This is a genomic window from Luteibacter sp. ME-Dv--P-043b (genome assembly GCF_030209605.1).
Classification (GTDB): domain Bacteria; phylum Pseudomonadota; class Gammaproteobacteria; order Xanthomonadales; family Rhodanobacteraceae; genus Luteibacter.
In genome coordinates this window covers 55703-113373 of the sequence record NZ_JARVRT010000021.1, presented here as the reverse complement: position 1 = coordinate 113373, position 57671 = coordinate 55703, and the positions used below count along the sequence as shown (strand labels likewise).

Annotated in this window: 49 protein-coding genes and 1 tRNA gene (2 of these 50 running past the window's edge); 19 read left to right on the top strand and 31 right to left on the bottom strand. The window is 67.1% G+C overall.

The window, feature by feature from the left end; translation table 11 throughout:
• A protein-coding gene (locus QRN34_RS13765; RefSeq protein WP_285405219.1) for a MobA/MobL family protein crosses the window boundary here: on the bottom strand, positions 1-628 show its 5' portion. The gene continues 137 nt to the left of window position 1, outside the view; only the first 628 of its 765 coding nucleotides appear in the window; its start codon is at positions 626-628; its stop codon lies off the left edge, out of view.
• A gap of 478 nt (positions 629-1106) precedes the next feature.
• Between QRN34_RS13765 and QRN34_RS13760 the strand changes: the two genes are divergently transcribed.
• Positions 1107-1841: a hypothetical protein gene (locus QRN34_RS13760; RefSeq protein WP_285405218.1), complete on the top strand. Its 735-nt coding sequence runs from the start codon at positions 1107-1109 to the stop codon at positions 1839-1841.
• A 158-nt stretch (positions 1842-1999) separates the two neighbouring features.
• Here the strand turns inward: QRN34_RS13760 and QRN34_RS13755 are convergent, their stop codons facing one another.
• Both QRN34_RS13755 and QRN34_RS13750 read right to left on the bottom strand, forming a co-directional pair.
• A complete protein-coding gene (locus QRN34_RS13755) occupies positions 2000-2512 on the bottom strand; it encodes an arsenate reductase ArsC (RefSeq protein ID WP_285405217.1) in 513 nt (170 codons plus the stop codon).
• A 19-nt stretch (positions 2513-2531) separates the two neighbouring features.
• Positions 2532-2858 (bottom strand): metalloregulator ArsR/SmtB family transcription factor, encoded by a 327-nt coding sequence (locus tag QRN34_RS13750; protein WP_285405216.1) that lies wholly within the window; start codon positions 2856-2858, stop codon positions 2532-2534.
• A gap of 39 nt (positions 2859-2897) precedes the next feature.
• Between QRN34_RS13750 and arsH the strand changes: the two genes are divergently transcribed.
• On the top strand, positions 2898-3620 hold the full coding sequence (gene arsH / locus QRN34_RS13745) for an arsenical resistance protein ArsH (protein WP_285405215.1): 723 nt from the start codon (positions 2898-2900) through the stop codon (positions 3618-3620).
• A 252-nt stretch (positions 3621-3872) separates the two neighbouring features.
• Here arsH and QRN34_RS13740 read toward each other — a convergent pair whose 3' ends face one another.
• The 3 genes from QRN34_RS13740 to QRN34_RS13730 all read right to left on the bottom strand — a co-directional run bounded on the left by QRN34_RS13740 (position 3873) and on the right by QRN34_RS13730 (position 6010).
• Entirely contained in the window at positions 3873-4340 is a 468-nt protein-coding gene (locus QRN34_RS13740) for a hypothetical protein (protein WP_285405214.1), read from the bottom strand.
• Between the two features lie 30 nt (positions 4341-4370).
• The gene (locus tag QRN34_RS13735; protein ID WP_285405213.1) at positions 4371-5834 is read right to left on the bottom strand and encodes a site-specific integrase; all 1464 of its coding nucleotides are present in this window, start codon (positions 5832-5834) and stop codon (positions 4371-4373) included.
• 102 nt (positions 5835-5936) lie between these two features.
• Positions 5937-6010 (bottom strand) — tRNA-Gly (locus tag QRN34_RS13730).
• Between the two features lie 134 nt (positions 6011-6144).
• On the opposite strand from QRN34_RS13730, the gene QRN34_RS13725 reads away from it, so the two are divergent.
• The 4 genes from QRN34_RS13725 to QRN34_RS13710 all read left to right on the top strand — a co-directional run bounded on the left by QRN34_RS13725 (position 6145) and on the right by QRN34_RS13710 (position 11412).
• Complete coding sequence (locus QRN34_RS13725; protein WP_285405212.1) at positions 6145-6837, top strand: hypothetical protein; 693 nt, start codon at positions 6145-6147, stop codon at positions 6835-6837.
• 15 nt (positions 6838-6852) lie between these two features.
• Positions 6853-7581 (top strand): tRNA (guanosine(46)-N7)-methyltransferase TrmB, encoded by a 729-nt coding sequence (gene trmB, locus QRN34_RS13720; RefSeq protein WP_285405211.1) that lies wholly within the window; start codon positions 6853-6855, stop codon positions 7579-7581.
• A 95-nt stretch (positions 7582-7676) separates the two neighbouring features.
• A complete protein-coding gene (gene poxB, locus QRN34_RS13715; protein ID WP_285405210.1) occupies positions 7677-9410 on the top strand; it encodes a ubiquinone-dependent pyruvate dehydrogenase in 1734 nt (577 codons plus the stop codon).
• Between the two features lie 184 nt (positions 9411-9594).
• Positions 9595-11412, top strand: coding sequence for an SLC13 family permease (locus QRN34_RS13710; protein ID WP_285405299.1), 1818 nt, complete (start codon positions 9595-9597; stop codon positions 11410-11412).
• On the opposite strand, the gene QRN34_RS13705 is transcribed toward QRN34_RS13710, so the two are convergent.
• Positions 11399-11764 carry a Rieske (2Fe-2S) protein gene (locus QRN34_RS13705; protein WP_285405209.1) on the bottom strand — a complete coding sequence of 122 codons (366 nt, stop codon included), beginning with the start codon at positions 11762-11764 and terminating at the stop codon, positions 11399-11401. The two genes, QRN34_RS13710 and QRN34_RS13705, sit on opposite strands and share 14 nt — an antisense overlap.
• Before the next feature lie 80 nt (positions 11765-11844).
• On the opposite strand from QRN34_RS13705, the gene QRN34_RS13700 reads away from it, so the two are divergent.
• The 4 genes from QRN34_RS13700 (at position 11845) to QRN34_RS13685 (ending at position 14467) form a co-directional block, all read left to right on the top strand.
• Positions 11845-12132 carry a hypothetical protein gene (locus tag QRN34_RS13700; RefSeq protein ID WP_285405208.1) on the top strand — a complete coding sequence of 96 codons (288 nt, stop codon included), beginning with the start codon at positions 11845-11847 and terminating at the stop codon, positions 12130-12132.
• A gap of 76 nt (positions 12133-12208) precedes the next feature.
• Positions 12209-13087: a methylated-DNA--[protein]-cysteine S-methyltransferase gene (locus tag QRN34_RS13695; RefSeq protein WP_285405207.1), complete on the top strand. Its 879-nt coding sequence runs from the start codon at positions 12209-12211 to the stop codon at positions 13085-13087.
• Positions 13088-13179: 92 nt separating this feature from the next.
• Positions 13180-14091 carry a drug/metabolite exporter YedA gene (gene yedA / locus QRN34_RS13690; RefSeq protein ID WP_285405206.1) on the top strand — a complete coding sequence of 304 codons (912 nt, stop codon included), beginning with the start codon at positions 13180-13182 and terminating at the stop codon, positions 14089-14091.
• A 124-nt stretch (positions 14092-14215) separates the two neighbouring features.
• Positions 14216-14467 (top strand): hypothetical protein, encoded by a 252-nt coding sequence (locus QRN34_RS13685; protein ID WP_285405205.1) that lies wholly within the window; start codon positions 14216-14218, stop codon positions 14465-14467.
• Between the two features lie 2 nt (positions 14468-14469).
• On the opposite strand, the gene QRN34_RS13680 is transcribed toward QRN34_RS13685, so the two are convergent.
• The 4 genes from QRN34_RS13680 to QRN34_RS13665 are packed head-to-tail and all read right to left on the bottom strand — an operon-like array spanning position 14470 to position 18771.
• Positions 14470-15792, bottom strand: coding sequence for an ABC transporter permease (locus QRN34_RS13680; RefSeq protein WP_285405204.1), 1323 nt, complete (start codon positions 15790-15792; stop codon positions 14470-14472).
• A gap of 9 nt (positions 15793-15801) precedes the next feature.
• Positions 15802-16968 (bottom strand): FtsX-like permease family protein, encoded by a 1167-nt coding sequence (locus QRN34_RS13675; RefSeq protein WP_285405203.1) that lies wholly within the window; start codon positions 16966-16968, stop codon positions 15802-15804.
• Positions 16969-16982: 14 nt separating this feature from the next.
• A complete protein-coding gene (locus QRN34_RS13670; protein WP_285405202.1) occupies positions 16983-17669 on the bottom strand; it encodes an ABC transporter ATP-binding protein in 687 nt (228 codons plus the stop codon).
• A gap of 19 nt (positions 17670-17688) precedes the next feature.
• Entirely contained in the window at positions 17689-18771 is a 1083-nt protein-coding gene (locus QRN34_RS13665) for an efflux RND transporter periplasmic adaptor subunit (RefSeq protein WP_285405201.1), read from the bottom strand.
• A 118-nt stretch (positions 18772-18889) separates the two neighbouring features.
• Between QRN34_RS13665 and QRN34_RS13660 the strand changes: the two genes are divergently transcribed.
• The gene (locus QRN34_RS13660) at positions 18890-19576 is read left to right on the top strand and encodes a fumarylacetoacetate hydrolase family protein (RefSeq protein ID WP_285405200.1); all 687 of its coding nucleotides are present in this window, start codon (positions 18890-18892) and stop codon (positions 19574-19576) included.
• A 109-nt stretch (positions 19577-19685) separates the two neighbouring features.
• On the top strand, positions 19686-20096 hold the full coding sequence (mscL, locus tag QRN34_RS13655; RefSeq protein ID WP_036137856.1) for a large-conductance mechanosensitive channel protein MscL: 411 nt from the start codon (positions 19686-19688) through the stop codon (positions 20094-20096).
• Between the two features lie 191 nt (positions 20097-20287).
• On the opposite strand, the gene QRN34_RS13650 is transcribed toward mscL, so the two are convergent.
• Entirely contained in the window at positions 20288-23284 is a 2997-nt protein-coding gene (locus QRN34_RS13650) for a TonB-dependent receptor plug domain-containing protein (protein WP_345782903.1), read from the bottom strand.
• A 181-nt stretch (positions 23285-23465) separates the two neighbouring features.
• Positions 23466-24461: a helix-turn-helix domain-containing protein gene (locus QRN34_RS13645; protein ID WP_285405197.1), complete on the bottom strand. Its 996-nt coding sequence runs from the start codon at positions 24459-24461 to the stop codon at positions 23466-23468.
• Between the two features lie 197 nt (positions 24462-24658).
• On the opposite strand from QRN34_RS13645, the gene QRN34_RS13640 reads away from it, so the two are divergent.
• The 3 genes from QRN34_RS13640 (at position 24659) to QRN34_RS13630 (ending at position 28318) form a co-directional block, all read left to right on the top strand.
• On the top strand, positions 24659-25372 hold the full coding sequence (locus QRN34_RS13640) for a response regulator (protein WP_036143505.1): 714 nt from the start codon (positions 24659-24661) through the stop codon (positions 25370-25372).
• Entirely contained in the window at positions 25369-26778 is a 1410-nt protein-coding gene (locus QRN34_RS13635) for an ATP-binding protein (protein WP_285405195.1), read from the top strand. Before QRN34_RS13640 ends, QRN34_RS13635 begins: the two co-directional genes overlap by 4 nt.
• Before the next feature lie 97 nt (positions 26779-26875).
• Positions 26876-28318, top strand: coding sequence for a M20/M25/M40 family metallo-hydrolase (locus QRN34_RS13630; RefSeq protein WP_285405193.1), 1443 nt, complete (start codon positions 26876-26878; stop codon positions 28316-28318).
• 138 nt (positions 28319-28456) lie between these two features.
• On the opposite strand, the gene QRN34_RS13625 is transcribed toward QRN34_RS13630, so the two are convergent.
• From QRN34_RS13625 to QRN34_RS13615, 3 genes are all read right to left on the bottom strand, one after another.
• Positions 28457-31609, bottom strand: a complete 3153-nt coding sequence (locus QRN34_RS13625; protein ID WP_285405191.1) for an efflux RND transporter permease subunit — start codon at positions 31607-31609, stop codon at positions 28457-28459.
• 10 nt (positions 31610-31619) lie between these two features.
• Positions 31620-32759: an efflux RND transporter periplasmic adaptor subunit gene (locus QRN34_RS13620; RefSeq protein WP_285405189.1), complete on the bottom strand. Its 1140-nt coding sequence runs from the start codon at positions 32757-32759 to the stop codon at positions 31620-31622.
• A gap of 120 nt (positions 32760-32879) precedes the next feature.
• A complete protein-coding gene (locus QRN34_RS13615) occupies positions 32880-33341 on the bottom strand; it encodes a MarR family transcriptional regulator (RefSeq protein ID WP_285405187.1) in 462 nt (153 codons plus the stop codon).
• 77 nt (positions 33342-33418) lie between these two features.
• On the opposite strand from QRN34_RS13615, the gene QRN34_RS13610 reads away from it, so the two are divergent.
• Complete coding sequence (locus tag QRN34_RS13610; RefSeq protein WP_285405185.1) at positions 33419-33943, top strand: O-acetyl-ADP-ribose deacetylase; 525 nt, start codon at positions 33419-33421, stop codon at positions 33941-33943.
• On the opposite strand, the gene QRN34_RS13605 is transcribed toward QRN34_RS13610, so the two are convergent.
• The 11 genes from QRN34_RS13605 to QRN34_RS13555 all read right to left on the bottom strand — a co-directional run bounded on the left by QRN34_RS13605 (position 33940) and on the right by QRN34_RS13555 (position 46365).
• Entirely contained in the window at positions 33940-35625 is a 1686-nt protein-coding gene (locus QRN34_RS13605) for a BatD family protein (protein ID WP_285405183.1), read from the bottom strand. The two genes, QRN34_RS13610 and QRN34_RS13605, sit on opposite strands and share 4 nt — an antisense overlap.
• A 2-nt stretch (positions 35626-35627) precedes the next feature.
• Positions 35628-37601 (bottom strand): VWA domain-containing protein, encoded by a 1974-nt coding sequence (locus tag QRN34_RS13600; RefSeq protein ID WP_285405181.1) that lies wholly within the window; start codon positions 37599-37601, stop codon positions 35628-35630.
• Positions 37598-38578, bottom strand: coding sequence for a VWA domain-containing protein (locus QRN34_RS13595; RefSeq protein ID WP_036143508.1), 981 nt, complete (start codon positions 38576-38578; stop codon positions 37598-37600). Before QRN34_RS13595 ends, QRN34_RS13600 begins: the two co-directional genes overlap by 4 nt.
• Positions 38571-39077: a DUF4381 domain-containing protein gene (locus tag QRN34_RS13590; protein WP_285405179.1), complete on the bottom strand. Its 507-nt coding sequence runs from the start codon at positions 39075-39077 to the stop codon at positions 38571-38573. The genes QRN34_RS13595 and QRN34_RS13590 overlap by 8 nt, the downstream gene beginning before the upstream one ends.
• Complete coding sequence (locus QRN34_RS13585) at positions 39077-40000, bottom strand: DUF58 domain-containing protein (protein ID WP_285405177.1); 924 nt, start codon at positions 39998-40000, stop codon at positions 39077-39079. Before QRN34_RS13585 ends, QRN34_RS13590 begins: the two co-directional genes overlap by 1 nt.
• A complete protein-coding gene (locus QRN34_RS13580) occupies positions 39997-40989 on the bottom strand; it encodes a MoxR family ATPase (protein WP_036137882.1) in 993 nt (330 codons plus the stop codon). The genes QRN34_RS13585 and QRN34_RS13580 overlap by 4 nt, the downstream gene beginning before the upstream one ends.
• Positions 40990-41132: 143 nt before the next feature.
• Positions 41133-43373, bottom strand: coding sequence for a type IV pilus secretin PilQ (locus QRN34_RS13575; protein WP_285405174.1), 2241 nt, complete (start codon positions 43371-43373; stop codon positions 41133-41135).
• Between the two features lie 19 nt (positions 43374-43392).
• Positions 43393-43920: a pilus assembly protein PilP gene (locus tag QRN34_RS13570; protein ID WP_036137885.1), complete on the bottom strand. Its 528-nt coding sequence runs from the start codon at positions 43918-43920 to the stop codon at positions 43393-43395.
• Positions 43920-44570, bottom strand: a complete 651-nt coding sequence (gene pilO, locus QRN34_RS13565; RefSeq protein ID WP_036137887.1) for a type 4a pilus biogenesis protein PilO — start codon at positions 44568-44570, stop codon at positions 43920-43922. The genes QRN34_RS13570 and pilO overlap by 1 nt, the downstream gene beginning before the upstream one ends.
• The gene (locus QRN34_RS13560; protein WP_285405171.1) at positions 44567-45307 is read right to left on the bottom strand and encodes a PilN domain-containing protein; all 741 of its coding nucleotides are present in this window, start codon (positions 45305-45307) and stop codon (positions 44567-44569) included. The genes pilO and QRN34_RS13560 overlap by 4 nt, the downstream gene beginning before the upstream one ends.
• Positions 45307-46365, bottom strand: coding sequence for a pilus assembly protein PilM (locus QRN34_RS13555; protein WP_036137892.1), 1059 nt, complete (start codon positions 46363-46365; stop codon positions 45307-45309). The genes QRN34_RS13560 and QRN34_RS13555 overlap by 1 nt, the downstream gene beginning before the upstream one ends.
• 232 nt (positions 46366-46597) lie before the next feature.
• On the opposite strand from QRN34_RS13555, the gene QRN34_RS13550 reads away from it, so the two are divergent.
• Positions 46598-49174, top strand: a complete 2577-nt coding sequence (locus tag QRN34_RS13550) for a penicillin-binding protein 1A (RefSeq protein ID WP_036137894.1) — start codon at positions 46598-46600, stop codon at positions 49172-49174.
• 38 nt (positions 49175-49212) lie between these two features.
• Positions 49213-49839: a hypothetical protein gene (locus QRN34_RS13545; protein ID WP_285405167.1), complete on the top strand. Its 627-nt coding sequence runs from the start codon at positions 49213-49215 to the stop codon at positions 49837-49839.
• 277 nt (positions 49840-50116) lie between these two features.
• Here QRN34_RS13545 and QRN34_RS13540 read toward each other — a convergent pair whose 3' ends face one another.
• The 4 genes from QRN34_RS13540 to glnE all read right to left on the bottom strand — a co-directional run bounded on the left by QRN34_RS13540 (position 50117) and on the right by glnE (position 55899).
• The gene (locus tag QRN34_RS13540) at positions 50117-51412 is read right to left on the bottom strand and encodes a citrate synthase (protein WP_285405166.1); all 1296 of its coding nucleotides are present in this window, start codon (positions 51410-51412) and stop codon (positions 50117-50119) included.
• Positions 51413-51682: 270 nt separating this feature from the next.
• Positions 51683-51928, bottom strand: a complete 246-nt coding sequence (locus tag QRN34_RS13535) for a type B 50S ribosomal protein L31 (RefSeq protein ID WP_036137903.1) — start codon at positions 51926-51928, stop codon at positions 51683-51685.
• An 84-nt stretch (positions 51929-52012) separates the two neighbouring features.
• Entirely contained in the window at positions 52013-52960 is a 948-nt protein-coding gene (locus tag QRN34_RS13530; RefSeq protein WP_285405162.1) for a nucleoside hydrolase, read from the bottom strand.
• 50 nt (positions 52961-53010) lie between these two features.
• Positions 53011-55899, bottom strand: a complete 2889-nt coding sequence (gene glnE, locus QRN34_RS13525) for a bifunctional [glutamate--ammonia ligase]-adenylyl-L-tyrosine phosphorylase/[glutamate--ammonia-ligase] adenylyltransferase (RefSeq protein WP_285405160.1) — start codon at positions 55897-55899, stop codon at positions 53011-53013.
• Positions 55900-56076: 177 nt separating this feature from the next.
• Here glnE and QRN34_RS13520 point away from each other — a divergent pair, with 177 nt between their 5' ends.
• Positions 56077-57671: the 5' portion of an LTA synthase family protein gene (locus QRN34_RS13520; RefSeq protein ID WP_285405158.1), read on the top strand. 298 nt of this gene lie beyond the right edge of the window; 1595 of the gene's 1893 nt are visible here — the first part of the coding sequence; its start codon is at positions 56077-56079; its stop codon lies beyond the right edge, outside the window.

The following is a 57671-nucleotide window of genomic DNA, read 5'->3' as shown; positions in this document are numbered from 1 at the left end:
CCACCCTCACCGCCCGCCTCGCCCAGCCGTGGCCCGCCGAGCGTTGGCTGCACCGGCGGATGACCGCAGGAGTTGGGTTATCCGACCAAGGCCAGCCGTCCGACCCGCCCTGCCCGTCTTCGTCCGCGTCGCGCACGGCATCGGCGTCGAAAGCCAACGCGCGCGTGGGAAAATAGAGGTGTGCATGGAACCCTTGTTTTCCAAATGGCTTCGGCTGGCCCAGGACGTCGACGGGCGAGTCGCGATGCAGGCCGACCGACACGACCGTGGCCCAGGTTTCTACGATGTGTTGCGCCATGCTCCGCGCCATCGCTTCGGCTTCTGCACCCGATAAACCGAACGGCACAGGGATGCGGAAATCATGTGCCACCTGCGAGTCTTTCCGCAATTCGGCTGCTTCCACGGCTTCCCACACCGTCGCAGCATCGGTGGCCCACGATGGGGCTCCCGCGGGCGCGAGGGTGAAGGCCGCGATGATTTCCTCATTGAGCACCCGCCGGCGATAGTCGTGCCACTCCCCAGTGCGCTTGTCGTAGAGCTTGAGGCCGAGGCGATAAGCGACCCCGCCGATGGCGGAATGGCCTTTGGCGCGGCCGTGCGTAGTGAGATGAGGGCGGGCATGAGTCACAGACTTCTCCTTGTTCGTAAGCCGGGCCGACCTCGGACCGGATGGGCTTCATGCCCGGGACGTGCGATGCGGAGGGGGCACGGCGCCCGCCCTCTATAGCAGTGAAGCAGATTGCGCGAGCATGTCAAGGAAACTTGACATGCTCAGCGTCACACATTTGAAGAGTCTGTTGCGCCGACGCCTCAGCGTTGGCGGCTCTGGATGTTGATGTTGCCTGGCTTTGAGCGGCGAGTTGGAACAACTCTGAGACGCGCCGTTGCTTTGCGCGGTTGCAATTGTTTTACGCAGTTGCGGCGGTTCCGCCCGCCGCTGGATTCCCGACCTGCGTTTTGTTAGATTTCGGCCAGGCGTGGTCACCGCCTGCTGCTCACCTCGGCAAACCCTAACGGGACGACATCCATCCAACTTCGTCTGATTCCCCACCTGTGGCGGATCTGGGCAGTGAGCACCTGGCTTTCGCACACAGTCGGAGTCAGTCATGTCGCACATCCCCACCACGGCCGCTAAGGTCAAGATTCTTAAGAAGCAGGCCAAGAGGCTCGGCCTCACCGACAAGCGCAAGCATGTCGAATTACTCGATGTCGTCGCGCAAAGCGCCGGATACCACCATTGGCACCATGTCGTCGAGTGCGAGCAAGCCACCGCTGCGCGAGGCCGGGCCCGCGGCATCCTTGCGGAAATTGACGCCATCATTGCCGCCGAACTGGCGGGCGAAGTTCGAATCGTCGTTACTGGACCGGAAGCAACGACGGCCCAACCCTTTCTGCTGGTCGCCACAGGCATTGGCGATGCTTGGATGCTTGACCCGATAAAGAGTCAGGCGTTGTGCTTGGTTTGGCGGGGCGAACGCCAGCAGGTGACCGTGCGCGACTTGCCGACCCGCATAGAGTTGATGTGGGACGGTGTATTCGAATTGCGGGGCCCGTTCTTTTTCGTCGATACCCATCACGATGAGATTAAGACCCGCGCGGTGGCAGGCTATCCGACGGACCAGCTCCGTCAGTTTTTGGATGAACTGCAACCCGTGGAAGACAAGGTTGATGCCATCTTCAACCCGACGGAGTCGGTGCCACTGACGCCGGAGATTGTCCAACAGCTCCTGGCGTCCGGATGGTCCCAGGCGCAGCTCGAAGAAGCCGCCAAACAGGGCGCTCGATATTCCCCGTCAAGGAACAGCATTCTGTTCCCTCCAGTCTCCGAGAATCCTGACTGATGCGGGGGCCTGGCTCCACCAGCGTGAGTTAGGCAGGTAGCTCCTAGGTCCCGCAGTGACGGTGCAGAGCCCATTCGTCGACGACGGGCCTTCGTAGCGTCGTGGACCGCCTCAAAAGATCACCGGGGCGTGCTCGGCGCAGCCAGCACGCCCTAACCTCACGAACTCTGCGCGTCCTCGGACTGAAGGAAGCTGATGCGGTCGAGCGCGGCTTTGAGGGCGACACGGTCGGCCCACACCTCGGGCGAGAGCGTCAGAAAGGCCATGAGCCGCGCTCGGATGGTCGCGTGGGCGGCAACGAACGCCACCCGCTTCGCGTCATCCGTGCCTTCGACCGCCGCCGGGTCCGGCAGGCCCCAGTGGGTGCGCACAAAGTCTCCGAAGAAGACCGGGCACGGCTCGGCCGCCGCGCTGTCGCACACCGTGACCACCAGGTCGATGGGCGTGCCGCCATCGCTGGCGAACTCGTCCCACGATTTGCTGCGCAACCCCGCGGTGGAGATGCCAGCGGCAGCCAAGGTCTCCAGGGCGAAGGGGTTGATGCGCCCCGCCGGTTGGCTGCCGGCGCTGAAGGCTTCGAACCGACTGCCGGCCCACGCGCGCAAGGTCGCTTCAGCCAGAACACTACGGGCGCTATTGCCCGTGCACACAAACAGCACGCGTTGGGTCACGGGATAGTCCTTCGAGGGGTCAGCAGCAGCTGGACGCGGTTGGGCCGCAAACGGCCGCGGGGTCGTCGGCACAGCAGTTTTCGGTGAGGTAGCCAATCAGGCCGTTCATGGCGGCGAACGCGGCGCGGTAGCAAACGAACCGCCCTTGGGGTTCGGCCGTGACCAATCCCGCGTGCAGCAGCTCTTTGAGATGGAACGACAGCGTAGCCCCCGGCAGGTCCAAGGTCTGGCCGATGTCCCCGGCCATCCGGCCGGTCGGGCCCGCGACTACGAGCAGCCGGAAGATGGCCAGGCGCTTAGCGTGGCCAAGCGCGGTAAGGGCCGCGATTGCGTCGTTTGTTTCCATTAAACTAGAATAGTCGAATCAGTCTGAGCAGAGCAACCCATGTCCACCGACCTGCCTCACCTGCACCTCGACCACCTCCCTGCCCCCGATGCGCCCGCCCTCGGTGCGGCCACCGACGCCGGGCACCCGCCGCGCATCCTCATTCTGTATGGGTCGCTCCGAGAGGTGTCCTACTCCCGCCAGCTTGCGCTGGAAGCCGAGCGCATCTTGCAGCATCTCGGCGCCGAGACCCGGGTGTTCCACCCGCACAACCTGCCCATGCTCGACCGCGTGCCGGCGAGCCACCCGGAAGTGCAGCGGTTGCGCGAATGGTCCGTCTGGTCCGAAGGCCAGGTGTGGGTGAGCCCGGAGCGGCACGGCACCCTCACCGGGGTGTTCAAAAACCAGATTGACTGGCTGCCGTTGGAAGACGGGAGCGTTCGGCCCACCCAAGGCCGCACGCTCGCGGTCATGCAGGTCAGCGGTGGCTCTCAGTCGTTCAATGTGGTCAACGCATTGCGCGTGCTGGGCCGATGGATGCGCATGGTCACCATCCCCAACCAATCGTCGGTGGCGAAGGCCTGGCAGGAGTTCGATGAGGCTGGCCGCATGAAGCCGTCGCCCTACTACGACCGCGTCGTGGATGTCATGGAGGAGCTGGTGAAGTTCACCTACCTGGTGCGCGGGCGCAGCGATTACCTGGTCAACCGCTACAGCGAGCGCAAGGGCGATGCGTTGGCGAGGGCGCTGGCTGAGCAGGCGGGGGCGGTTGAGCCGCAGTAGTCAACCCCTGGAGAAGGCCAGTTCTTACATGTAATGGAGCCATTCAACAGCTGCCTTGCCAAGCGCTTCTCACGTGCTAAACGTGCAACCACGCAAATCGAACGCTATCAGCTCATGATCAACAACAGTTCATCTACTCAAGAACCCTTTGTTTCTCTTGATGCGCGAAGGCGAAAAATCCGGCTACTCGTGCTGAATTGGTCACTATCCGTGATCACAACTGTGGCCCTGGCTGAGATCCTAGCGATCTCACTATTTCACTCTACCCCATAGTGTGAGCGTAACCGTCAGAAACGCTATAAGAAGGATTGAACGATTGAGTAACCAAAGCGAAAAACGTGCCGTGCTCCGGCTTGCTGCAACGTCATCGACAGACACATAAAGGTCTACGGCAGTCCAGAGCGAAGCCAGGAGGCTTGCAATAAAATATAGAATATTCCCGAATCCCTTGAGATGCATATAAGCCATCAGCCCCAAGACGAGCACGAAACAAGACCATCCGAAATACAGTTCCGAATCATCCTTGAAATAAATGCCCCCGCCGGCGAGCGCGCCAGCAAGGATGGGAAGCATGTATGACCAAAAATCGAGGAGGGCGTTGTCTACATCTTTGCCACCTTTCTCGGCAATGAACAAAGTCGCAAGAAAGAGAAAACAGATTCCGAGCATAATAAGATACGTAAAAAAATCGGCGTCTTCCAAAAACTCCCTAATCTTCACCGTTATCTCCGTTGTTCTTTCTGATGCACTTCATAGACGCTCAAGCACGGTGACCCATGGAAGGTTAATACCTGGTTCAAATAGCGCGAGCGCATCAAGGCGCTCGTGCAACGTCGGCTCATCGATGTAAAACTTCCCCAGCGTTCCTTGCTCGCCCTTGTGTCCGGTGATTTTTCCGATGGTTTGTAGCGGCACTTTGGCGCGTGCCAACCTTGTCGCCAGCGTGTGCCGAAATGCGTGCATACCAAGACCCGACTCGGTCACGCCACGCTTTCTCAGATACGCCGAGAACTGCTTGCTCATCTGTTTGCCAAAGCCGCCACCATCGTTATTCGGAAGCTGCGGAAACAACCGCGCCTGACCAGCCGCCTTTGCCTCTTCGGCAAAGCGCAGGAAGCCGGCGTCCAGAACGGGCTGAGCGAGCGGCACAAAGCGCCGGGACGCCTTATTCTTGAGCTTCTGCCCTGGAAAGCGACGATTGATGTGATAGCCCGGAATGCCGTTGATGACTTCCACATCGGCAACGTAAAGCTGACTCAGCTCCGTCACGCGTGCACCCGAGTAGAGCGCCAAGATGGGGACCCAAAAGCGGTGCGGATACTTCGCGGCCCACGCCACGTAGGCCGTAGGCTCAAAGATGGCATCCAACTCCTCTTGGGTAAACGCGCGGCCCGTCTCTTCTTCAGCGTCATCCTTGTCCTGACGCACCAAGCCGTGCAACGGGTTTTCCGTCAGATGCTTGTTCTTCTTCAGCCAATTAAAGAAAGTCGATAGTCGCTGGTGATGCTTATTGAGCGTGGCCGCCGCCGGCGGCGGCTCGGCCATCGTCTTGGCTTTGGCAAGCACCTCGCGCACCGACAAGTTTGCAAACTCAGGCCGCTTGGTCGCGTGGCGCGGCCAGTAAGCCACGTCATCAAAGAACTGCCGGCAGTGGTCGCTCGTCAAGTCGGCAGCAGGAATGTCCCCCACAATGCCACGCAACAACATCAGGCTATGTCGGCTCTCCAACACGGTCTTCTTGTCGCGTCCGGCGCGCTCCAAATCGGCGAGATGCGTTGCCGACAGCGCACCGAGAAAGTTTTCCTTGCGCCGCTCGACCGCAACGGCCTTCTTGGCGCCTCGGCTCGTGCTGGTCGGAGTAGCGGCGGCCATCAGGTCACAAAATTGACGCTCATCCTCGGCCGTATTGATTAGGACATTCGTCAGCTCGACACCGTTGGGCAAGCGCACCCCGCCAATCGTCAGCTGGAATGCGTCTTCTGCGTCCTTAAGCAATTGCTTGATGTCGACCATGACACCCCCCGTCCGGATTTTTCTGAACGCGTTGGAGAGTGCCACATCGAGCACCGCAGCCGCGAGTCTGGCTGTTTCTCCCGGAGGGTGGCGCAGCGGACGCACAAGGAAGCGCGAGCCGACCGCGTCACGCAGGTCGGTCGGCACCCGAAAACGCACATACAAGCCGGAGCGTCGGTTGAGCAGGAGAGGCTTTGGCAAAACGATACCTCGGGCGATACCTCGGGGAGGTCGCTCGGGGTTCACCGACGAAGCCAAGAAAGACGTTGCAGAGAAGGCACTTAGCTTCGATAACACCGAAGCTGGAGCGGGTGAAGGGAATCGAACCCTCGTCAGTAGCTTGGGAAGCTACAGCTCTACCATTGAGCTACACCCGCATCGGCCACCGATGGTAATACGAGACCCCCCGCCCGCGAAAGGTGGCATCCGCCTGAACGCCCCACGGCACCCTCACCCGGCGCCCCAGGGTCCGGCGCATAATCGGGCCGGGGAATCTGACGAGGGTCGGCTCATGCATCGCGCACTATCGCTTTCCGCTTTCTCGGCGCTCGCGCTGTGTGCCGCTGGCGCCGCCTCCGCACAGTCGCGCACGGTGTCCACCGCCGACATGCCCAAGCCGGGGGTCAGCTACATCTCCGGCCCCGCCGTCCCGGTGCGGCGGGAAACCGTGAGCACCGGCTCCCTCCCTCAGCCCCCACACCTCTATGCCGGCGACCGGGCCACGGTGGTCGACGACGGCTACGACCGCGACCGTGACGCCCCGTACAACGACGGCTACGGTGGCTATTACAGCGGTAACTATGGCGGCGGCTACGGAAACGGCTACGACCACGACGACCGCTACGATCGCGATCGCGACCGGAACCACGGCCGGCCCGACCACGGCAACGGCGGCCACCCACCGACCACCTCCAACACCGTGATCCTCCCCGCGCGCGGCACCCGGTCGTCCACCACCGCGCCCGCGTTCACCACGGCCCCGGACCGTTCCCGCCAGGACGACCGGCGCGGCCGGGACGATCGCGGCAACGGCTGGAACAACGGCAATCCGGGCTGGAGCAGCGGCCACGATGACGTGCGCCCCGTGCAGCCGGGTACCGGCACGACCAACAGCCGGGCTCCACAACCCGGCACGGGCATGGGTAGCGGGAACCAGCCCGGGACGGGCATCCCCATGCGCGGTGGATGGAACAACGGGCGCTGACGTTACACTAGGCGCATGCAGACCACCCCCGACGACGACAGCCGCGACGACGACGCCGGCGACGCCCCCTTTTACCGCCGTATCCGCAGCTTCGTGCTGCGCGAAGGCCGGATGACGCCCGCGCAGCAGCGCGCCTTTGACGACCACTGGGCCCGCTTCGGCCTCGACTACCACGGCAGCGTGCGCGATCCCGGCGACGTCTTCGGGCGCGATGCACCGCGCGTGCTGGAAATCGGCTTCGGCAACGGCGAGGCGCTGGCCTGGGCCAGCGAGCACGACCCGGCGCGCGACTACATCGGCGTGGAAGTGCACGGGCCGGGTGTCGGCCGCCTGATGAACGTGCTGGCCGCGCGCGACGCAACCAACGTGCGCTTGTACAAGCACGACGCCGTCGAGGTGCTGGAGCACGAGATCCCGCCGGGCAGCCTGTCGGAAGTGCGGATCTGGTTCCCCGATCCCTGGCACAAGAAGCGCCACAACAAGCGTCGTCTGGTCCAGCCGGCGTTCGTGCAACTGCTGGCCTCGCGCATGGCGCCTGGCGGCCTGCTGCATCTGGCCACCGACTGGGAGGCCTACGCCGAGCACATGCGCGAGACGATGGAAGCCGCGGAAGGCTGGCGTAATCGTGTCGGTCCGGGCCAATCCGCCGAGCGGCCCGCCTGGCGTATCGAGACCCACTTCGAGCGCCGCGGCACGCGCCTGGGCCATGGCGTGTGGGATTACCTTTACGAGTGGCACGGCTGATCGCATGAAACCACGAGAAGCGGCGGTGCGCCCGACGACGGTGCGTTGACCGTCGAGGGCGCTTAATGCGGAGCTTCGCGTTCACGGAGTGCCCCATGTCCATCGCCAACCTTGCCGACCTCATCGCGGCCACCCTGGAAGAAGCCGGCGTACGCCGGATCTACGGCGTCGTAGGCGACAGCCTCAACGCGATCACCGATTCGCTGCGCGAGCGCCAGCGGATCGACTGGGTCCACGTCCGCAACGAAGAAGCCGGCGCGTTCGCCGCCGGCGGCGAAGCGCAACTCACCGGTCAGCTGGCCGTCTGTGCCGGCAGCTGCGGGCCGGGCAACCTTCACCTGATCAACGGGCTGTTCGACTGCCACCGCTCGCGTACGCCGGTGCTGGCCATCGCCGCGCACATTCCCAGCGCCGAGATCGGCAGCGGCTACTTCCAGGAGACCCACCCCACGGAGCTGTTCCGGGAGTGCAGCGTGTACTGCGAGATGGTCTCCGACGAATCGCAGATGCCACGCGTGCTGGAGTCCGCCATCCGTGCCGCCGTCGGCCAGCGTGGCGTGGCCGTGGTGGTGATCCCGGGCGACGTGGCCATGCGCAAGTCGCCGGTCAAGACCGTGACACCGGTGGCCGGCCTGCTGCCACCCGCACCGAAGGTCGTGCCGGCGGCACGCGAGCTGGATGCCCTGGCCGATCTGCTCAATGCGGGCAAGCGCATCACGCTGCTCTGCGGCCGCGGCACGGCCGGCGCGCACGACGACCTGATCGCCCTGGCCGATGCGCTGAAGTCGCCCATCGTGCACGCGTTGGGCGGCAAGGAGTTCGTGGAGTACGACAACCCCTTCGACGTGGGCATGACCGGCCTGATCGGCTTCAGCTCCGGTTTCCACGCGATGGAAGACTGCGACACCCTGCTGATGCTGGGCACGGATTTTCCGTACCGCCAGTTCTATCCGGAAGACGCGACGATCGCGCAGGTGGACATCCGCCCCGAGAACCTCGGACGACGCTGCCGCCTGGACCTGGGCGTGGTGGGCGACGTGGGTGAGACCATCCGCGCCCTGCTGCCACGGATCGAGCCCCGGCGCGTGCGCGGCCACCTCGACCGCTGCCTGGCGCACTACGCGCGGGCCCGCGAAGGCCTGGACGAACTGGCCCGGATCGAACCCGGCCACGACCTCATCCACCCGCAGCAGGTGACCCGCCTGGTCAGCGAGCTGGCCGAGGACGATGCCATCTTCACCTGCGACGTCGGCACGCCCACGGTGTGGGCCGCACGCTACCTGGCCATGAACGGCAAGCGCCGCCTGCTCGGCTCGTGGGTGCACGGGTCGATGGCCAACGCCATGCCGCAGGCGATCGGCGCCCAGGCCTCGCATCCCGAACGCCAGGTGATCTCGCTCTCCGGTGATGGCGGCTTCACCATGCTGATGGGCGACTTCATCACGCTGGCCCAGGAAGGCCTGCCGGTGAAGGTCATCGTGCTCAACAACGGCACGCTGGGCTTCGTCGAGATGGAGATGAAGGCTGCGGGCCTGCTGGAAACCGGCGTGGAGCTGAAAAACCCCGACTTCGCCGCCATGGCCAACGCCATGGGCATCCACGGTCGCCGCGTGGCCCGTGCCAGTGACCTGCCCTCGGCCATCGCCGAGGTGCTGTCGCACGACGGCCCGGCGCTGCTGGACGTGGTCAGCAATCGGCTGGAACTGTCGATGCCGCCGAAGATCACCGCCGAGCAGGCCAAGGGCTTCAGCCTGTACGCGCTGAAGGCGGTAATGAGCGGCCGCGGCGATTCCATCCTGGACCTGGCGGTGAGTAACCTCAGCCGCTGACGATGCACGATCACCCGCGGGCCGCCACGGCGGCTCGCGGGTGGTGGTTTTTCTTCAGCCGGGAGCCACCCCCGACGCGTATACTCCTGCGACATCGATAGCCGCCTGGCGAGACCATGCCGCCGCACGCCTCCAACGACCGGACCCGGGCCCCCGGCTCGTGGCACTGACCCTCACGCCTGAAATGATCCTCGTGCTGGGCCTGGTGGGCTTCACCATGCTCATGCTCGTTCTGGAGTGGATCCGGGCCGACCTCGTCGCCCTGCTGGTCGTCGTCACCATCGGCCTGACCGGCCTGATTCCCGGCGACCAGGTATTCAACGGCTTTGCCGGTAACGCGGTCATCGCCATCATCGCCATCATGATCATGGGCGCCGGCCTGGACCGCGCCGGGGTGCTCAACCTGACGGCCGCCTTCGTGATGCGCATGGCGCGCGGCGTGGAATCGCGCCTGGGCGTGGTGGTCAACTCGGTCACCAGCCTGTTCAGTGCGGTCATCCCCAGCCAGGCCCTGGCCGCGCTGATGATCCCCGTGACCAGCCGACTCTCCGCCCGCACCGGCGTGCCGATGTCGCGCCTGCTGCTGCCCATGGCCTTCTGCATCCTGACGGCCACCAACACCACGCTGATCGCCAACTCGCCGCTGATCGTGCTGAACGACCTTATCGCCAGCGCCAACAGCAACCTGCCGCCCGGGGCGCACACCATCCCCCGCTTCGGCCTGTTCAGTGTCAGCCCGGTAGGCCTCGTGCTGGCCGTGGTGGGTGTGCTGTTCTTCTACTTCTTCACCCGCAAGCTGCTGCCCGAGCGTGAGGACGAGCGCCTGAAGGTCACCCCCGGCCGCACGGAAAGCTACTTCGCCGACACCTACGGCATCGCGGGCGAAACGGCGGAGCTCACCGTCACGGCGGAAAGCCCGCTGGTGGGCATGAGCATCGGCGAGGTGGAACAACTGCACGGCGCGCCGCTGATCCTGGCCATCAAGAACGGCAACGAGAGCCGCGTGGCGCCGCCTTCCGACCAGATGATCTGGGTGGGCACGGTGCTGGGCGTGCTGGCGCCCAAGGATGCCATCCAGGCGTTCGCCAACAACCAGCTGTGTCGCGTGTCCATGCGCATGCGCCAGCTCGGCGAGCAGTTCAACACCACGCGTGCCGGTATTTCCGAGGCGGTGGTGCCGCCCAGTTCGCGCTTCATCAAGCAGACCGTGGGCGAACTGCGCCTGCGCAAGCGCTTCGGTATCTCCGTGCTGGCGGTCAATCGCGGCGACGAGGTGTTTCGCGAGGATGTACGCGCGGTCAGCCTGCGCGCCGGCGATACCCTGGTGCTGCACAGCAAGTGGCGCGACCTGCTGCTGGCCGAGGAAGACCGCGACTTCGTGGTGGTCACCGACATCCCCAAGGAAGAACAGCGCCCCGGCAAGATCTGGCAGGCCGTGGGCTTCTTCGTGCTGGCCAAGTGCCTGGCCCTGTTCACCCACCTCGACCTGTCGGTGGCCATGATGACCGGCGCCGTGGGCATGCTGCTCACCGGCGTGCTCAACATGGACGAGGCCTACAAAGCCATCAACTGGAAGACCATCTTCGTCACCGCCTGCCTGATCCCGCTGGGCTGGTCGATGGACTCCACGGGCACGGCGTCGTGGCTGGCGCAGGAAGTGCTGGCGATCCTCGGCGGCGCGCCGCAATGGACGCTGCAGCTGTGCATCGCCGTGCTCACCCTGATGTTCTCGCAGGTGATGTCCAACGTCGGCGCCACCGTGATGATGGTGCCGCTGGCGATCAGCGTGGCGGTCAGCACGGGCGGCAACCCGTCGGCCTATGCGCTGATCGTCGCGGTGTCGTCGTCCAATACCTTCCTGCTGCCTTCGGGCCACCCCGCCCTGATGATGATCGCGGGCCCCGGCGGCTATCGCGCGAAGGATTTCCTGCGCGTGGGGCTGCCGCTGACGGTACTGGTGCTGGTGATCACCCTGGTGGTGATCAACCTCATGTACCGCTGAGGGGTTTCTCAGCCGCGAGGCGCACCACACCCTCGACCACGGCGACGGGCACGGCACGCAGACGGTCGCCACGGCAGGGGCCCTGGGTGCAGTCGCCGCTGTCGGCCGCAAAGGTGGCGCCGTGCGCCGCGCAGATGATCGTGCCGTTGCGGACCAGGAACCGCCCGGGCGCGTAATCCAGCCGGCGGCCCGCATGGGGGCATACGTTGAGGTAGGCGCGGGCCTCGTCGCCGTGGCGGTAGACCAGCAACGACTCCACCTCGCCCTGCACGAGGGCTTCGGCTTCGACGGCGCCACCATCGGGGATGTCGGCCAGCAGGCAGAGGGGTACGGCGGAGAGGTCGGGAGTCATGGCACTTGTCTATGAGGGTGGGTTGCCCCAAGGTAAAGCGGCAACCACGCATGTCATTGTGCCATACGGATTTTTAACCAATGCGCTTCGTCTTCCCGCCCCTTCGTCGTTCCCGCAACCCACTGGCCCGTGCCCTGTCCGTCGTGGCCGGCCTGGCCGTGCTCGGGGTGCTGCTGGTGTTCGGCGTGGTCGTCATCGGCGTGATGCTTGCCGGTGGCCTGGTCTTCCTGGCCGTCCGCCAGTGGAAGCTGGCTCGTGGCGGCGGGCGCCCCGCGCCGCAACCCTCGGCCACGCGCGCACCGCACGAGCCGAAGGTGCTGGAAGGCGAATTCGTGGTCATCCGCGAGCGCCAGCCGGTTCATCATTAAGGCCGCCCACGCAAGAAGCGGATAGTGCCGGGCGCAGGCCCGCGTCTACGCTGGCCCCTCCTAGCCGGAGGCCACGATGAAAACCCAGGTTCCCGCCATGCGCCCTACCGCCGACGATGCCCTGGAGAGGGTCCGTGCCGCGCTCGATGACGGCGGCGGCGCCAGCGATCTCGCTACCCTGGCCACGCTCGCGGGCCTCAGCCCGACCCACTTGCAGCGCGCCTTCCGCCGCCGCTTCGGTGTCAGCCCCGCGGAATACGCCCGTGCGCGGCGCTTCGACCAACTGCGTGGCGCGCTCCGCGAGGGGGCCAGCGTCACCGATGCCGTCTACGAAGCCGGGTTCGGTTCCGGTAGCCGCGTGTACGAAGAGAGTGACCGACGCCTGGGCATGACTCCGGCCAGTTACCGCGCCGGGGGCGCCGGGGCGGCCATTCGCTACACCACCACGGATACGCCACTGGGACGCCTGCTGGTCGCCACCACGGCGCGCGGCATCTGCGCGGTGACGCTGGGTGCCGACGACGACGCACTGCACGCACGGCTGGTGGCGGAGTTCCCCCTGGCCGAGCACGAGCGCGTCGACGCCGGGCGCGACGACTGGCTCGATGCGGTCATCGCCCGGGTCAGCCGCGACCTGGGCTGGGACCATGGCGACACCCCGGCCATGCCGCCACTGGATGTCGCCGCCACGGCCTTCCAGTGGCGGGTGTGGGAGGCCCTGACGCGCATACCGCAGGGCGAGACGCTGAGCTATGGTGAGCTTGCCGCGCGGCTGGGCGTGCCCAAGGCGGCCCGCGCCATCGGGCGGGCCTGCGGCAGCAACAAGCTGGCGCTGCTGGTGCCCTGCCACCGGATCATCCGCGAAGACGGCAGCCTGGGCGGCTGGCGCTGGGGCCTGGAAATCAAGCGGCAGCTGCTGGCCATCGAACGCGCCGTGAGCACCGCTCAAGCCTGACCTGCAAACGTTTCGCTACCGCGCCGTGCGCCACGGCGATATCTTTCCCGCTCCGCGCCGCACGAGGCGGCGCGTGCCTGCCCGGGTTACCCATGTCCAACGCCGCGTGCCACGCCAACGCTCCCACCCTTCCCCTGGCCGGCCCGCGCTGGCTGGTGCCGCTGTCGTTGCTGTCGATGTACCTGATCTGGGGCTCGACCTACCTGGGCATCCGCTACGCGCTGGTCAGCTACCCGCCGTTCCTGCTGGCGTCGATCCGCTTCGCGGTCGCCGGCGTGCTGATGTTCGCGGTGCTGCGCCTCCGTGGGGTGGCGTTGCCCACCGCCCGCCAGTGGCGCAACGCCGCCATCGTGGGCACGCTGCTGCTCGCCGGCGGCAACGGCCTGGTGTGCTTTGCCGAGCAGTCGGTCAGCTCCGGCATCGCCGCCGTCGCGGTCGCCAGCATGCCGCTGTTCGCGGCCGCCTTCGGTGGCCTCTATCGCGAATGGCCCACGCGTGGCGAGCTGGTCGGCTTGCTGCTCGGCTTCGTCGGCGTCGTGGTGCTCAACCTGGGCGACGGGCTTTCCGCCTCGCCGCTGGGCGCCATCGCCCTGATCGGCGCGGCCATGGCCTGGGCCTTCGGCTCGGTATGGTCCAAGCGCCAGGACATGCCCTCGGGCCCGATGAACACCGCGGCGCAGATGCTCTGTGCCAGCGTCTCGCTGGCGATCCTCGCGCTGCTGCACGGCGAGCGCCTGCCCGACCACCCGCAGGTCGGTGCGACGATCGCGCTGGCTTACCTCATCGTGTTCGGCTCGATCGTCGCCTTCAGCGCGTACCTCTACGTGCTCAAGACGGTGCGCCCCGCGCTGGCCACCAGCTACGCCTACGTGAATCCCCCCGTGGCGGTGCTGTTCGGCGTGGCCCTGGCCGGCGAGCATGTCGGTCCGTTCGACCTTGCCGGCATGGCCATCATCCTCGTGGGCGTGGGCATCATTACGCTGATGCGGACACGCAAGGCCTGAGTTTCGCCCCGGCGAATGTGACGCGGTTCTCGGCCTGCGCCTGCGCGCGCATTTTTGAGAATTATTCGATGGGCGGTGCGCGACCGCCCGCCTACGCTGCCCGTTTCACTCACGGGAGAACGGCATGACAGGCAGCCTGGCAACGCGTAACCGGAAAGCGTACCGACGACGCCTGTGCGTCGCGCGCGGTCTCACGGTCATGGGTATCGGCGTGGCGGCCATCGCGTCCTGCCAGCGTTTCCGGCCCGATACCGACCCCATGTATGCCGACCTGGACGCCCGGCTGTCCGACATCGACGCCTGCGATGCGCAGGACGGACGATGGAACCTCGAACGCGATACCTGCGAGGCCGGCAAGGCCGCGCCGGCCGACTGAATTCACAGCTCGCGCAGCGCCGTGGTCACCGGCACCCGCGCCGCGCGCAGTGCGGGAAACAGGCCGCCGATGAAGCCGATGGCCAGCGCCCACTTGATGCCCGTCCACAGCAGCGCGCCGCTCACGTGGAAACGAAATACCACCTGGCTGAAATTCGAACCCAGCGTCGAGGCGGTATACCCGTTGAAGACCAGCCAGACGACGCCGGCGCCGACCAAGCCGCCCAGCAGCGCCAGCAACATCGTCTCCAGCATCACCGACACCACCACCGGCAGCCCGCGGAAACCGATCGCCCGCAGCGTCGCTATCTCGCGTGCACGCGCCTGCACGGCGGCAAACATGGTGTTGAGCGCACCGAAGATGGCGCCGATCGCCATGATCAAGCCCACCGTGATGCCGACGGCACGTAGCACCTTGGTCAAGCCTTCGGACTGTTTGCTGAAATAGGCCTGCGTGGTACTGACATCCACCTTCAGTCGCGGATCGGCCGCCAGCGCCTTCTGGAAGGCCGGGAACGCCTGCGGCGAGTCCAGCATCACCGTGACCGACTGCACGCTGCTGCCGCGGCGGTACGCGGAGGCGACGCTTTCGGCGTCGCCCCACAGTTCGGACTCCAGCGCGTCGCCCGAGGTGAACTCGCCGACTACCGTCCAGGTCTGCCCGGCGAGGCGGATGCTCTTGCCGATGTCCAGCCCGGCGAATTGCGCGCGCGCCCCCTTACCCACGATCAGTTCGCGCAGGCCCGGCTGGAACGTGCGTCCCGCCACGATCCCCACCTGGTCGCGCAATGCCCACACGTCGGCGCCGACGCCGCGAATCGGCACATTGGCGTCGGTGTCGGGCGTGGCCTTGCGGGGGAGGTTGGCGACCACGACCAGCTCACCGGACGCGATCGGCCGACCCTTGGCGTCTTTCTTCACGCCCGGCGCCTGCATCACCACGTTGGCGCTGTCGCGATCGAGGATGGAGTTGAGTTCCGCCTGCGAGCCGCCGCGCAACACGATGGCGGTGCGGTCGTTACCCGTGGCCCGCAGCGTCTCGGCAAAGCCGTCGCTCATCGCCAGCATGGCCACCAGCACACCGACCACGCCCGCGATACCGACCACGACGACGGACGACGAGCCCAGGCGCTGCACCACGGTGGCCAGGCCCACGCGGGTCACCTGCCAGGTCTGCCGGCCACGCCGACTGAGCGCCATCCACGCAGTGAAGGCGAGGCCCAGTGCCACGATGCCCTGCCAGGGCAACGCGATCCATACGCCCAGGAAGGCGGCGACCAACAGCAGTGTCAACAGGCCGAAGCCGATTTTCTTGATGCGATTCATGACGGTTCCTCAGCGCCCGGCGAGCGCGTCGACGATGTTGAGGCGCATGGCGCGGCGGGCGGGCAAGGCGCCGACGAGCGCACCGATCGCCACCATGAGCGCCAGCCCCGTGAGCCAGGTCTGCAAGCCGATGGGCGGCAGATTGAGCATGCCGCCGCTGCCCTTGGCGACGATGGGCACCACGATGCCCGCCAGGGCCAGGCCCAGCACGCCACCCAGCACCAGCAGCAGGATGCCCTCGGCCAGCACCATGCCGAGCACGCTGCGACTGGAAAAGCCGATGGTCTTGAGCACGGCCAGCTCGCTGGTGCGCTCGCGCACGGCCTGCGCCATGGTGTTGCCGGTCAGCAGGATCAGGGTGAAGAACACCGCGCCCATGATAGCCGAGACGATGAGGCCGATATCGCCCAGCTGCTTGGCGAACGAGGCATTAAACGCCTGCTCGGTCTGCGTCTTGGTCTCGTGATCGGAGTTGGCGGACAGCGCGTCGATGGCCCTGGCCACGCTGTCGGCCTTGTCTGCGGAGGTCAGCTGCACGATGTACCAGCCCACGTTCGTGCCGATACTCCGAAAGGCGTTCGCATCCTCGAAATACTTGTGGTGAAAGAGGAATTGCTGATCGGTGCCGTTGGCCGCACCAGGAGCGGGCTTGTAGATGCCGACGATATCGAAGGGCCAGGTCTTGTCGCCGCTGCGCTGCGGAAAGATGGTCGACTGCAGCGGCACCTTGTCGCCGATCTTCCAGCCGAACCGCTTCGCCAGGGCCTCGCCCACGATGGCGCCGGTGCGCGTGGCTTCGAACACCTTGCGCTGGTCCGCCGGCAGGTCGATCTCGTGGTAGATGTCCAGGTAGTTGTCACTCACCGCGAAGCTGAGCACGACGTTCTTCGGGTCCTGGTAGATGCCGCCGAACCAGTTGGACCCGCCCACGGCTTTTACGCCGGGGATCGCCTGGATACGTGCGGCGAGGCTTGCAGGCAGCGACTGGATGATCGAATAACGCGATGTGGTGATCAGGCGATCCACGCCGGTTACGCTGTCGCCGGAGGAAAACGCGGCGCGCGTGGCATCCAGCATGCCGAACAGCAGGAAGGCCGCAAGGATCGACGCCAGCGTAAAGAAGGTACGCGTCTTGCGCCGGAACAACGCGGCCCAGATCAGGTGCATGTATTTCATGCGGAACTCCTTGCTCAGGCCGCGGCGTGTTCGACGAGGCTGCCCTTGTCGAGATGCAGCGTATGGTTGGCGTACTCGGCGGCCTTCGGATCGTGGGTCACCATCACGATGGTCTTGCCGTGCTCGCGGTTGAGCTCGCGCAGCAGCCCCAGGATGTCCTCGGCGGATTGTCGGTCCAGGTCGCCCGTCGGCTCGTCGCATACCAGTAGCGTGGGATCGGAGACGATCGCGCGGGCGATGGCCACCCGCTGCTGCTGCCCGCCCGAGAGTTCCGACGGCTTGTGCGACGCGCGATCGTCGAGCCCCACCAGTTGCAGGGCGATCGATGCGTTCGTGCGTCGCTGCGCGGCGGTCAGCTTCGTGAGCAACAGCGGCAGCTCGACGTTGCGTTGCGCGGTGAGCATGGGCATGAGGTTGTAGAACTGGAAGACGAAGCCGACGTGCGCCGCGCGCCAGCGGGCCAGCGCACCGGCACCCAGCCGGTCGATCCGCTCCCCGGCCACGGCCAGGCTGCCGGAGGTCGGCGTATCCAGCCCGCCAATCAGGTTCAGCAACGTGGTCTTGCCCGAACCGGACGGACCCATCAGGGCGAGGAAGTCCCCTTCCTCGATCGTCAGGTTCACGCCGTGCAGCACCTCGACCTTCTGCCGGCCGCGTTCGTAGACCTTGGAAAGGTCCTGGATGTCGATCAGGGTAGTCATGGCAAGGTTCTCCGGACGGTCAGGGCGAGGAAGCGGTGGAGGGAGCGGTGCTGATGGCAGCGGTGGCAGCAGCGACGGGTGTCGCGCGGCGTTCGAGGAAGGAGACGCGCACACCCATGTCCGGCACGATGCGGGCATCTTTCGTCTCCAGCGCAACGCGCACCTTCACCGTCGCCTTGCCGCGATCGGCCGCGGGCACGATGGCGATGACATGGGCGCCGATCTTCCAGTCCGGATAGGCATCCAGCACGGCCTCGGCCGGCATGTCCGCCCGCACGCGGCCGATATAGGCTTCGTTGACATCGACGTCGATCTCCAGCGAATCCATGTCGACGATGGTGCCGACGCCGGTACGGGTGAAGCCGCCACCGGCCGACAGGGGCGAGACGATCTCGCCGACCTGCGCCGCCTTGTCGGTGATCACCCCATCGAACGGCGCGCGCACCACGGTGTAGTCGAGATTGACCTGGCCCACGCCCACCTGCGCATCGGCCGCGTCGGCCTGGCGGCGTGAGGTGTCGAGCTGGGCGCGATACGTGGCGGCCTGGGTGCGGCTTTGCTCGGCTTGCTGCTTCGACACCAGCCCGCGAGCAACCAGCGCCTCCTGGCGATCCGCGTCACGCAGCGACTGGTCGAGCTGCGCCTGGCTCTGCGCGACGCCGGCGTGCGCCGCGGCGGCCGTGGCACGGCCGGCCTTGAGGCTGGCGCGCAGCGCGTTGTCCTCCAGCCGGGCCAGCACCTGGCCCTTCTTCACCCGGTCGCCTTCCTCGATCAGCACCTCGGTCAACGTGCCGGTGATCTGTGCCGACACCGTCGCCTGGCGACGCGCGGTGACATAGCCGGTGGCCTGCAGCACGGTGCCGGCGTCCGCGGCAGAGGACGGCGCCACGGTCGCGGTCGAGGCGGGGGACGGCGCCGGCTGGATTTCGACAGGCCGCCGGGCAGCGACGAACCAGGCCACGGCACCGAGGGCGAGCAGCGCCAGCACGATGCCGAGCAGCCACCGGACGATACGCGCCGGCTTGCCGTTTTCGTTCCCCGGCGATTCCTTCTGCGACCGGTCGATCTTGAGCTGGCGTAGCAGCTCGGCGTTCGCTTTCATGTTCCCTGGCCCCTGGCAATGCGGATCGGCAACACGATCATCCGGCCCGGGCGGCACCCGCACCACTTCCGCCCATCAGCCATCCGCCGTGACATCTGTCACCTGATACCCTTTGCCCATGCCTACCGTCATCCCAGCGCCAGCCTCGCCGAGCATCCCCGTCACGGGGCGCACCGAACGTTTCCCGGTCCGCCGCGTCTTCTGCATCGGCCGCAACTACGCCGACCACGCGCGCGAGATGGGCGCCTCGGTCGATGCCGCCAATCCGATGTTCTTCACCAAGCCCGCGGACGCCCTCGTCACCGACGGCGCCGACGTGCCCTACCCCTCGGCCACGAACGACCTGCACCACGAAGTGGAAATGGTCGTGGCGCTGGGCTCGGGCGGCTCGAACCTCACGACCGAGCAGGCCGCCGCCACGGTCTGGGGCTACGGCGTGGGCCTGGACCTGACCCGCCGCGACCTGCAGGCCCAGGCCAAGGCCAAGGGCGCACCGTGGGATGTGGCCAAGGCGTTCGATCACTCCGCGCCCGTCTCCGCCCTGGTGCCCGCCGACCAGGCCTCGCCCGACGCCACCACCCGTATCGCGCTGGAGATCAACGGCGAGCTGCGCCAGCAGGCGGTGCTGGGCGACATGGTGCTGGGCGTGCCCGAGATCCTCGCCGCGCTGTCGAGGCTGTTCGAACTCAAGGCAGGCGACATCGTCTACACCGGCACCCCTGCCGGTGTGGCCGCGCTGGTGCGAGGCGATCGTTTCCGGGCCACACTCGAAGGCATCGCCATGCTGGAAGGCCGGGTGGTCTGAGTCCGCAAGACCGGCGGGTCCGACGCCGCCGGGCGTGACTTCGCGAACTCCTTACATCCCGACCGTTAATTTCCTACGTTCGACGTCCCGCCCCCAAGGAGAACCACCCATGAGCATCGTCGCGGAATTCAAGAAATTCGCCCTGCGCGGCAACGTGATCGACCTGGCGGTCGGTGTCGTGATCGGCGCGGCCTTCAGCAAGATCGTCACGTCGCTGGTCGACAACATCATCATGCCGCCCATCGGCTGGCTGATCGGCGGCATCGATTTTTCCGACTGGAAATGGGTGCTCAAACCTGCCGACGCCGCGAACAAGACCGCCGAAGTGGCCATCCAGTACGGCGTGTTCATCAACGTGCTGATCCAGTTCATCATCATCGCGTTCGCCATCTTCCTCGTGGTCAAGGCCATCAACCGCCTCACCCGCCGCGAAGAAGCCAAACCCGCCGCTCCCGCCGCCGACGTGGTGCTGCTCACGGAAATCCGCGACCTGCTCAAGCAGCAACCCCCGCGCGCCTAACCCGCCACCGAGCCTATGCGCGCGCGGTAGGAGCGGACGATGTCCGCGATCCAAGCCCAACGCCACGCACAAAAAAAAGAGGCCGCCAGGTGGGAGCCCGGCGGCCTTATCTGGGGAGATCGTTGCGCCGCAGTAGATGAGTCGGGGGACTCGCGGCGCTTATTGTTGGTATGACCTAGCCAAACGCCCGATCAGAAGTCGTAGTTGATCCCGAAGCGGACGTAACGCGGCGTGCTGAAGTAATTGATGCGGTCGTAGTTGGTGTTGAGCGCCTTGCTGTTGCCGTAGAGGGCATACGTGGACGTCGCCACCGACTCGTTCAACAGGTTGTAGACCATCACGTTGAAGCCAAGTTTCTTGTCAGCCCATACCGGACGGTATTCGGCGGACAAGGACACGATGTGCTGCCACGGCTGGCGACCCGCCGCACCGGGGGCGGAAGCCACGCCACCGCAGTAGTGGTAATAGCTGCCGTAGCCCACCGGGTTGCTCTCGTCCGCACCGTAGTAACCCAGGCACGTCTTCGGCGTACCGGAAAGCAATGCGATGTTGCCGGAGAGCATCCACTCCGGCGCCACCTGCCACGAGCCGTAGATCTTTAGCTGGTGCTTGCGGTCGTTGGACAGCAGGCCGTTGGAGTTCTCCATCAGCTTCCCGAAGTCCCAGTCCACCGTCGCCGACACGTCGGACTGGCCGATGTCGGACCGGACCTGGCCTTCGCTGTCGCCGTAGCTCTTCGAGTACACGTAGTCGATCTTGGCTTGCCACGTGCCGTCGAACGGATGCTCGAGGAAGGTCTCCAGACCGTAGTAGCTACGCTTGGCGTGCGGCATGCCGAAGTCTTCCTTCGTCACGTCGATGCTGTAGTAGCCACCGGCCGGATTGACGACACGGTAGGTGTTGGCCCGGCCAGGATTGGACAGGTAGCAACCGTTGAGCGTGGTCGGATCGATGTCGTAGCCGAGTGCCTCGGCCTTGGCCGCGATGGTGCCCGTATCGCAGATATCGTCGAGGATGTTGCGCAGCTTGCGCACCTGGCCTTTCATGCCCCAGACGTAGTCGGCGTTGATCTGCTGGGTGAAGCCCAGCAGGTATTCATCCTGGTACTCGGAACGGATGTTGCTGGAAGCGACCGTCTTCGCATCCGGTGCCTGACCGTACTCGTTGTTGGCCGACACGGCGCCGCCGGTGGACGAAGCCAGCGGGGTGAGACCCGTCGGATTGCCGTTGGCATCGATACCGGTGTACGTGTAGTACTGGTTGGTGTACAGCGAGCCCGCCGCCGCACGCAGCGCCACCGAGGCCGGCATGGCGAGGTAGTAGCGACCGGCATTGGCGTACACCTTCAGCGACGAGTCGCCATGCACGTCCCAGCTGAAGCCCAGGCGCGGCGCCCACTGCGGCTTGGTCATGCGCAGGTAGGCATCGCCGTCCGGGTTGTAGTTGGTGAACTGATCGTTGCGCAGGCCGATCTTGACCAGCCAGCGATCGTCCACCTGCCAGCTGTCTTCGATGTACTGGGCACGCTGCTTCACCCGCACCGAGGCCGAGGTGCTGTACAGGTACTTGGACACGTAGTAACCCGTTTCGCCGCCCGCACCCGTGTTGGGCGCGGCGACGAAGGGCGTGCCGCTGATCGGCGTAGCCGGGTCGCCGAAGCCGTAGAGCCAGGCGCTGCCCGTCTCGCCATCGTCGATGTCGTGCGAGTTGAGGTTGTCGATGCCGGCGGTGATGGTGTGGTCGCCCAGCTTCCACGACAGGTCAAGGCGCAGGTTGTTGCTGGTGGCGCGGTGGTCGGGATTGTTCGCCGTGAGAACCGTCTGCGAATTGACGATCGGCGTGCCGCCGGTGAGGGCGGGGTTCTCGAACTCGGAGCCGTTGATGTACGTCAGCGTCGGATCGTAACCCGGTGTCTGGCTGAAATACGTCATCTTCTGCTTGCCGTACAGGGCGGTCAGCGTGATGTCGTCGGTGATATAGCTGGTGTACTTGGCGATCGACACCTGTGCGCTGTTCTTGGTCGAGGTGTCGAAGCTGTTGAGGTCGCCGGTCTGCCTGGTGTCGTAGTCGTAGTTGTACAGGTTGCCCTTGTACGAGGTCTTCGTCGACGCGCCGGTCAGCTCGAGGATGTTGTTGTCGTTGATGTTCCAGTCGACCTTGGCGTACCACTTCGGATTGCTGTACTGGTACTGCGTGTTGTACGACGAGGTGACGGCACCCACGCTGTCCCCGGACCGCTTGTCGCCTTCCACCGCGGCGAAGAAGAACAGCTTGTCCTTGATCAGCGGGCCACCGACATAGGCGCTCTCGGTGGTTTCCCACGATTTATTCTGCGAATAACGACGGTAGATCTCGCCATCGTTGGCACCGGACACGTAGTAGCTGTTCGGGCTGGTGCCACGGGCGAACGCCGGGGTCCACTGCACCTGGGCGCCGAAGTGCCATTCGTCGGTACCGCGCTTGCCGCTCTGGCTGATCACGCCGCCATCGGATCGTCCGTAGGCGGCGCCGTAGCCGCCGCTGAGGATCTCCTGCTGGTCGATGGCGCCGTAAGGCAGGCTGATGCCGCCGAAACCGCTGAGCGGGTCGGTGGTGTTGAAGCCGTTGAGGTAATACGCGTTCTCTGTCACCGAGGAACCGGAGAACGACACCAGCGACGAGCCGGTCGTGCCGCTGGTGAAGCCGCTGTAGCCGGGCACCACGCCGGGTGCCAGCAGCGCGATGGCTTCGGCGCTGCGCGCCAGCGGCAGCTGGGCCAGCTGCTGCGAGGTAATGACGGTGCGCGCGTCCACGCTGGATACGTCGATGGCCGGCAGCGAATTGGCCGACACGGTGACCGCGCCCAGGCTGGTGGTGGCACCGCTGGCGGCCGCGAACGACACCTCGGTACCCGAGCCTACTCGCAGCGTGATGTCACTGCGGGTGTCCACCACCTTGCCGCCCTGCACGAGGGAGACGGTATACGTGCCCAGGGGCAGCGAGCCCACGGTGTAACGGCCGTCGCTACCCACGGTCACCTCGCGGGTGACGCCGGAGCTGCTCCTGGCCTGGACGGTTTCCCCTTCGGCGGCCGGCGCCTGGCCGAAAATGCTGCCGGTGGTCGACTGGGCCAGGACGACGGTGCTGCCCAGGGCCATCGCCAGCGCGAGGCTGATCCGGCTGAGCCGGATGGATGTCGGATTCTTCACTGTGGAACTCTCCCCGAAATTTAGGATGTGCGACGCCACGAGGCGCGCGCCCGGCAAGGCGCTCTCCCCCACTGCCCATGGCGTGTGGTTCGATGCGGAACGTTGCGTGGCCGCATGGCCACGACATCAATCTAGTGTTAAGAACATGCACCCATTCGGCGGAAACTGCCGCGTCATTCGGTCATTCGTTGGATGTTTGGACGTCCGAACCATCCAGCATGGGTATCGGGCCGAGCATGGCGGCCTGGCGAAACCGCCGCGGCGACGTCCCTACGTGATCGCGAAAGCAGCGGCTGAAGTTGGTCATGTCGCCAAAGCCCCAGGCATGCGCGATATGCGCGATGCTCCGATGGCGCAGTCGCGGATCGGCCAGCTCGCGCTGGCAGCGGGCCAGGCGTTCCAGGCGCACCCAGCGCATGAGCGTCAGGCCTTCGTCGGAAAACAAGTCGAACAGGTGGCTGGACGACAGGCCCACACCTTTCGCGATCATGTCGATACACAGCTCGGGATCGGCCAGGTGCTCGCGCGCGTACTGGCGTACCTGACGCTTGTGATAGTGACGCAGGCGAGGCAAGGCGTCGCCTTCCGCACCCACCGATTCCAGTGCCGCCGCAAGAAGATGCGGAACGGCATCGGCCAGCCGGTCGGCCAACGCGTCGGTCAGTCCCGCCGGATGCGCGAACATTTCCTGAAACAACACACGAAGGAAGCCGACGCTGGCGAGGTGTCCCGGCAAGCCGATGGCCGCCACGTCGGCCAGACGGGGAATGGCGTCACGCAGGGCCACCAGCGGAAGATGGATCGCCTGCACGGTGCACCGGCCGACCTCCAGGCGGAACGGCCGCGACAGGTCGATGAGACAGAAGTCGCCCGCGGCGAGGTCGCCATGGCGGCCGTGCTGTTCGATGCGTGCACGGCCGTCGAGTTGCAGGCTGAGCAACACGGCTTGCCGGTGCTCCGGGGGCAGTGCGTTCTCGGTCAGCACGTGCGGGGTGTGGCGGAAGACGCCCAGGCGCAGGCGTTCCCCGGCATACCCGTCGATCAATGCACTGGTCTCGAAGCGGCTGGGGGCGCGCTCGACCAGCGCCTGCCAGAAGCGGCGGGCCAGCAGGCGATTAGTTGCGATACCCTCGTCGACGGGTGGCGACTCGGCAAGAACATGCGATAGGGACGGCAAGGCGGCGATTCCGATAGGCAAGTGGGCACGGGGGCGCGGCAAGCGGCTTCATGGTCTTCCCTGGATGGCGTGTGCGTTGGCTTACGCTAAGCGGTTGGCGTCACGGAAGAATGTCGCTGTGTGTCCGTTGTGTGTCGGTTCTTTTGCCGCGTCGGCAAACGCCGCGTCCCCGCGTCTGGTATCTAATTCCCATGTCCATGGACCTGCATCCCCTCATCCTGGTCGTCGACGACGATCCCGAACTGCGCGAGCTCATCACCGGCTTCCTCGGCGGCCACGGCTATCGCGTGCGTGCCGCGGAGAACGTCGCGGCCATGACCGCAGCGGTCGAGCGCGAGCGACCCGACCTCATCGTGCTGGACGTGATGATGCCGGGCGAGGACGGACTGAGCGCCGCGCGGCGGCTCGCCGCGGCCAAGGGGCCTCCGGTGATCATCCTCAGCGCCCTGGGCAGCGACACCGACCGGATCATCGGCCTGGAGGTGGGCGCCGACGATTACCTGGCCAAGCCGTGCAACCCGCGCGAGTTGCTGGCCCGCGTACGTGCGCTGCTCCGTCGCAGCAGCCGGGGTGACGCGGTGCATGCCGAGGAAGCACGCCCGTACGGCTTCGCCGGCTGGCGGCTGGATGTCACGCGGCGCGACCTGCGCGATCCCACGGACATCTTCATCAACCTGTCCGATGGCGAATTCGCCCTGCTCCGCGCGTTCGTCGAGCACCCGCAGCGCATCCTCAGCCGCGACCAGTTGCTCGACCTGGTCCATGGCGGCCGCGCGGAGGTGTACGACCGGGCCATCGACACGCAGATCAGCCGGCTGCGGCGCAAGCTCAACGACAGGGCGCAGGAAGAAATGATCCGTACCGTGCGCAGCGAGGGCTACATGCTGCTGCCAAAGGTGACCCGATTGTGAGCCGAGGGGCCGGACCATCCATCTTCGTGCGCACCTTCCTGTTGACGGTGTGCGCCCTGCTGGTCTCGTCGGGCATCGGGCTGGGCATCCTTGCGTGGCGACCACCGATGCTGCCGCCCATCGCCAGCCTGTTCGACGTGGTAGCCGCCCTGCGCATGGACGACATGCCGCCGGACCCGGCGGGTGTCGCCAGCCCGGGGGCCACCCCCGACGCGCGTGCCATGAACGCCGCCGGCGGCGACGACCGGCGCATGCTGCCACCGGGCGCGGACTTCATGCCGCCGATACCGGCGGATCTGGACGTACTGACGCAGGCGGCGGCGCCCGTGGCGCCGGACGGCACGGACGCGCGCCTGTCGGCCCACCTGCTGCCACGCCTGGCCATGCTGCTGCGCGTGCATCCCGATGTCCTCCGTGTCTATGCCACCGACAGTCGCATGGACCGGCACCGCGGCGGCATGCGGATGACCCTGGGCGCCGCCTCGGTGGTCGGCTGGCAGCAGCCCGATGGGCGCTGGCGCGTCGCGCGGGTTCCGGGCGAGACCTTCCCTAACCTGCTCCAGGAAGAACTGGTCTGGCTGTTGGGTGCCGGTGTACTGGTCCTGCTGCCGCTGGCCTGGTGGTTCGCGCACGCGCTGTCCGCGCCCATCCACCGCTTCGCGGAGGCGGCGCAACGCCTGGGTGCGGATACCGGTGCACCACCCGTACCGCGCGATGGCCCACCGGAAATGCGGCGCGCCGTGGATGCCTTCAACACCATGCAGGGGCGCGTGAATCGCCTGCTGCACGAGCGCACGCACATGATCGCCGCCATCGCGCACGACCTGCGCACACCGCTCACACGCCTGTCGTTCCGTCTGGATGGACTGCCGGAGCCGCTGGGTAGCAAGGTGGATGCCGACCTGCGCGAGATGAAGACCATGATCTCGGCGGCACTGGATTTCATGCGTGACCGTTCGCTGGGCACGCAGCGGCAGCCGCTGGATTTCCGCCTCCTGGTCGAGAGCGTCGCCGACGATCTGGTCGATGTCGGCTACGACGTCTCGATTGTGCCCGGTCCGCCGGTCACGCTGGACGGCGACCCGGTCGCCCTGCGTCGCGCCGTGGTCAACCTCGTCGAGAACGGCCTGAAATACGGGCAGCGCGTCCGTCTGCGCCTGCGCGCCGGCCATGGCGAGTGCCTGCTGGAGGTGGACGACGACGGCCCGGGCGTTCCCGAGACCATGCAGCAGCAGGTCTTCGCCCCCTTCTTCCGGCTCGAATCCTCGCGCAACCGGGACACCGGCGGCATCGGCCTGGGCCTGGCCACCGTGCGCGCCATCGTGCTGGACCATGGCGGCAGCATCGTGTTGCGCAATCGCAAGGAGGGCGGCCTGCGCGTCGTGGTGGCCTTGCCGCAGTCCTAGCCTCGCCGGGCACGTCGACCCGTCCCATGACTTCCGACCTACGCGGGCGCACCCCGTGACGTGGTCATAATCGACCTTTACCGTCCCGGGGGTCACCATGCGTTCCATGTTCCGCCTGCACGCGCTTGCCGCGTGCGTCGCACTCGCCTTCTCCGCCCATGCCGCCGACAAGGCCACCGCCATCCCGGACAACGCCGTCGCCGCTGCCAGCCAGCTGCGCGACCGCGCCATGAACGACGACACCGGCTATGCCTTCGTCTCGGGCCTGACCACCGAGGTGGGCGCGCGGCTGGCCGGCAGCGCCGCGGATGCGCGCGCCGTCGCCTGGACCGTGGCGAAGTTCAAGGCCATGGGTTTCGACAAGGTCTATACCGAGAAGGTCAGCTACCCGCTGTGGCAGCGCCACAGCGAGCACGCCCAGGTGGTGTCGCCGTTCCCGCAGCCGCTGGCGCTGACCGCGCTGGGGTATTCCGCGGGCACGCCCGCGGGCGGCCTGACCGCCGACGTGGTGGGCTTCGACGACCTGGAAGCGCTCAAGCGCGCGGACCCCGCCAGCGTCAAGGGCAAGATCGTCTACGTGTCCACGCATATGCAACAGCAGAAGGACGGGCACGACTACGGCAAGGGTTCGGCCACGCGTACCGGCGGCCCGGTGCTCGCGGCGAAGATGGGCGCCGCGGCGTTCCTGCTGCGCTCCGCCGGCACCGACCCGCACAGCCGCACGCCGCACACCGGGGTGACCGGCTTCACCGATCCGAAGCAGGCGATTCCCGCCGCCGCGTTGTCCCTGCCGGATGCCGACCAGCTCGAACGCATCCTCAAGGAAGGCAAACCGGTGATGCTACGCCTGGATCTGGACGTCGGCTTCGCCGGCACGTACGAAGGCGCCAACGTCATCGCCGAAGTCACCGGCCGCAAGCATCCCGACCAGGTCGTGGCCATCGGCGGTCACCTGGATTCCTGGGACCTCGGCACGGGTGCGATCGACGACGGTGCCGGCGTGGCCATCGCCGCGGCCGCCGCCAAGCTGATCAAGGACATGCCGCAGCGCCCGGACCGCACCATCCGCGTCATCGCCTTTGCCAACGAGGAAATGGGCCTGTGGGGCGGCAAGGCGTATGCCGAAGCCCATGCGAAGGATGTGGCGAAGTTCCAGCTCGGCACGGAGTCGGATTTCGGCGCGGGCCGCATCTGGCGCATGACTGCCAGCGTGAAGCCGGAAGCGCGCGACGCGATCGCGCAGATCGCCAAGGTGCTCGAGCCCATCGGCGTTACCTATGACGCCAGCAAGCCCGGCGGCGGTGGCTCGGACCTCTCGCAGATGCACGCGAAGGGCATGGCGGCGTTGTCGCTCACGCAGGACGGCACCGACTACTTCGACTACCACCACAACGCCAACGACACGCTGGACAAGATCGACCCGAAGGCCCTGGCACAGAACGTGGCGGTGTATGCCACATTCGCATACATGGCCGCGCAGGCGAACGGCGATTTCGGCTCGGCCCCCGGCGCATTCGCCGGCGACGGCGCGCACGACTGACCCTTACACGTAGGAGCGCACGATGTGCGCGACATCTCCTCGCGACACCCCGGGTCGCGACACGCCCGGGGTAGGAGCGCACGATGTGCGCGACATGTTTTGAGGCCGAACCTCGAAGCTGGCGCGCACGATCAAAGGTTATCGTGAATTTTTTTCGCGCACATCGTGCGCTCCTACAGCAGCGTCCGGGGTGGTGGCGGCATCCGCAGGAGCGCCGCGGCGTGAGGACAGACGGTCCTGCAGGCGATTCATGTAGAGGTAGATCACGGGCGTGAGGTACAGCGTCAGGATCTGCGACACGACCAGACCGCCGACCACAGCCAGACCCAGCGGCCGGCGCGTCTCCGCGCCGGCGCCGATACCCAGGGCGATCGGCAGCGTGCCGGCGAAGGCCGCCATCGTCGTCATCATGATCGGCCGGAAACGGACGCGGCAGGCTTCGAAGATCGCCTCGTGTGGCGCGATGCCGCCGTCGCGCTGACGCTCCAGCGCGAAGTCGATCATCATGATCGCGTTCTTCTTCACGATGCCCACCAGCATGACGATGCCGACGAAGGCGAACAGGTCCAGTGACGCGTGGAACAGCACCAGCGTCAGCAACGCGCCGACGGCGGCGGCCGGCAGGCCCGAGAGGATCGTCAACGGATGGATGAAGCTCTCGTAGAGGATGCCGAGCACGAGGTAGATCACGAACACCGCCAGCAGCAACAGCAGCCCCATGCCCTTCACCGAGTCCTGGAACGCCTGCGCCGTGCCCTGGATGCTGCCGCTGAGCGTACCCGGCAGGTTCATCGCCGTGGTCGCACGCTGGATGCGCTGCACGGCATCGCTCAGTGACACGCCCGGCGCGAGGTTGAACGACACGGTGACGGCCGGCAGCTGCCCCTGGTGATTGACCGTGAGCACCTGCGGCTTGCGCTCGAACTTTGCCACGGTGCTCAACGGCACCAGCTTGCCCGTGTCCGAGGTGACGTAGAGCCGTGAGAGCACCGCCGGATCGTCCTGCATGCGACGTTCCACCTGCAGGATCACCCAGTATTGCGTGGCCGCGCCGTAGATCGTGGATATCTGGTTCTCGCCGAAGGCGTCGCCCAGGGCCGTCTGTACCTGCGACATCGTCAGGCCCAGCGGGCCCAGCTTGTCACGGTTCACCGTCACCACCATCGACGGGCTGTTGAGGTCCAGGTCGGTGGTGACGTCCTGGAAGCCGGGCAGTTTCTGGAACGCCGCGACCAGCTTGCCCGACCAGGCATACAGCGCTTGCAGATCGGTCGATTGCACCGTGTACTGGTATTGCGCCTTCGACTGGCGACCGCCCACCTGGATCGCCGGCGGGTTCTGTATATACGCACGGATGCCGGGCACGTCGGCGAAGCGCTTGCGAAGCGACTGGATGATCTCGTCCGGGGTGGTGTGTCCGCGTGCCGCGGGGTCCTTCAAGCGCAGCAAGAGCGAGCCCGCGTTAACCGTGGCGCGCGCGCCGCCGGCACCGACGCTCGACATCACCGCCTCGATGTTCGGGTCGTCCTTGGCGATCTTCGCCAGCACCTGTTGTCGTGCCGACATGGCGCTGAACGAGATATCCGTGGGCCCTTCGGTCGTCACGCGCAGCTGGCCGCTGTCACCGGCCGGAATGAAATCCTTCGGGGTGACGACGAACAGCACACCCGTGGCCACGAGGCTCACGGCGAACACCAGCAACACCACGCGCGGATGGCGCATGCACCAGGCCAGCGTACGCGTATAGCCGTCCGACACCGCGCCAAACCCGCGATCGAACCAGATCACCACACGGCTGCGCTTGTCGTGTGCGTGCGCCTTGACGAAGCGGCTGCATAGCATGGGCGTCAGCGTGATCGACACGAACCCGGAGATCAGGATGGACACGCTGATAACCACCGCGAACTCGTGGAACAGGCGCCCCACGATGCCTCCCATGAACATCACGGGGATGAACACCGCCACGAGCGACAGCGTCATGGAGAAGATGGTGAAGCCGATCTCGGTGGCACCCTTGATCGCGGCCTCGTAAGGCGCCTCACCCATCTCGATGTGCCGCATGATGTTCTCGAGCATCACGATGGCATCGTCGACGACGAAACCGACCGCCAGCGTCAACGCCAGCAGCGACAGGTTGTCGAGGCTGTAGCCCAGCGCGAACATGGCCCCGAACGTGCCCAGCACCGAGATCGGCAGGGCCACGGCGGGAATCAGCGTGGCGGACGCATTACCCAGGAACAGGTAGATCACCAGCACCACCAGGATGCCCGCGAGCACCAGGGTGAACTGCACATCGTGCACGGAGTCGCGGATGGACACCGAGCGGTCGTACATCACATCCAGCTTCACCGAAGGCGGCAGCGTGCGTGAAAAATCCGGCAGCAGCGCGAGGATGCGATCCACGGTTTCCACCGTGTTGGCGCCGGGCTGGCGCTGGATGGCGAGCGTGATGGCACGCGTGCCGTTGAACCAGCTGGCCTTCTGGTCGTCCTGCACGCTGTCGCGCGGCACGGCGATATCGGACAGGCGCACGGGCGCGCCGTTGCGGTACGCCACCACCACCTGGGCGTAATCCGCCGCGCGCATCAGCTGGCCGTCCGAACGGATGGACAGCAACTGGCGGCTGCCGTTGAGCGAGCCCGTGGCCTTGTTGACGTTGGCGGACGCGATCGCCGCGGCCATCTGGTCGACACCGATGCCGGTGGCGGCCAGCCGGTCGGGGTCCACCGCGATGCGCACGGCGTATTTCTGCGAGCCGTACACGCTGACCTGGGCCACGCCGTCGACCATCGACAGGCGCTGGGCGAGTTCGGTCTCGGCGTAGTCGTCCACGGTGGACAACGGCAACGTGGACGATTGCATGGTAAGGAACAGGATGGGTGCGTCGGCCGGATTCACCTTGCGATAGGTCGGCGGGGTCGGCATGTCCTGGGGCAACTGGCGCTGCGCGGCGGAGATGGCCGCCTGGACGTCCTGGGCCGCCCCATCGATGCTGCGATCCAGCGCGAAGGTCACCGTGATCGTGGTGGAGCCCAGCGAACTGGACGAGGTCATCGAATCGATGCCGGCCACGGTGGACAGCTGTGCCTCGAGCGGCGTCGCCACCGACGATGCCATGGTCTCAGGCGAGGCACCCGGCAGGCTGGCACTGATGTTGATCGTCGGGAAATCGACGTTGGGCAGCTCGTTCACCGGCAGCTTGGGATAAGCCACGATGCCGAAGATGACCAGGGCGGCCATCAGCAGCGTGGTCATCACCGGCCGACGGATACAGAGTTCCGGCAGGTTCATCCCGGTGCCCTCATCCTTCGTCGACGCGCACGGGGGCGCCGTCGACGAGCAGCAACTGGCCTTCGGTAACCACGCGTTCGCCGGGCTGCAGGCCCTTGTCCACCACCACCCGGTCGGCCGTAATGGCACCGGTGGTGATCGGGCGCTGCTCCACGGTCTGGTCGGGCTTGACCACGAAGACGAACGTACCGGCGGACGAGCTCTGCAGCGCGATCACCGGGATGCTGATCGCGTCGCGCAGCCGGGTGGTCGGCAGGGTCACCTCGGCGAACTGCCCCGGCGTGAGCCGGGCATCCGCATTGGCGAAGCGCCCCTTGAGGACGATGGTGCCCGTGGTGACGTCCACGGCGTTGTCGATGAATTCCAGGTCGCCTTGCAGGGGTGCGCCGGTGTCACCGGGAATCTTCGCGTGAACCGTCAGCGGGCCGCTACGCGCGCTGTTGCGCACGGCGGCCAGGCTGTCCTCGGGGATGGCGAAGGCGATGCGGATGGGATCGACCTGGTTGAGCACCACGATGTCGGTGGTGTCGGCCGCCAGGGTGGCGCCCGGCCAGGCCAGCGGCGAACCGGTCACGCCGTCGAACGGTGCCTTGATCGTCGTGAAATCCAACTGGGTCTGCGCAGCCCGCACGGCGGCACGATCGCTGACCAGCGCTGCACGGGCCACGCCGAGGTTGGCCTTGTAGAGGTCGAAATCGGCGCGGCTGACGAACCCTTTGCCCAACATGCTCTGGTAACGACCCAGATCGGCCTCGGCCTTGGTCAGCTGGGCCTGGTCGCTGGCCACCCGGCCCTGCGCCTGGTCCAGCGCGGCCTGCAAGGGGCGTGGATCGACCCGGGCAAGCAACTGGCCCTTCGTCACGTGGGCCCCCGGCGTGAAGGCCAGCGTCTCGAGCTGACCGCTGACGCGCGAGCGCACATCCACGGTGGAATAGGCTTCGGCGCGGCCGATGATCTTCAGCGAAAGGTCGATCTCGCCGCGCTGCGCCTGGGCAACCTTGACCGGCGTCGCCGCGGTCGGACGCGAGCCGCCGAGGGTCTTCGGCGCGTCGTCGTGTCCCGTCCCATGCCGCCAGAACGCGATGCCCACGGCGACGACGACCAGCAGGCCGGCGATGAGGACGAGCTTCTTCCCTGGGGATCGCTGCATGGGTGCTCCGGCCGGAGCCTTCGGGCTTCGGTCGCCGCATCCGGGGACGCGGACATGGGTGTGGGGTTTCGATTAACCGTAAACGCTAACGCATATCCGTCGTGGCGGTTGACCGTCGGCTCAGTTTTCTTCGCCCGGCCCGTCCAGCGCCTGGAGGTTTTCCTTCATGCGGTCCATGACCGCCAGCATCACCTGCAGTTCGTCCAGCGAGATGCCCTGGGTGGCGTCGCGACGCAGGCCGCGCGCGATCTCTTCCATGTCGTCGATGACGCCGCGCGCCTGCTCGGTATCGTGCAGCCGCCAGGCCCGGCGATCCTTCGGATCCGCCCGGCGCTCCACGAAACCGGCAGCCTGCAGGCGGTCGATGACCCGGCCCACGGCGATCGGCTCCATGTCGAGTTGTTCCGCCAGCTCGTTCTGGCGCATGCCGGGCAGCCGATGCAGCGCCTTGAGGGCCCGCCACTGCGCGCGGGTCAGCCCGAAGCGCACCGCCCGACGATCGAAGTGCTTGCGGAACAGCAAGGTCACGTCGTTGATCAGGTAGGCGAACGAGATGTCTTCAACTTTGATCGGGTCGGCCATAACCTTCGGGGACAATACAGAACTGACAGACGACCATCGTAGCCAATTGGCGCCGTGCCGTCACAAGGAGTTGCCTTATGGGCCTGACCATTCGCGAGGCGGACATCACCACCCTGGCGGTGGATGCCATCGTCAATGCCGCCAACCCGTCCCTGCTGGGCGGTGGCGGTGTGGACGGCGCCATCCATCGCGCCGCCGGCCCGGCGCTGCTGGCGGCCTGCCAGGCCTTGCCGGAGCACCCCCGGGGCGTACGCTGCCCCACCGGCGAAGCCCGGATCACCCCGGGATTTGCCCTGCCGGCCCGCTTCGTCATCCATACGGTGGGACCGGTGTGGCATGGCGGCGCCCGCGGAGAGCCGGCCCAGCTCGCCGGCTGCTACCAGGACTGCCTGCGGCTGGCACGGGAGCACGGCCTGGGGTCCATCGCCTTCCCCGCCATCAGCGCCGGCATCTACGGGTATCCGCCCGACGCCGCCGCCCGCCTGGCAGTGCAGACGGTCCACGAGGCGCCCTGGGCACCTGCCGAGGTCATCTTCTGCACGTTCGGCGCGGCCATGACACGCGTTTACGACGCCGCGCTGGCCGACGCCTTGCGCGGCTAGCGCGGGTAAAGCGGCGGCAGCACGGTGCTGTCGCCGTCACGCGGCGCCGTTTTCCAGGCGAAGCCATTCACGAACGCCTGACGCAGGCCGTCCCGATCCACCTCCGCGCCGGCGAAGCGGGCGCGCTGCAGCTGGTCGATCGCCGCCGGCTGCGGGCCCGGCGCCAGCAGCGCGGAAAGCGCGCCCAGCGTCCGCGCGGATGGCTGCACGCTGGCGGCCCAGCCCAGCAACGCCCGCTCGATCCCGGCGGGCTCCGCATGCGCTGCGGCCTTGAGAAAGGCCTCACGAGCCGGCCGTTCACGGCTGGGCGCCGCTGCGGTCGGGCGCGCCGAAGGTGTCGCGCCGGGCTTGCGACGCCGCATGACGAACCACGCAGCCACGGTGAGCAGCCACAGCACGCACACGCCGACGAACAGCCATCGCCAGGGTACGCCGGTCGCAGGCAGCGACGGGGGCGGTGCAGACGCAGTGGACCCTGCCGCCAGCGGGTTCGCCGCGGCAGCGGGCGGCGTGCCGACAGGGGCCACGGCCGAACCGGCCGCGGGCGCCACCTCGATATCGCGCGCGGGCAAGGTGGCCACTTGCGCGGTGTCGGTCACCACGTTCCACCAGTGCAACGTCGTGGCGGGAATGTGCAAGGTGCCCGGCCGCGTCGGTACCACGGCAAAGCCCTGCTGGCGTCGCCCGGTGATCCACGGGCCGCTTGCGCCGCCACCGGTCACCGCCTTGTCGGGATACACGTCCGCGCCGTCGAGCGTCGGCAACGACAGCGCCGGCAGCGCCTCGAACGGCATGCCGGTGGCATCGACGCGCATGGTCAGCGTCATGGGCTGGCCCACACGCGCCTTGCCGTCCGCCGGCACGCCGTCGAGCGCCAGCGTCAGTTCGCGCGCCGGAATCCATGCACCGCCGGGGGCGCTGGCTGGCCGCGGGCGCACCTGGACGATGCTGCGTTCGGCCACGGCATTGACCGGTGAACCGGTACCGAAGAACGCACTGGCATCGGAGGCATCCACCGCCGTGCCCTGGAAACTCGGCGGATGGATCTCCAGCGGGCCCGCATGCTGCGGGAAGATGGCGTAATGCCGCTCGACCACGTTGAAGCGGCGACCGCCGCGGGTGGTCTGGAAATTGGCATCCTGGCCGACGCGGCGGATCTCGGCGCCTTCCGCGGAGGGATCGTCCAGCTGGCCGTCGGCCAGGTTGACCGCGAAATACAAGCGCAGCGTGTAGTCGATCTGCTGACCCACGTATGCCTGCGACGGGTCGGTCTTGGCCTCCAGTACCACGGGCCGGTCCGCAGGCGCGTTGGACGCGTTGCCGGCCGGCGACACATCCAGCGTGAGCGTCTGCGTCCGCTGGCCGCCGATGATCAGGGCCGGTACCGTCAGGTGGCCCTCGCGTCGTGGCCGCAGTGCGATGCCCAGAATGGTGTGCGCCTCGCGGCGGCCGTTGACGACGCTGAGACTGCGGTTGGTCGAGGTACCCAGCACCACGAAGTCGGCCATGAGCGGCGACAGGTCGGGCGTGTCGCCGGCGGCATCGCCCAGTTCGATGTTGAGCGTGACGGTATCGCCCGCATCGATCGAAGTGCGATCCAACGACGCCGTCGGCGCCACCGCCTGCGCAAGGGCGACGAACGACAGGCAAAGCAACAGGCAGGCTAGGAGCAGGCGGCGCATCGTCATTCCTCCGGCTCCGCACCATGGCGACGCTGGTACTCGAGCATGAATTTTCTTCTTAGCAGGCCGCCCGGATCGTCGGGCACGCGCAGCAACGCGCGTTGCACGTCGGGCGGCAGTTTCGATGCCGCATCGCCGGCGGACAACGCGCCCAGGTCGTGCGGCTTGCCATCGTCCTTCTTCGCGTCCTGCGCAGCGGCCTTCCCGGACATGGCCTGGTCCATCTTTTCCTTCAACGCCTCCTGGGCACGCTCGGCTTCCGCTTTCTCGGCCGCGGACTTGGCGGCCGCATCGCCCTGTGGCGGCTGCGCCTTCTCGGTGCCCTTGTCGCCGTCCTTCCCGGAAGCACTGTTTTCCTTGCCGTCCTTGCCGTCGTCACCCGGCTTCTCGCCATCCTTGCCGGGCGGCTGGTCCTTGCCCTGGGATGGATCTTTCCCGTCTTTGCCGGATGAGTTTTTAGAGTCGTCTCCCGTGTTCCTGGGGTCCTGCTGGCCGGCGTCGTTCTTGTCGCCGTTGCCCTGCTGACCGTCCTTGCCGTTCTTGCCCTGCTGGTCCTTGTTACCCTGCTGATTCTTCTTGTCCTGCTTGTCTTTCCCGTCTTTCGAAGCGTCGTTTTGCTTCTTGAGGAAGTCGGCCACCGCCGCGCGATTCGCGGCGGCGTCCGCATTGTGCGGATCGAGCTTCAACGCGCGATCGTAGGCCGCCAGCGCGTCCTCGTAGTGCTGCTGCTTCGCCAGCGCATTGCCGAGGTTGTATTGCGAATCGGTGTCGATGCCGGACTGGAGCGCACGTTGTGCTGCGGCGAAATCGCCCGCCTTGTAAGCCGCCGCGCCGCGCAAGGCAGGGCTGCGCGCCAGCGCCTGCGCCCGCTTGGCGTCACCCTCGCGCAGGGCCGCCGCGGCCTGCTGGTCGGGCGTGCGGAAAGCGTCGACCACGCCGTCGGCGCGTGCCGATGGCGACCACGGCAGGCAGGCCAGCAACAAGACCAGCATCCAGCCGCGACGAAACGCCAGCGCGACGAGCGGCAACAGGGGCAGCAGCAGCCACGGGCCGCGGTCCTGCCACGCGCCCGCCTGTGCGCCGTCCACCGCCTTGCCCTGCCCGTCGTCGTGCAGCATGCCGGCCAGGGTGGCGACATCGGTGCCGCCATCCGCCAGCGGAACGAAGCGACCGCCGCCGGCAGCGGCCACCGCCGACAACGCGGCATCGTCACGCGCCGCGAGGGCGATGGCGCCGCTGTCGTCCTTGAGGAAACCGCCGTCCGGCGTTGGCACTGGCCCGCCTCGCACCGTACCGACGCCGAGCACGGAAACGCGTGCCCCGGCGGCGCGCGCACGCGCCGCGGCCGCCACGGCCGAGCGATCGGCGGTATCCGTCACGAGCACGATGGAGCCACCGCGAAGATCCGCATGACGGACCAGGTCGGCCGCCATGTCGATCGCCTTGGCCGGGTCGTCGCCGGTCACCGGCATGGTGTCCGGCGAGAGCGCCGTCAGCAGGTCGTCCACGCTGTGCGCATCCGTGGTGAGCGGCGCGACGATGAAAGCTTCGCCGGTGTAGGCGATCAGTCCGTTCATCCCGTCGCGGTTGGCCGCATACAACTCGCGGACCTTGTAGCGCACGCGGCTGAGTCGATCCGGCACGATGTCCTTGGCCAGCATGTGCGGCGACATCGACACCACGACCACCTGCGCCGCGTGTTCGGCGAAGAGCTTCTGCGATTGCCGGTTCCAGGTAGGGCCGGCCAGGGCCAGCACGGCGAGCAACCCGGCAGCGACCACGGCGACAGCCGGCCCGCGCGAGCCCGAGGGCGTGCCGTCGAGCAGATAGGGCAACAGGGCGGGATCGGCCAGCCGCGACAGTGCACGCGACGACGAACCGCGGCGCCCGACCAGCCAGGCGATCGGCGGAACCAGCAGCGCCAGCCACAACCACTGCGGCTGCAGGAAATGGAAGTCGGCCATCGAGGGAATCATCGACGTGCGCTCCCGCCCAGGTAGCGCGGCGCGGCGCCGACCATCAGCAGACCCAGCGCCAGCAGCAACGGCCAGCGGAACAATTCGATATGCGGACGCAGTGCGGCGCCTTGTTGCGGCAACGGTTCGAGGGCGTCGATGGCACGATACGCCTGCGCGATTTCATCGGTGTCGGTGGCGCGGAAGAAACGACCGCCGGTCTGCCTGGCGATATCGGTGAGCATGCCTTCGTCCAGATCGGCCGACGGGTTGACCGTGCGGCTACCGAAAAAATCGGGGACACGCATCGCCGTGGCACCGATGCCGATGGTGTAGATGCGCACGCCCGCCGCCTTCGCTGCACGGGCCGCCTCGCGCGGTGCGATGGATCCGGCGTTGTTCACGCCGTCGGTGAGCAACACCACCACGCGCGCCTGCTCGGGAAGGCTGGCCAGTCGTTTTACGGCCACGGCCAGGGCATCGCCGATCGCCGTCTCGCGACCCGGCAGTCCGACCACGGCACCGTGCAACTGCGCACGCACGGCATCGAGGTCATAAGTGAGCGGCGTGACCAGATAGGCCTGCGAGCCGAACAGGATGAGGCCGAGTTCATCGCCCGCACGGCGATCGATGAAGTCGCCGGCGATGGCCTCCACGGCGGCGAAGCGCGTGACCGCGCGACCGGCCAGGCGCATGTCGTCAAGCGACATGCTTCCGGAAAGATCGACGGCGAGCATCATCGCGCGACCGCTGCGCTGTTGGGGCTCGGGCGGGCCCAGTTGCTGCGGACGCGCCGCGGCGGCGACCAGGCACAGCCAGGCCAGCGCGAGCAGCAGGGTGGACGCGAACGGCGCCCGCATCGACGCGGCCTGGGTCAGCGCCAGCCCGGGCTGCGGCAGGTTCAGCGCCTGCGCGGGCCGCACCGGCCGCAACACGCGACGCAGCAGCCACGGCAACGGCAAGGCAAGGAACATCCAGGGCCACGCAAACTCAGGCAGGAACATGCGATGCCCTCCCCGGCGTGGCGGACGAAGGACGACGACGCATCGCCTCGCGTATCCAGGCTTCCGCATCGCGCGCCACGACCGGCACGTCGAGCGACGCGGCCGGCTGGTAGATCGCGGTATCGAGCTGCGCAAGACGGGTTACATCGCTGCGCGGTGCCAGCGCGACCAATGCGTCGCGCCATGCCTCCCCACGCAGCGTGACACTGCGGGTGTCACGCATACGGGCGACACGGCGGAGCAACTGGCTGACCGATGCGGCGAAGCACGCGGTGTCGCCGTCCGCGGCATGCCGTGCACGGGCCTCACGCAGCTCGCCGAGCGTCGTGTCCACGTGCCGGCGCCAGGCACGGCGGCGGCGCCAGACGATCGCGCCGGCCACCAACGCGACCAGCAGCAGGCCGAGCAGCACCCACCAGCCCGGTGCCAGCGGCCACCAGGCGGACACGTGCGGCACGTGGATGTCGCGCAGTACCGGACCCTGGTCGGGCATCAGCGTGCCCTCCTGCTGGCGCCCAGCAACGCGACGATCGCTTCAAGGGGATCTTCGCTGGTGTCGATGGAGCGCACACGCAGGCCCAGGCCACCCGCCAGCGCGGTGAGCTTGCGCTGGCCTTCGCCGAGTCCGCGTGCGAACTCGGCACGTTGCCGGTCGCCCTGCAGCGCCAGATCGTAGTGGGTACGGCGGTACGCGATCGGATAACGGCCGGCCGGTGGCTCGGCCAACTCCAGCGGATCGGCCACGCCCAGCACCGACACCTCCGCCTTGCCGATCAGCCCGAGCATGCGCCCCCGTGCCGCGTCGTCGACGGCAAAACCGTCGCTGACAAGCAGCACCCGGGACGCGCCGTGCATGAGGCGACCGGCACGCTGCAAGGCACCTGAAAGCGGTTCGTCGGCGTCCGCCGGAAGCGCATCCCACGCAGCCATGGCACCGAGTACCGTCAGCACACCGCGTGGACCGCCCTGCGGCCGGACGAGCTGGCGCTGACCACCGAAGGCGAGCACGCCGACGCGTTCCGAGCCGCGCATCGCGTACCACGCGGCGATCGCGGTGGCACGGGCAGCCTGCACCGACTTGAAGCGGGTGCGTGTACCGAAACGCATGCTGGCGTTCATGTCGAGCAACACGAGCAGGCGGCCTTCGCGCTCTTCCTGGAACAATTTCGTATGCGCCACGCCGCTGCGTGCGGTCAGGCGCCAGTCCATGCGGCGGACATCGTCGCCGGCCTGGTAGACACGCGACTCCGCGTAATCCATGCCACGGCCGTGCAGCCGCGCGGGGCGCTGCCCGCTGCGCGGCGCGCGCGAGACGACCTGGGGCGCCGGGGCGCGCGCCACGCAGGAGCGCAAGGCGATGAGTTCGGGCAACGACACGTGGACGCGCCCATCGGCAACGGCAGGGGCGACGGTCACGGCAGCGGCACGAGATCCAGCAGGCGATCGATCACGGCATCGGTGCGCACGCCTTCCGCCTCGGCTTCGTAGCTGGGCAGCACACGATGGCGCAGCACTTCGTGGGCGATGGCGTGGATGTCCTCGGGCACGACGAAGTCGCGACCGGCCAGCCACGCATGCGCGCGGGCGCAGCGATCCAGCGCGATGGTGGCGCGGGGGCTGGCGCCCCAGGCGATCCAGCGCGCCAGTTCCGGACCGTATTTACCGGCCTCGCGCGTGGCGACCACCAGCTGGGTGATGTAGAGCTCCAGCGGCGCGGCCATGTGCACGGCGAGTACCGCGTCGCGCGCGGCGAAGACATCCGCGGGACGCAACATATAGGCCGGCGGCGGCACGGGATGCATCGCCTCGCGGGCCTGCTGGCGCGCCAGCCGCAGGATGGCCAGCTCGGCTTCGGCGTCCGGGTAGCCGATGGTCACGTGCATCAGGAAACGATCCAGCTGGGCCTCGGGCAGCGCGAACGTGCCCTCCTGCTCGATCGGGTTCTGCGTGGCCATGACCATGAACAGGTCCGGCAGCGGCCACGTGCGGCGACCGATGGTGATCTGTCGTTCGGCCATCGCCTCGAGCAGGGCCGACTGCACCTTGGCCGGCGCGCGGTTGATCTCGTCGGCCAGCACGATGTTGTGGAACAGCGGCCCCCGCTCGAACTCGAAGCTGCCCGTCTGCGGGCGGAAGATGTCCGTGCCCGTGAGGTCGGCTGGCAGCAGGTCGGGCGTGAACTGGATACGGTGGAAGTCCGCTTCCACACGGGTGGCCAGGGCCTTGATGGCCGTCGTCTTGGCAAGCCCGGGCGCACCCTCCACCAGCAGGTGGCCATCGGCCAGCAGCGCGATCAGCAGGCACTCCACCAGGTGGGGCTGCCCGATGATGCCGCGGGTCAGTTCCTCACGCAGGCGGAGGAAGGCCTCCTGGAGCGGGGTCGTGGCGTTCGGCGTCTCGGACATCGGTGGATCTCGTATCGGGTGGAAGACCGATGAGACCACAGTCGGCCCGGGAAGTTTAATCCGCTTTCGGTGAGGGCCCTGCCCGCAAACGAAAGAGGCGGCCCGAAGGCCGCCTCCCGATATCGCCTTGAAACGCGAGTTGCTTACTGCAGCGTGTCGGACAGGATGCGCGGCGTCACGAAGATCAGCAGCTCCGCCTTGTTGTTACCGCGGTTGGTACGGCGGAACAGCACACCCAGGCCCGGGATGTCGCCGAGGCCCGGAACCTTGTCGGTCGTGTTGGTCTTGGTGATCTCGTAGATGCCACCCAGGACCACGGTCTGGCCGTTGTCGACCAGCACCGAGGTGTTGATCTCGCGGGTGTCGATCTGCGGCACCGAACCGCCGCCCGGGCTGGTGACGAACTGGGCCAGCGCATCCTTCTTGACGTTGATCTTGAGGTACACGCGGCTGTCGGCGGTGATCGTCGGGGTCACGCGCAGCTCGAGCACGGCATCCTTGAACTGCACGGTGGCGTTCTGCGCGCCACCACCCGAGCTGGAGGCCTGGTAGGTCACGTAGCCGATCTGCTGGCCCTGCTTGATGATCGCTTCCTGCTGGTTGGCCGTGATCACGCGCGGGCTGGAGATCAGTTCGCTGCGGCCTTCGGTCTGCGCGGCCGAAAGCTCCAGGTCCACCAGGTAGTTGGCGCCCAGGATCGCCAGGCCGATGCTGCCCGACGGGTTGGACACCGGCAGGTTGACGTTGTAGCCGCCCGGCAGGGTGATCGTGTTGTTGGCGAGGGTGCCCTGGCCGGCGGCGTTGGTGGCATCGATCGTCCGCACCTGGGTCACCAGGTCGCTCGTGCCGGTGCCCTTGGTGCCGCTGCTCAGGTCCGGCGTGGTGCCGGTCACCTGGTTGGGGTTGTTGTGGTTGAACGCCTGCACGCCCCAGCGCACACCCAGCTGACGGGTAAAGGTATCGGTGGCCACGACGATGCGTGACTCGATCAGCACCTGCTGGACCGGGCGGTCGAGCGTGCCGATCAGCTCACGCAGGTCGCGGATCTTGTCCGGCGTATCGTTGATCAGCAGCGTGTTGGTGCGGTCGTCGAACGACACGCTGCCGCGGCCGGAGAGGAAACCGCGCGAGCCGCTGGTGGACGCGCCGCCGCCGGTGCTGGTCATGCTGCCCTGGGTCAGCAGCTTGGCGATGTCCTCGGCCTTGCCGTAGCTGATCGGGATGTAGTCGGAGACCAGTTCCGCGGAATCCTGCGCCTTCTGGCGGGCATCGGCGAGGCTCTGCTCGTAGCTGGCCAGTTCGGCCTGCGGAGCGATCCAGATGACGTTGCCGCTACGGCGCTTGTCCAGGCCCTTGGCCCGCAGGATCACGTCCAGCGCCTGGTCCCACGGCGTGTTGACCAGACGCAGCGTGACGCTGCCGCCCACGGTGTCGGAGGCGACCAGGTTGAGCTTGGCCTCGTCGGCGATCAGCTGGAGGGCCGAACGCACGGGGATGTCCTGGAAGTTGAAGGTCAGGCGGGAACCCGAATACGTCGGGTCCTGACCCTTGGCGGCCTTGCCGGTCGGCGCGGCGGCCTTCTTCGGGGCCACCTCGACCACGTAGTCGGCACCGCTCTGGTAGGCCGACACGTCCACGTCGCCCTTGGTGCGGATGTCGAGGCGGGCACCGCCCGGCGACGCCTTGGACTCGATCGACTGTACCGGGGTGGCGAAGTCGAGCACGTCCAGGCGCTGGGCCAGCTTCGGCGGCAGCGACGAGCCTGCCAGGCTGACGATCACGTGATCGCCTTCGCGGCGCATTTCCGGCGTGGTGCCGGTGCCGCCCAGCGTCACCATGACGCGGCCTTCGCCGTTCTGGCCACGACGGAAATCGATGTTGGACACCGGCGAGCCGGCGCTGGAAGGCAGCGCCTTGGTCGGGTCGCTCACGGTAGCGGTGGTGGTCGTCGCGCCGGTCGGTCCGTTGTTCACGGTGACGAAAAGCGTCTTGCCTTCCACACGGGTGCGGTAGGCCGACTCGCGGAACAGTTCCACCGTGACGCGGGTCTTGCCGGCCGCGGAGATCACCGACACACCCTGGGTCGAGCCCTTGCCGATGTCGAGGTGGCGGGTGCTGTAGGCGTTGGTGGTGCCCGGCAGGTCGATGGCGATACGCGGCGGATTGTTGGTCGTGAAGACCTTCGGCGTCGGCGCCTGCGCCGAGAAGGCCAGCCGCAGTTCGATGCGGCCGCCCGGCTGCGCGTCGTAGCTCACGTTCTGCAGCGTGTTCTGCGCCGCGGCGGTGCCGGCGAAGGCACCCGCCATGGCCAGTGCGGTGCCGAGGATCCAGCGGCGCGCGCGGTGACGCGCGCTGCCCGGCGGATGATTCAATTTGGTCGTCATGTGCGTCATCCCCGAGTTCTTATTTTTCGCCGACCGCGATGCTTGCCGGGCGCTCCATCCAGCCGCCCGAGCCATTCGGCACCAGTTCGACCAGATCGATCCGATCCTCACCCACGGACGTGATACGACCGTAGGCCTGACCCATGTATTCGTTGCGATGGACCCGATGGATCACGCCACCGGGGTCCTTCACGAGCGCCTCCAGGCTGGCACCAGCACCAACCGTGCCAACCATCTTCAGGCTGTCGAGGCCGAACATCTCCAGCGGTTCCTTCGGCCGGTTTTCGTCCGGGCGCGGACCGCTGGCAACGTTGCTGTCCATCTCCGCCGTGCTGGGGCTGAAGGGATCGCGCGCGCCCTGATCCTGGTACGCAAAGGTTTCGAACGTGCGGATCACGGGCAGTGGCGGGATGGGCTCGCCCTTCTTGTGCTTCTCGGCGTCCACCCACTCGCGCAGGTCGGACGTGCCCTTGGTGCAGCCGGCCAACGAGAGCGCGCCGAACAGGGCGATGGCCAGCGGGCGGGTCAGGGCGTCATGGCGTTTCATCACGGCGTCGCCTTCTGCAGCTTGGATTTCGCCTGCGGGGTCTCGTCGTCCTCGAGGTAGCGATAGGTCTTCACGGTGCCCTGCAGCACCAGCTGGCCGTTACCCGGATTCTTCGCGTCACCGGCCTTCGGGCTCAGCGACACGTCGTGCAGCGTCAGAATCACGACGCGGGGCAGCGAGGCCACACCACTGATGAAGGTGCCGAACTGGTGGTAGGTGCCCACCATGCGCAGCGTGATCGGCTTCTCGGCATAGAAGTCCTTGGGCGTTTCCGGACCGGGCTGGAACAGCTCCGTCTCGATGCCCGCGGCCAGCGCCGTCTGCGAGATGTCGATCAGCAGCTCGGGCATTTCCGTCTTGCTGGGCAGCTGGCGCAGCAGCGTACGCAGCATGTCCTGCATGTCGGACAGCTGCTGCTCCAGGGCCTCGAGGTTGGCCGATTTGGCCTGCTTCTGCGAGAACTGGCCCTTGAGGGTCTCTTCCTGCGATTCGGCGGAGGCCAGGTCGTCCTGCTGGCTGCTGATCTGGAAATACCAGCCGCCCAGCATCACCACGACGAACACCAGGCCGGTGAAGAACGTCTTGATGGGCTTCGGCCAGCCGCCGACGTTGTGCCGGTCGAGGTTGCGCAGATCGTCGAAGAACTTCATGGCTTGACTCCCGCCGAAGCGGCCGCGGCCGGCAGGGTAGCCGCCGGCGGCATCGTCGTGGTGGCGGGCCGGGCGGGCGCCGTGGCGACGGGTGCCGGCGCGCCGGTGACCGCCTTTGCCGCCTGGGCCAGGGGCGCGGGGACCGCGGCTGCGGTCGGCATGGCCGCCGTCGAGGCGCCGGCCGGGGCGGTGTCGCCGGGGGTCTTCAGGTGCACGTCGAGGCCGAACGTATACGGCATGCGCGACGCGTCATGGGTGTTTTCGGTCTTGCGCAGGTCCGCATGGCCCATCCACGGCGACGCTTCCACGTTGCGCATGTACTCGGCCACGCTGGAGTTGGACTGCGCCACGCCGTCGAGCGACATGGAATCGCCGGACTGCTTCATGCCGGACAGGCGCGCGGACGCGGGGATGGTTTTCACCAGTTCGTCGAACAGGTGGACCATCTGCGAGCGGTTGGCCTGCAGTTCCTCGATGATCTGCTTGCGCTGGAGCAGGTCGGCGCGGACCTTTTCCAGGTCCTTGATCTTCTCGATACGGTCGTCGAGCTGCTTGATCTCGCTTGTCAGGTAGCTGTTCCGCTCGTTCTGGTTGTCGATCCGGGCATCCATCCACAGCGACCAGCCGATCAGCACGACCAGGGCGGCACCGAAGGCCAGGCCGAGCTGGATATAGAACTCCCGCTCACGCTGCTTGCGGCGCTCGGCACGCCAGGGGAGTAAGTTGATCCGTGCCATCAGTCGAAGCTCCTCATGGCGAGGCCGACGGCGATCATCAGCGCGGGGGCGTCCTGGGCCAGCGTCTGGGCCTGCACGCGGTTGGACAGGGCCATGCGTGCCAGCGGGTTGGCGACGACGCAGGGCACGCCCAACTGCTGCTCGAGCAATTCAGTGATGCCGTCGATCGAGGCGCAGCCGCCGGCGAGCACCACCTGGTCCACGCGGCTGTATTCGCTGCCCGCGAAGAAGAACTGCAGCAGGCGGCTGACCTGCTGCACCAGCGAGTCCTTGAACGGTTCCAGCGCTTCCATCTCGTACGATTCGGGCAGGCCGCCCTTGCGCTTGGCCCGGCCGGCTTCCTCGTAGGACAGGCCGTAGCGACGCATGATCTCGTCGGTCAGCTGCTTGCCGCCGAACACCTGCTCGCGCGAATAGATCGTGCGCTGGTTCTTCAGCACGGCCAGGGTGGTCATGGTGGCGCCGATATCGACGACGGCGACCAGGGCGTCCCGCGACACTGCGAGCTGGTCGGCGACCATGCCGAAAGCGTTCTCCATGGCGAAGGCCTCGACGTCGACCACGCGGGCGGTCAGGCCGCCCAGGTCGAGCGCGGCGATGCGCATGTCGACGTTCTCGGTGCGCGACGCCGCCAGGAGCACGTTGTTCATCTCGGGGTTGTCGCGGACCGGGCCCATCACCTCGAAGTCGAGGCTGACTTCCTCGATCGGGTAGGGAATGTACTGGTTGGCCTCGACCTGGATCTGCCCTTCGAGGTCGTCCTCGGACAGATCGGCCGACATGGGGATGATGCGGGTGATCACGGCCGAGCCCGCCACCGCGGCGGCCGCGTGCTTGAGCTTGGATCCGGACCGGGCCAGGGCGCGGCGAATGGCTTCGCCCACTGCCTCGACCTCGACGATGTTCTTTTCGACGACAGCGTTGGGCGGCAACGGCTCGACGGCATAATGCTCGACGCGGTAACGCCCACCGGCCTGACTGAGTTGTAGCAGCTTTACGGCGGTCGAACTGATATCGACACCGATCAGCGGCGCCGCTTTGGGTGTAAAGAGCCCCACGTTTCCCCCTTCCCCGCGCCTTGTCGGAATTGGTCTTCGGCGCGATGGCATTAGATCGAAATCTTAACGGATTGGCAACGGCCCGCTAGGGCCCTGCCGGCACCAATTCACAAATAGCGTCACTGGGTTAGCGAAAACCCCTCACCTTCCGTCGAACCCGGGGCGACCGCCCCACCTGACGGCGAAGCTCTATACTCCGCCACGACCCTCACGCCGGTGAACCCCTTCCTCCATGCGAATTCTCAAGCGTCTGCTGCGCATCGGGCTGTATCTCGCCCTGGCCGGCATCCTTTTCGTGGTAGGCGCCATCGGCGTCGCCTACTGGCTCCTGGCGCCGCGCCTTCCCTCCGTGGCGGTGCTACGTGATTACCACATGCAGGTTCCCTTACGAGTATTGAGCTCGGACGGACGCCTGATCGCCTCGTTCGGTGAGACCCGCCGTATCCCGGTGCACATCGCCGACGTGCCCGCACGCCTCAAGAATGCCGTCTTATCGGCCGAGGACGGCGACTTCTACAGCCATCCCGGCGTCGACTGGCACGGCATCGCCCGCGCCGGCATCCACGTGATCCTGTCCGGCGGCGACAAGGGCCCGGGCGGTTCGACGATCACCCAGCAGGTGGCCCGCAACTTCTTCCTCAGCCCCGAGAAGCTCTACTCGCGCAAGCTGACCGAGGTGTTCATCGCCCTGCGCATGGAAAACGAGCTGACCAAGGACCAGATCCTCGAGCTGTACATCAACAAGATGTTCCTCGGGCACCGGTCCTACGGGCTGGCCGCCGCGGCCTCGTATTACTACGGCAAGACGCTCGACCAGCTGACCGTGGCCGAGTGCGCGTCGCTGGCGTCCACCTTCCAGTTGCCCTCGGTGGTCAACCCGCTGAACAACCCCACCCGCCTGGTCAACCGCCGGAACTGGGTGCTCGGCCAGATGCTCTCCAACCGCTTCATCACCAAGGCGGAATACGACGAGGCGGTGAAGGAGCCGAACGACGCCTTCCCGCACGAGCAGCAGATCGAGGTGGATGCCCCGTACCTGGCCGAGATGGTTCGCCAGCAGGTACTGGAGAAACTGGGTAACGATGCGCTCACCGAGGGCTATGTCGTGCGTACCACGGTGCCCAGCGACAGCCAGGCGGCTGCCAACGACGCCCTGCGCGGGCGCCTGTCCGCCTACGATCGCCGCCACGGCTACCGTGGCCCGGAAGGCCACGAGGAACTGGCGGCACAGGCCGGTCCCGACGAATACGACCGGGTTCTCGCCGGCTACACGGGCGTGGCCGGCATGATGCCGGGCATCGTCACGGCCACGGGCGCGAAGGAGGCCACGGTGTACCTGTCCGCGAAGGAAACCGCGACCATCAGCCTGGAATCGATCGCCTGGGCCCGCCCCTATGTCAACGAAGGCCGTGCAGGTGCCGCGCCCACCCGGGTGGACAGCGTGCTCAAGCGGGGCGACATCGTCCGCCTGATCCGCAGCGAAAAGGACGACCTCTCCGAGAACGCCAGTGCGTCCGACACGGCCAAGGTCAGCACCGAGGCCCGTCCGGAACCGGCCAAGGGCCCCTGGCGCCTCACCCAGATCCCCGCCGTGCAGGCCGCCCTGGTCTCGCTGGATCCGGAAGACGGCGCCGTCCGTGCGCTGGTCGGCGGCTTCAGCTTCGTCCGCTCGAAGTTCAACCGCGCCGTCATGGCCGCCCGCCAGCCGGGCTCCAGCTTCAAGCCCTATCTGTATTCGGCGGCGTTCGAGCGCGGCTTCACGCCTGCTTCCATCGTCAACGATGCCCCGGTGGCCTTCCCCGACCCGTCACGCCCCGACGGCATGTGGACGCCGGCCAACGACGACGGCAAGTTCGCCGGCCCGATGCGCTTGCGCGAAGCCCTGGTCCAGTCGAAGAACCTGGTCTCGGTGCGCCTGCTGGATGCCATCGGCATCCGCTTCGCCCGCGATTACATGACGCGCTTCGGCTTCACGCCGGACGCCCTGCCGCAGAACCTGTCGCTCGCCCTGGGCACGGCCTCCGTCTCGCCGATGAGCATGGCGCGCGGTTACGCGGTGTTCGCCAACGGCGGCTACCTCATCACACCGTATTTCATCTCGCGGATCGACGACCGCGACGGCAAGCCGGTTTACGTGGCCAATCCCGAGCGCGCCTGTGCCGAGTGCCAGGAGCGCATGCTGAACCCCACGCCGGCCGGCCCGCCCACCCAGGCATCTACGGCCCTGATCCCGGCCAAGCCCGCCGCCAGCAGTTCTGCGGCCGGTGTCGGTACCGGCGATGCCGTGCTGCCCGCCGACGCCCACGACAACACGGCGCAGGCGCCGAAGCTGGCGCCGCATGTGATCGACGTGCGCAACGACTACCTGATCACCTCGCTGATGCAGGACGTGATCAAGCGCGGTACCGGCTCGGCGGCACGTGCGCTCGGTCGCGACGACCTGGCAGGCAAGACCGGTTCCACCAACGATCACCGCGACGCCTGGTTCGTTGGTTTCAACGGCGACATCTCCACGGCCGTGTGGGTCGGCTTCGACGACTTCAGTTCGCTGGGTCGCGGCGAGTTCGGTGCCAAGGCGGCCCTGCCCATCTGGATGGATTACATGGGCGCGGTGCTGAAGGACAAGCCGTCACATACGCTGGCCATGCCCCCGGGCATCGCCACGGTGCAGATCGATCCCGGCTCCGGCCTGCCCTCGCCGGGCGGCATGAGCGAAGTCATGAAGGTGGAAGATGTCGACCGCCTGCGCGAGCAGGCCGCACAGAAGCAGGAAGAGGAACAGCAGGACCACGCCTACGACATCTTCTGACGGCACACGTACACATACACACCACACGGGGGTGAGTCATGGCACGAGGCGAACACCACAAGATCCATGCCCAGGACAGGGCCCAGCGGCATCGCGTCCTGGTCGCCCAGGAGGCGGCCCGCCTGATGAGCGAGCATGGCATCCGTGACTTCCACCACGCGAAGCTGAAGGCCGCGGAGCGGCTGGGTATCGTCGACACCCAGGCGCTGCCGCGCAACCACGAGATCGAGGACGCGCTGCGCGAGCACCAGCGCCTGTTCCAGGCCGACACACAACCCCAGGCCCTGCGGGCGCGCCGCGAGGCGGCGATCGAGGCGATGCGCTTCCTGCGCGGCTTCGATGCGCGACTGGTCGGTGCCGTGCTGGAAGGCACCGCCGACGACCACTCGGCCGTCTGCCTGCATCTCTTCAGCGACGATCCCGAGGCACCTGTGCTGTTCCTGCAGGAACAGGGCATCCCGCTGGAAACCCAGACCCGTCGGCTGCGCTGGTCCAACGATGCGCAGAGCGAACACCCCGTGCTGCTGTTCGGCGCGGACGGCATCCCGTTCGACCTTACCGTGCTGCCCATGGACGCCTTGCGCCAGGCCCCGCTCGACCGTGTGGACGAGCGCCCCATGCGCCGCGCCACCGTGTCGATGGTCGAGGCCCTGTTAGCCGGGTAGGAGCGCACGATGTGCGCGAACCCTGAACCTTGCTACGTCGAATGAAGCCGCCCCTCGCACAAATTAAGGCGTTTCCGAGCGCAAAACGAAGCAAACCCGGCGCCGACCGGGTTCACGGAAACGCCTGCGCATGCGGCCTGCAAGGTTCACCGGGCTCACGGAAACGCCTGCACATGCGGCCGTTCGGCTTCATTCGCGTGATGGGATCTGAGGGTTCGCGCACGTGCGTGCGCTCCTACCGCGCTAAAAAAAAGGCCCGCATTTGCGGGCCTTTTTTTTAGCGCTTGTCGTTCGGGATGTAATCGCGAACGTCGGCGCCGGTGTAGATCTGGCGGGGGCGGCCGATGCGGGCGCCCGGGGTTTCGTGCTGTTCGATCCAGTGGGCGATCCAGCCGGAGGTGCGCGCGATGGCGAACATCACGGTGAACATCTCGGTGGGGATGCCCAGTGCCTTGTAGATGATGCCAGAGTAGAAGTCGACGTTCGGGTAGAGCTTGCGCTCCACGAAGTAGTCGTCCTTCAGCGCGGCTTCTTCCAGCTTCATGGCGACGTCGAGCAACGGGTCGTTGACGCCGAGCTCCTCGAGCACCTTGTGGCACATCTCGCGGATGATCTTGGCGCGCGGATCGAAGTTCTTGTAGACGCGGTGACCGAAGCCCATCAGGCGGAACGAATCGTTCTTGTCCTTCGCGCGCTTGACCGCGTTCTCGACCTTGTCGGCGGAGCCGATTTCCTCGAGTTGCTTGAGCACGGCTTCGTTGGCGCCGCCGTGTGCCGGGCCCCACAGCGCCGTGATACCCGCGGCGATGGACGCATACGGATTGGCGCCGGTGGAACCGACGAGGCGAACCGTGGACGTCGACGCGTTCTGCTCGTGGTCGGCATGCAGGATGAACAGCAGGTCGAGCGCCTTGGCGACTACCGGGTTCAGTTCGAGCGGCTCGCTCGGCACTTCGAACATCATGTGCAGGAAGCGGGTGACGTACTCGAGGTTGTTGCGCGGGTAACGCGTCGGCCAGCCGATCGAGTGACGGTAGATGGCGGCCGAGATGGTCGGCATCTTCGCGATCAGGCGGATGGCGGCGAGCTTGCGGTCTTCCGGATTATCGACATCGAGCTTGTCGTGATAGAACGCCGACAGCGACGCGATGGAACCGGCCAGCATGGCCATCGGGTGCGCGTCGTGGTTGAAGCCACGCAGGAAGAACTTCAGGTTCTCGTGCATCATCGAGTGATGCGTGATGTCGTGCTCGAACGCGGCGTATTCGGTCTTGTTCGGCAGTTCGCCGTTGAGCAGCAGGTAGGAGGTTTCGAGGAAGGTGGACTTCTCGGCCAGCTGTTCGATCGGGTAGCCGCGGTACAGCAGCACACCCTTGTCGCCGTCGATATAGGTGATGGCGCTCTTGGTGCTGGCGGTGCTGCCGTAACCCGGATCGTAGGTGAAGTAACCGGTGTCCTTGTACAGCGTGCCGATGTCGACGCACTCGGCGCCGAGCGTGCCGCCGATGACCGGCAGTTCGCTCACGGGCTTGTTGGATTCATCGACCAATTTGACGGTTTTGGCGTCGGACACGGCGAGCTCCTCTGTGCTTTGTTCCCGCCGCCTCCCCTCGGGGAAACGACGTAGCCATGGTTGGGATAACGGCCCCCTGGGGAAGGCGCCGTACCGGTCGCAACCCGCGACCGAAGTTCCCCATTATCACACAGAGGCTCTTCGAACGTCCGTTAGCCCGGCGTGTAAACCGCGCACGCAAAAAGACACGGGGCAAGCCTTGAGCCTGCCCCGTGTCGTCTATCCTCGCGACACGCCACCCCGCAGGCGGCGCGCGGATGATGTCGCTGCTTACTTCTTGCCGTAGCGCTGACGGAACTTGTCGACGCGACCGCCGACGTCCAGCGTCTTCTGCTTACCGGTATAGAACGGGTGCGAGTGGCTCGAGATATCGAGCTTGATCACCGGGTATTCGTTACCGTCTTCCCACTTGACGGTGTCCTTCGAGGACATCGTCGAACGCGTCAGGAACGCGAAATCGGAGGAAAGGTCCTGGAAGACCACCGGCTGGTACTTCGGATGGATGTTCTCTTTCATGGCTTGAACCTGAGAAATAGCGGGGTGAAAAGAGCGGCATTGTAGCCCGCACCCCGGGCCTTCGCAACCGGCGGGCAGGGATACCTAGGCGGACGCCGTCGGCGCGGCGCCCAGGGCGCCGGCGATCAGCTGGCCGAAGCGATCCTGGTCGACTTCCAGCACCACCCGGGCGTTGGGGCGCCCACCCAGCCGGCCCTGCCAGTCCACCACGGTGGCGCCGCGGGTCAGCCGCCCGTCCAGTTCGATGGCGACATGGCGGGTTTCCGCCCGGACGATCATCGCGGGGTCCAGCGCCACGGCCATGGCCAGCGCGTCGGCGGCGATGAAACCCGTGCGCTCGTGGGCGGCGTTGAAACGGCGCGCCGTGCCGAAGATCTTCTCGAAGAAGGCGGCGCGGTGGTCGCCCGCCGATACCCAGCCGTCGTAGACCTCGTCGGGGAAGGCATGGCGGACCGTCGCTTCCCAGTCGACCAGGTCGAACCCCTCGAAGGCCTCGAACACGACGTGCGCGGCTTCCGGATCGAAGCCGATGTTGAACTCGGCGGGTATCCGGCCGGTGTTGCCGTGCCCCGTCACCGCGCCGCCCATGACGACCAGGCGCTTGACGCGCGAGGGGAACGAGGGATCGAGCCGCACGGCCAGGGCCAGGTTGGTCAACGGTCCCAGCGCCACCAGGGTCAGCTCGCCCGGGCGCTCGCGGGTCAGGCGGATCAGGGCGAGGGCCGCGTGCTCGGCATGCGCCGTGTGGGCCGGCTCGGCGAAGCCGACATCGCCGAAGCCGTCCGCGCCATGCACGAACGCGGCGTCCTCGTCGGGGGCGCGCACCAGCGGCGACGGGCAACCGGCGAACACCGGCGTGGTGGCGCCGATCAGCTCCACGAGGGTGCAGGCGTTGCGCACCGTGTGGCCCAGGCCGACGTTACCGGCGGCAACCGTCAGGGCGGTCACATCGGTGTGCGCATGGGCCATCAGGATGGCCAGCGCGTCGTCCACGCCGGGGTCGGTGTCGATCAGCAGCGGCAGTCGGGTCATCGGGGTATCGGTCCGTGGACGGCCGCACAGCATAACGCCGGCCGCCAGCTTCAGACAGCCTGGCGGGACGCCGCGTCGGTGGCGGCGAAGGCGAAACCGAGCTCGCCCGCCACCTGGGTCACCCCGGCGAGCACCCGCTCCAGCGAGGGCGTGCGCGTGGCGATGCGCGAACGGAGGTCCAGCGTGCAGGCGAGGCCGGCCTGGAGCAGGTCGGCATGCGCGACATGCAGCGTATCGGCCTGCGCCTGGCTCAGCAGGCCCTGCTCACGCAGCACGTCGATCAGCGGACTGCTGGCCGGCGTATCCAGGATGGCCGGGCACGTGGCGGCATGCGCCAGCACCATGCCCTGCAGGATGAACTCGATGTCGATCAAGGCGCCGCCGCCCTGTTTCAGGTCGACATGCCCCCCGTCGGAACGATCGCGCTCGCCGCGCCAGCGGGCACGCATCGCGCTCACCTCAGCGAGGACGCGTGCGGCGTCACGCGGGGTGGCAAGGATGTCCCGTCGGATCTCGGCCAGCAGCCCACCGACGCGCGCATCCCCCGCCACCGGACGGGCACGCAGCAGCGCCTGGTGCTCCCAGGTCCACGCACGGTCGCGCTGGTAGGCCTCGAAGGCGTCCACGCTGGCCACGAGCAAGCCCTTGGAGCCGTCGGGGCGCAGGCGCGTATCCACGTCGTAGAGCTTGCCGGCGTGGGTCTGCGCGCTCAGCCAGTGCATGACCCGCTGGGCCAGTCGCTGGTACCAGCGCGTGCCGTCGACCGGGCGCGGTCCGTCGCTCATCGCATTGGCGCGCTTGCCGTCGTAGACGAACACCAGGTCGAGGTCGGAGGCAAAGCCCAGTTCCTCGCCGCCAAGGCTGCCGTAGCCCAGCACCGCGAAGCCACTGCCTTCGCCGGGAAGACGCCCGTGCTGCGCGGTCAGTTCACGCGTGGCCAGGGCGAGCACCGCCGCGACCACCGCCTCTGCCAGGCCGGCCAGGCGCCGCGCGGTGGCCGTTGCGTCGGCCCGCCCGTCGTTGAACGCCAGGCCGAGGCGGAACGCGATGCTGGAGCGGAATTCGTTGATGCGCTCCAGCTCGTGCTCCGCGTCGCGCTCGTCCAGCGTGCCGAGCGAGCGGGCCATCTCCGCCGAGATGTCCGCGCGCTTCAGCGGTAACTGGTCGATGCGCGGATCGAGCACGTCGTCGAGCAGAAGCGGTTGCGCGATGACACGCTCGGCCAGGAACGCGCTGTCGGCGAAGACATGCGCCACGCGGCGACGCGCGCTAGGCTGCTCATCCAGCAGCGCCAGGTAAGACGAACGGCGCGCCACGGCCTGCACGAGACGAAGCATGCGCAACAGGCTGGCCGCTGGCGAGGCACTGCCCCGGGCCGCGCCGATCAGCTGCGGCATCAATCGCTCCAGCCGCTCGGACGAGCGTGCCGACATCGATCGCACCGACGCCGCGCGTGGCAGCTTCACCAGCTCCGCAGCCACATCGTGGCCCGGACGAAAACCCGATGCTTCCAGTGTCTCGCCCACGAGCGATTCGTCTCTGGCGGCGTTCCATAACTCGACGTCGGCCGCCGGCGCCACCGCCTTGCCGCCGGCCTCCGGCACCAGCACCGCGGCGAACTCGGCGGACACCGCATCGCGATGGCCGGCCAGCACCTCCGCCAGCGCGTTCCACGAGGGGTAATTCATGCCCAGGGCAAGACGCTCGCGCGACAGCTCGTCGTCGGGAATATCGTGCGTCTGCGCGTCGCGCAGCATCTGCACTCGGTTCTCCAGCAGGCGCAGGAACAGGTAGGCCTCGCGCAACAGCTTTGCCCGCACCGCCGGGATGTAACCTTTCGCCTCGCAGGCACGCAGGGCCGGCAGCAGCCCGCGCACGCGCAGGGCGGGGTCGCGCCCGCCGCGGATCATCTGGGTGAGCTGCACCACGAATTCGATTTCGCGGATACCGCCCGGTCCCAGCTTGAGGTTGCCGGCCAGGTCCTTGCGTGCGACCTCGGCATCGATCAGCGATTTCATCTCACGCAGGCCGGCGAACGCCGTGTAGTCGAGGTAGCGTCGATACACGAACGGCCGCAGCATGTCCTGCAGTTCGCGGCCCGCGACGCGGTCGCCGGCCACGGGACGCGCCTTGATCCAGGCATAACGTTCCCAGTCGCGGCCCTCGCGCTGGTAGTACTGCTCCATCGCGGCGAACGGAAGCGCCAGGCGCCCCGCGTTGCCGAACGGGCGCAGGCGCAGGTCGACGCGGGCGCAGATGCCGTCCACGGTGGGTTCGGCGAGCAGGCGCACCAGCTGGCGTGTCTCGCGGATGAAGTACTCGCCGTTGTCGAGGGGGCGGGCGCCATCGGTCTCGCCACCGGAGGCGTAGGCCAGCACGAGGTCGATATCGGAGGAAAAATTCAGCTCGTTGCCGCCCAGCTTGCCGAAACCGACAACCACCATGCGCTGCTCCACGCCGACGGGGTCGCGCGGGCGGCCGTAGCGCGCGTGCAGCGACTGCTCGGACCAACGCAGGGCGGCCGACAACAACGTTTCGTACAGCGCGCTGGTGGAGGCCAGGGTGTCGTCCACATCGTCCAGGCCATTGACGTCGCGGAACACGATACGCAACGCCTCGGCGTGACGAAAACGACGCAGCATGGCCATGCTGCGCTCCTCGTCGGCCGGCAGGTCGAGCGAGGCGGCACGGGTGCTGGCATCCGGATTGCCGCGGAGGCGTTCCAGGCCGGCAGGCGCCAGCAGTTCCGGCTGGCGACGCAGCACATCGAACGCGAAATCCGAGGCCAGCAAGGTGCGGCGGATGCGCTCGGCCACGCCGGCGTCGTCGTGCAGCGGCACGCGCGCCGCGCGGCATGCCGCCATGACGTCGGCATAGCGGTGGTCGATGAGGGCGCGGAGTTCGGGACTCTCGCGTGGCGCTGGCGTGGAAGCATTCATGGGATGGTCATTGTGCCCGAGGCGGACCGGTCGCGGCCGGGTTCGCAAAACTGAGGTTTTTCTTGCGAATCATGACCTTTTTTGTCATGACATTTCGATGACCGCCTGACAACCGGTTCATGTCCATTACGTTACAGTCCCGATCCCCTCACGACAGGGGCGCGATACGAGGACGCTATGACTCTCCTTTCATCACATGGGCGTGACATCGCCGGACGGGTCGCCCTGCCGCTGTGCCTGGCGGTCGCGTTCGTCTTCTATACGGGGTTTCTCGACGGCAATCCCGGCGTCGCCAGCAGCGCGTGGGCGGAGCGCCCCTGGCACCTGTTCGCCAATGCGCTGCCGGGGCTGTTGCTGGCCTCGCTGCTGCTGGTGCTCACCCGTCGCGCCTGGTTGTCCTTCGGCATCGCCTTCCTCGTCCAGGGTGCCGTGCTGGCGGTCAGCGCGATCAAGATGAAGAACCTGGGCTCGCCCCTGCTGCCGGCCGATTTCCGCATGGTGGGCCAGCTGAAGAACGGCGGCCTGCACCTCCTGGGCGGCTACCTGCCCGCCAGCCCGTTGCCCTACCTGGCCATCCTCGGCGTCGTCGCGCTGATCGTCCTGGTCGCCCGCGTCGAGCCACCGTTGTTCGCAAGGCGCACCCATGGCCGCCGCCTGGTCTCCGGGCTGGCCCTGTTCGCGTTGATCGGCACGCTGGCCGCGGGGGTGCCGGCCTGGTCGGCGATGTACAACAAGGACCGCCTGGGCATGCAGCCGTGGTCCGCCGCGTCCAATGCCGGATACAACGGCGTGGTCACCACCCTCATGCAGTTCCGCCTGCAGAATGCCGGCAGGAAGCAGAAGGCCGATCCGGCCGAGGCGCAGCAGTTCCTTGCCGCCACGGATGCCCAACTGCGCCAGCACATGGCCGGCGCCGCCACCAACGCACGCCAGACGCCGGACATCGTGGTGATCCAGAGCGAATCCTTCTTCGACCCCGGTGTCATCCGCGGGATCGAGCACGAGGACTTCGCGCCGAACCTGCATCGCCTGGCCGAGCACGCCAGCACGGGGCAACTGCACGTGCCAACGTTCGGCGGCGGCACCATCCGCACGGAGTTCGAGGTCCTGACGGGGTTGTCGCTGCGTTACTTCCCGACCATGCAGTTTCCTTACCTGCAGATGCAGGCGGGCGTGATGCCGGGCATGGTCCGTGTCCTGCGCTCGCACGGTTACGAGACCGTCGCCGTGCATGGCAACGACGCCGGGTTCTGGAACCGCACCGCGGCATTCAAGTCGCTGGGCTTCGACCGCTTCGTGTCGCAGCCGGATTTCCCGAAGGATTTCCGCAAGGACGGCGAGTACATGGCCGACAGCGCGATGACCGACGAGATCATGAGCCAGCTGAAGGATGCCGGCCCGCCGCGCTTCGTCTTCGCCATCAGCATGGAAGCCCACGGTCCGTACGACAAGTCGGTGAACATCGACACGAAGGAACGCGACGCCATCGCCGTGCCCGACGGCATCAGCGACGATGCCAAGCTGCAGCTGCGCAACTACATCTATCACATGCGTCACGCCGACGCGGAGCTGGGACGTCTCGCCGCCCTGCTCAAGCAGCGTGAGCGCCCGACGCTTTTGCTGTTCTATGGCGATCACCTGCCCGCCCTGGTCGAAACCTACGACAAGGCCGGCTTCGTCAACGGCGACACGATGCTGACGCAGACCGTGCCCTACGTGCTGATCGACGCGCACGGCGATGGTCCGGCCCCCGTCAAGGCCGATCTCGCGGC

Bases quoted from the DNA above. Each gene is read 5' to 3' on its own strand.
- QRN34_RS13760 (WP_285405218.1), top strand. From the start codon at position 1,107: ATGTCGCACATCCCCACCACGGCCGCTAAGGTCAAGATTCTTAAGAAG.
- QRN34_RS13750 (WP_285405216.1), bottom strand. From the start codon at position 2,858: ATGGAAACAAACGACGCAATCGCGGCCCTTACCGCGCTTGGCCACGCT.
- arsH (WP_285405215.1), top strand. From the start codon at position 2,898: ATGTCCACCGACCTGCCTCACCTGCACCTCGACCACCTCCCTGCCCCC.
- QRN34_RS13725 (WP_285405212.1), top strand. From the start codon at position 6,145: ATGCATCGCGCACTATCGCTTTCCGCTTTCTCGGCGCTCGCGCTGTGT.
- trmB (WP_285405211.1), top strand. From the start codon at position 6,853: ATGCAGACCACCCCCGACGACGACAGCCGCGACGACGACGCCGGCGAC.
- poxB (WP_285405210.1), top strand. From the start codon at position 7,677: ATGTCCATCGCCAACCTTGCCGACCTCATCGCGGCCACCCTGGAAGAA.
- QRN34_RS13710 (WP_285405299.1), top strand. From the start codon at position 9,595: ATGATCCTCGTGCTGGGCCTGGTGGGCTTCACCATGCTCATGCTCGTT.
- QRN34_RS13705 (WP_285405209.1), bottom strand. From the start codon at position 11,764: ATGACTCCCGACCTCTCCGCCGTACCCCTCTGCCTGCTGGCCGACATC.
- QRN34_RS13700 (WP_285405208.1), top strand. From the start codon at position 11,845: ATGCGCTTCGTCTTCCCGCCCCTTCGTCGTTCCCGCAACCCACTGGCC.
- QRN34_RS13695 (WP_285405207.1), top strand. From the start codon at position 12,209: ATGAAAACCCAGGTTCCCGCCATGCGCCCTACCGCCGACGATGCCCTG.
- yedA (WP_285405206.1), top strand. From the start codon at position 13,180: ATGTCCAACGCCGCGTGCCACGCCAACGCTCCCACCCTTCCCCTGGCC.
- QRN34_RS13685 (WP_285405205.1), top strand. From the start codon at position 14,216: ATGACAGGCAGCCTGGCAACGCGTAACCGGAAAGCGTACCGACGACGC.
- QRN34_RS13680 (WP_285405204.1), bottom strand. From the start codon at position 15,792: ATGAATCGCATCAAGAAAATCGGCTTCGGCCTGTTGACACTGCTGTTG.
- QRN34_RS13675 (WP_285405203.1), bottom strand. From the start codon at position 16,968: ATGAAATACATGCACCTGATCTGGGCCGCGTTGTTCCGGCGCAAGACG.
- QRN34_RS13670 (WP_285405202.1), bottom strand. From the start codon at position 17,669: ATGACTACCCTGATCGACATCCAGGACCTTTCCAAGGTCTACGAACGC.
- QRN34_RS13665 (WP_285405201.1), bottom strand. From the start codon at position 18,771: ATGAAAGCGAACGCCGAGCTGCTACGCCAGCTCAAGATCGACCGGTCG.
- QRN34_RS13660 (WP_285405200.1), top strand. From the start codon at position 18,890: ATGCCTACCGTCATCCCAGCGCCAGCCTCGCCGAGCATCCCCGTCACG.
- mscL (WP_036137856.1), top strand. From the start codon at position 19,686: ATGAGCATCGTCGCGGAATTCAAGAAATTCGCCCTGCGCGGCAACGTG.
- QRN34_RS13640 (WP_036143505.1), top strand. From the start codon at position 24,659: ATGGACCTGCATCCCCTCATCCTGGTCGTCGACGACGATCCCGAACTG.
- QRN34_RS13630 (WP_285405193.1), top strand. From the start codon at position 26,876: ATGCGTTCCATGTTCCGCCTGCACGCGCTTGCCGCGTGCGTCGCACTC.
- QRN34_RS13625 (WP_285405191.1), bottom strand. From the start codon at position 31,609: ATGAACCTGCCGGAACTCTGTATCCGTCGGCCGGTGATGACCACGCTG.
- QRN34_RS13620 (WP_285405189.1), bottom strand. From the start codon at position 32,759: ATGCAGCGATCCCCAGGGAAGAAGCTCGTCCTCATCGCCGGCCTGCTG.
- QRN34_RS13615 (WP_285405187.1), bottom strand. From the start codon at position 33,341: ATGGCCGACCCGATCAAAGTTGAAGACATCTCGTTCGCCTACCTGATC.
- QRN34_RS13610 (WP_285405185.1), top strand. From the start codon at position 33,419: ATGGGCCTGACCATTCGCGAGGCGGACATCACCACCCTGGCGGTGGAT.
- QRN34_RS13605 (WP_285405183.1), bottom strand. From the start codon at position 35,625: ATGCGCCGCCTGCTCCTAGCCTGCCTGTTGCTTTGCCTGTCGTTCGTC.
- QRN34_RS13600 (WP_285405181.1), bottom strand. From the start codon at position 37,601: ATGATTCCCTCGATGGCCGACTTCCATTTCCTGCAGCCGCAGTGGTTG.
- QRN34_RS13590 (WP_285405179.1), bottom strand. From the start codon at position 39,077: ATGCCCGACCAGGGTCCGGTACTGCGCGACATCCACGTGCCGCACGTG.
- QRN34_RS13580 (WP_036137882.1), bottom strand. From the start codon at position 40,989: ATGTCCGAGACGCCGAACGCCACGACCCCGCTCCAGGAGGCCTTCCTC.
- QRN34_RS13575 (WP_285405174.1), bottom strand. From the start codon at position 43,373: ATGACGACCAAATTGAATCATCCGCCGGGCAGCGCGCGTCACCGCGCG.
- QRN34_RS13570 (WP_036137885.1), bottom strand. From the start codon at position 43,920: ATGAAACGCCATGACGCCCTGACCCGCCCGCTGGCCATCGCCCTGTTC.
- pilO (WP_036137887.1), bottom strand. From the start codon at position 44,570: ATGAAGTTCTTCGACGATCTGCGCAACCTCGACCGGCACAACGTCGGC.
- QRN34_RS13560 (WP_285405171.1), bottom strand. From the start codon at position 45,307: ATGGCACGGATCAACTTACTCCCCTGGCGTGCCGAGCGCCGCAAGCAG.
- QRN34_RS13550 (WP_036137894.1), top strand. From the start codon at position 46,598: ATGCGAATTCTCAAGCGTCTGCTGCGCATCGGGCTGTATCTCGCCCTG.
- QRN34_RS13545 (WP_285405167.1), top strand. From the start codon at position 49,213: ATGGCACGAGGCGAACACCACAAGATCCATGCCCAGGACAGGGCCCAG.
- QRN34_RS13535 (WP_036137903.1), bottom strand. From the start codon at position 51,928: ATGAAAGAGAACATCCATCCGAAGTACCAGCCGGTGGTCTTCCAGGAC.
- QRN34_RS13530 (WP_285405162.1), bottom strand. From the start codon at position 52,960: ATGACCCGACTGCCGCTGCTGATCGACACCGACCCCGGCGTGGACGAC.
- glnE (WP_285405160.1), bottom strand. From the start codon at position 55,899: ATGAATGCTTCCACGCCAGCGCCACGCGAGAGTCCCGAACTCCGCGCC.